The organism is Pseudomonas sp. ACM7 (genome assembly GCF_004136015.1).
Lineage (GTDB): Bacteria > Pseudomonadota > Gammaproteobacteria > Pseudomonadales > Pseudomonadaceae > Aquipseudomonas > Aquipseudomonas frigoris.
Map to the genome: position 1 here is coordinate 5,893,023 of NZ_CP024866.1, position 55,121 is coordinate 5,948,143.

Consider the following 55,121-nt stretch of genomic DNA (forward strand, 5'->3'; position numbering starts at 1 on the left):
GCTGCGTCGTCTGGCGACAATGGAAGCGGCCCTCAACGAGGGCACGTAACTTGATGCGCCTGGGGCTTAGCGAAGCTCGCGCCTGCAAATCAGCCTTCAATGGCCGAGGCCCATGGTGGAGCTCAGGCGCATCTCATATGAATCAGGCGCTGCCGAAGAAACTATGGGGTCAGCTTGGGTTAGTTTCGGTACTGGATACGATAAACCGGCTTAGCCGCATAGCTTGAACCGCCGTATACGGATCCGTACGTACGGTGGTGTGAGAGGACGGCGGCTGTAAAGCCGCCTCCTACTCGATTCTGGATTACTTCGCAGAGATCGCGCCGTCCACCAGTGTTTGCGCTTCTGCCACCAATTGCTTGAGGTGGTCGTCACTGACGAAGCTTTCAGCGTAAATCTTGTAGATGTCTTCAGTGCCCGACGGACGCGCCGCGAACCAGCCGTTCTCGGTCATGACTTTCAGACCACCGATCGCTTGGTCGTTACCCGGTGCATGGCTGAGGATGCTCTGGATCGCTTCGCCCGCCAGTTGGGTCGAAGTGACCTGATCCGGCGACAATTTGCTCAGCAGTGCCTTCTGCTCAGGATTGGCCTTGGCATCGACGCGCACCGAAAACGGTTCGCCCAGTTCATCGGTCAAGGCGCGATAGGCCTGACTTGGGTCGCGGCCGGTGCGGGCGGTCATTTCTGCGGCCAGCAGTGCCGGGATCAAGCCGTCCTTGTCGGTGCACCAGACGCTACCATCCTTGCGCAGGAACGAAGCACCGGCGCTTTCTTCGCCGCCAAAGCCCAGAGAGCCGTCGAACAGGCCGTCAGCAAACCACTTGAAGCCGACCGGCACTTCGTACAGGCGACGACCCAGACGTTTTGCCACGCGATCGATCAAGCCGCTGCTGACCACGGTTTTACCCACGGCCGCATCGGCGCGCCATTGCGGGCGGTTCTGGAACAGGTAATCGATCGATACGGCGAGGTAGTTGTTCGGCGCGAGCAAACCACCGGACGGGGTCACGATGCCATGGCGATCGTGGTCCGGGTCGCACGCGAATGCTACGTCGAAACGCTCTTTCAGACCGATAAGGCCCTGCATGGCGTGAGTGGACGATGGGTCCATGCGGATCTGACCATCCCAGTCGACGGTCATGAAGCGGAAGGTCGGATCGACCTGTTTGTTGACCACTTCCAGATCCAGACGGTAATGCTCGGCAATCGCCGACCAGTAGCGCACCCCGGCTCCGCCCAGCGGATCGACACCCAGACGCAGCTTGGCATCACGGATGACATCGAAGTCGATCACGTTGATCAGGTCGGCGACGTAGGTATTGAGGTAATCGTGACGATGGGTCGTGCTGGCCTTCAGCGCCTGCTCGTAGCTGATGCGTTTGACGCCGGCGAGCTTGTTGCTCAGCAGTTCGTTGGCCTTGGCTTCGATCCACTTGGTGATGTGGGTATCGGCCGGGCCACCGTTGGTAGGGTTGTATTTGTAGCCACCGCTTTGTGGCGGGTTGTGGGACGGCGTGATGACAATGCCGTCCGCCAGGCCCGATGTGCGTCCGCGGTTATAGCAGAGAATGGCGTGGGAAATGGCCGGTGTCGGGGTGTATTCGTCACCTTCGGCGATCATCACTGTCACACCGTTGGCGGCCAGCACTTCAAGGGCGCTGGCGCCGGCCGGGGTGGACAGCGCATGGGTGTCGATGCCGACGAACAGCGGGCCATCGATACCTTGGGCTTCGCGGTACAGGCAGATTGCCTGGCTGATCGCCAGAACGTGCCATTCGTTGAAACTCAAGTCGAACGAGCTGCCTCGGTGCCCGGACGTGCCAAAAGCTACGCGCTGGGTCGAGATGGCGGCATCGGGCTGGCCGGTGTAATAGGCCGTCACCAGTCGCGGGATGTCGACCAACAGTTCTACCGGTGCCGGTTTGCCCGCAAAAGGACTGAGTGTCATGCAAAACCTCTGAAGTCGAGTGGTTCAGGAATAGGAACGCAGTTTACTGGCAGTTTGACCGCAACGCGATGGGATCGATCCATGAGTGTCACGCAGGGTGTGTGGCCCCGTTCAATCGATCGATTCCATACGCAAGGCGTCCCCTAACAAGCCCACTGCCGCGGCAAGGTCGTGATCACCACCGAAGGTGTGACTCAGGCGCAAGTGTTGCGCATGCAAGCCCTGGAGACTGAACAGCTCTCCCGGCGCGATCACCACCTGATGCTTGAGCAGGCGCTGAAACACGCGACGTACATCGACCTGGCGCAGCGAACGAACCCAGATGGTTGCACCACCCTGGGGTTCGACAAAGTGCAAGGCATCGCCCAGACGCTCCTGCAACAACTGCGTCATCTGCACCTTGCGGTCCTTGAGCATCCGCCGTAATACCTGAAGGTGCTGATCGACACGGCCGTTGCCGTACAAGCGAGCGATGGCTTTCTGGCGAATCGGTGACAAGCGGAACGACCGCAGTAGAAAGTACCGTTGCAGTTCAGCACTGAAATGCCGCGACAGCAGATAGCCGTATGGCGCCTCCGGTCCGATGATTTTCTCGAAGGTGGAAAACACGATCAGCCGATCGGGGTCCAGCAAGTCGCGAAACCGCTGGCCGTCCGGTTCGAATCCGAGTTCGCCGTAGCAGTCGTTTTCCAACACCCAGCTGCCATGCCGCTCCAACAACTGCGCGACGGCTTGTCGGTTGTCGTCGGGTGCCAGGCTGCCTCGCGGCATGTTCAGCCCGGATGAAACCATCACCAGCCGCACCGGCTCGGTCTCCAGCAACTCCTTGAGCCATTCGACGTCCAGGCCACCGCTGGATTGCACCGCCAGCTCGATCACTCGCACCTGCGCAGCCTGCAGCAACCGCAGAATCGCCCAGTCGCACGGCGACTCGACCAACACCGTGGCGTCCTTGAGATTCAACACAGCGATCAGTATTTCCAGCACGCCACGCAGGTCGGCGCCAATATAGACATCGTCGGCGTGCCAGCAGCGCAGCGGCGAGGTGGTGTAGCGCGCTGCCAAGGCAATGCGCAACTCCAGCTCGCCGCAAGGTTGCGATGTCGGTTGCGGCTGACGCGGATACTGGCGCAGCAGTTCTCGCTCCAGCAGTAACAACGGACTGTCGAGGGGTTGCAACAACGCCGGTTCATCGGCGCTCAAGACCAGCATTCCTGGACGTCTGGCGTTGACATAAACGGTTTCGAGCAGGTCGTTGCCACTGCTGAGCATGCTGATGGAGGACACCGGTAACGCGTAATAGCCAGACTTGGCCACCGAATAAACGCGCCCTTCCTTCTCCAGCAGCGAATAAGCGTACTGAATGGTCGAGATCGACACGCTCAGACGCTCCGCCAACTGTCGCAACGAAGGCAGACGGACTCGCGTGTCACTGACCGGTTCGTTGATCAGGTTAGTCAGATATCGGTACACCACCTGATACGCGAAGTCAGTTTCTCGTGGCCCTTTCATGGGCAAGGGCCGAATGCCATGTGAACGTCATCACGCATCGTCGAGAAGTCCGTCAAACCAGACACTTTCAGCGCCCCGCTGACCATTCATCCGCCACAGCCGTGTCGTCGTCATAGTCGGCTGCTTCGGCTTGCAAACCCGCGCCGCCGAGTTCCGGGGCGCCTGCCCTACCCTCATCCGCAAACACCGGGCCCATGCGGTAAAGCTTGCCGATCAAGCTGACAGGCAATCCGCTGACGTCAATCATCCATTGCAGAACCTGCTCCGGCACCGGATTGCCCTGCATTGCCCGGTGCAAATCAGGCATCGCCACGAGCATGCCGGGGTGACACTGGCGCAGAAAACGCTCAAGCGCCGCGCCATTCTCGACGAAAGGTGAAAAGAGCAGGCACACCAGTTGAGCCTCGCTCAGGCCAAGGTTTTTTTGAGCCTCGGCCGCTGCCAGCACACGCTGCTCGGCCAACGCTGCCGGATTGCCGAACGCCTCTACCGCTTGTTCGCACAACCGTTCCGCCAGTTGTTTGCGCCGCATCATCACCAATGCCCGTTGCAGGTATTCGGCGACACCCGTCTCGTAGCCGCGGTCGTGCACGAAGCACGATTGCAAACCCCGCATGTGTGCAGAGATAGAAAGGCTGACGTACTCGTTGTCGCTGAGCTGGGCCGCCAGTTCGTCAGGTTGAAAACCGAGAAACTCTGTGAGCAGCGGCCAACGCTCTTCCAGGTTGCTGACCAGCATGTCGTGAATGTCGATGTACGTGGCGCGACGACAGGCCTCAAATCGTTCGGCCGGACGCCACGCAACCTGCTCATGTTCAGCATAAAAAGCGCGGTAGCAGTCGCTGCCCAGTTCATCGAGCAGCGCGAAAAGCGCCTCATAGCCGGTTTCGTGGTGATTCGAGGTCTTGAGCCCGGCCTTGGCGGCAGCACGTTTCAACCCGTCGAGAAACTGCTTCTGCTGACGAGGTGAATCGCTACTGATCAATGCATCGACACCGCTGTCCCAACGAGCTATTTGCCCATAGAACTCGCCGGTGGCCAGATACCCGTCGTCCCACAGATCAAGCGGCCCGTTCCAGGCGCGACGATGGCCCACCATCAAAAGATTGAGCCGATTCGACTCACGGCCGCCTTCGGAAACCGGCGTCAGGTGGTTGAACGGCAGGACTTCCCGGTTATCGACCATCAACACTTCGACCCGAGGATCGTCGTAGAGGAACAAGGCGCTGTAGCTGCGATGGATGTTTTCCAGGGCCGTCGGGCTTACGTCGTTCAAGCGCAAGGATGCCACTCGCAACTGGAATGTCGCAGGTGCCCGGCCGGCGATACTCAGTTGTGCAGCGCGCAGCAGCGCCAGGGTGTAACAACTGTCACGGGACCCGGACTGAATCGCCAAGACTTTGTAATCGCCAATACGCTCCATGCCCCCGGCGGCCACCACCAGTCGCTGAATCATCAGCTGCAATGCCGTGCGTTCGGCGCGCGAAAAGAAACTCAGCAATCGCTGCAGCACTTGCTGATAGACATAGTTCATCGCTTGGACATGGATATTGGTCATCTTTATTTACCTGATGCTTTTAAGTTCGATATCGCACCAACAACGACACGCATTGCGCAATGGGTTGCTTGCCACGATTGAAGTACTGGACGTTATTGCCAAATGCTAGCACTTAAGCTTTTAGTAATTATTTGAAATAACTGGAGGTCTCCCCTGCTCCGTCCAGAGGCAGGTGGCCGCCAGGCCCTGTAGAGCCGGCCTCTTGCGGTTGCGAGCGACATCCTAGGAAATGTCCGACAGCGTCCCACAGACAATTAGCACAAGAAATAGAGAAAGAAGTCACCCATGTTTTTTTGGCAACTGCGCAACGACGAACTATTGGTCGGATATGTATTAACAGTGTGTATTGAAAAGTATCAACCTGATACCCAGCCATGACTCATTCCTTGAGATGAAAGTGATCATTCAATTATCAAGGCTTATATGATGATTAGAAGATACAGATTGAGAGCAAAAACCAGTTCAGTTGCTGAACTGACCCATTGACGGGGCAATGGGACGTCTCATTTTGGCAGGTGCTGAAAACAGAAGAGTCCGTGGGGGCACGGACTCTTGCAGAGGGGGCTTACATGAAGGGCTTATGCAGGCTCGACCTGGAGGGCGACCCGTTCGCGGCATGGGCATTCGTCCATGTAGCGGTGTGCTTCGACAAACTCGGCAAACGGGAAGACCCGAGTCTTGAGCGGCAGCAGCACGCGGTCGGCAGTCATCTGGTTGATGTCGCGCAAGGCGCGTTGCAGTGCGACCTGGTCCTGGATGATGCCCAGTTCAGGCTTGCCGGTGAAGTTGCCGATGCAGTGCACAAAGAACTGGATGTTCTTCTGGAACGCTGCGCAGGCCGGGAATGGCGTCTGGTTGCCACCTTGCAGGCCGTACAGCACCAGGCTGCCGCGAGGTGCAAGCACATCGCCAAGCAACGACATCTGTGGACCGCCGAGACCGTCGAACACAACGTCCACGCCGCGGTTGTCGGTGATCTTGTTGATCTGCATCAGCAGATCCTGTTCTTCGGTGACGATGACTTTCTCGGCACCCAGGGACAGCAGATTCTCACGCTCTTCCGCCGTCTTGGTCGCCGCAATGACCCGGATACCCAGAGCCTTGCCCAGTTGTACAAAGGACGGACCGGCACAGTGACTGGCGTCGGTCACCAAGGCGAATTGCCCGGGTTTGACCCGTGCCAGATCGACATAAGCGAAGTAAGCGATCAGCAGCGGCGTGTAATGCACGCTGGCTTCGATCGGGCTGAGCACGTCCGGGTAACGGGTAAGTGCCGAGCGCGGCAGAACGATCTGCTCGCCGTAGACCGGATAATCGTTGGGGCTTTCAGCCGGGAAGCTGGCGACCTTGTCGCCGACTGCCAGATCATCGACGCCTTCGCCGACCGCCGTCACGACGCCGGACATTTCATGGCCAAGGCCTGAAGGCAGTCGAGCGTGGGAAGAGGCCAGGTTCTGGCGCCAAAGAATGTCGTACCAGCTGATGCCAATCGCCTCGACGCGCACCTGCACTTCGCCCGGCGCAGGGAGAGCGGCCGCATGCTCTTCGCATTTGAGCACCTCGGCTGGACCAAACTTGTGAAAACGGATCGTGCGGGACATCGCAAACCTCGTCAAAGAAACCTCTAATGCCCTGAACTCTATCTGGGCTTTCTACCCAAGACTATCAGTGGCTATTAATAGTCGACATGCCTGTCATTGATTCCGCAGCGCCGGTGACATCATCAAATGCCGTGAAAACCGAAGCAGCCATTTCAGGAAAACTGAATTACTCGGTGCAGAGTAGCAGCCTTTCCCCGTAATATTCATGCCGGCCATTGTTCTCATATGGCCGCTCTCGTCAAGCTTGATGACTCTGCCAGGACTCCAGATGAATCGTAATGACCTGCGTCGTGTCGACCTGAACCTGTTGATCGTTTTCGAAACATTGATGCACGAACGCAGTGTGACCCGCGCTGCGGAGAAACTGTTCCTCGGCCAGCCGGCCATCAGTGCGGCACTCTCGCGCCTGCGCGGGCTGTTCGATGATCCGTTGTTCGTGCGTACCGGCCGCAGCATGGAACCGTCCGCCCGGGCGGTGGAAATTTTCGCCCTGCTCTCTCCTGCACTGGATTCGATTTCCACCGCGGTCAGTCGTGCAGCGGAATTCGACCCGGCCACCAGCACCGCGGTGTTTCGCATCGGTCTGTCGGACGATGTCGAGTTCGCGTTGCTGCCGATGCTGCTCAAGCGCCTGCGCGCCGAATCACCGGGGATCGTGCTGGTGGTGCGTCGGGCCAACTACATCCTGATGCCGAGCCTGCTGGCCTCGGGCGAAATTTCCATCGGCGTCAGCTACACCGCCGACCTGCCGGCCAACGCCAAGCGCAAAGTACTGCGTCGCAGCATGCCGAAGCTGTTGCGGGCCGACACGGTGCCAGGGCCGTTGAGCCTGGATGATTTCTGCGCACGGCCTCATGCGCTGGTGTCGTTCGCCGGTGACCTGAGCGGCTTTATAGATGAAGAGCTGGAAAAGCTCGGGCGCAAACGCCATGTGGTACTCGCGGTGCCGCAGTTCAACGGACTCAGCACACTCATCAGCGGGACCGATATTGTCGCGACCGTGCCGGATTACACGGCTGAAGCGTTAACGGCGGCCGGTGGTGTGCGGGCTGAAGACCCGCCGTTGCCAGTGCGCAGTTTTGAATTGCACATGGCCTGGCGCGGGTCGCAGGATAATGATCCGGGCGAGCGTTGGCTGCGGTCGAGGATTCAGATGTTCTTTGGGGATCCGGATAGCCTTGCTTGATCCTGATTTTGCATGAGGGCTTCTGGCCCTATCGCGAGCAAGCTCGCTCCCACAGGGGATTTGTGTCCGTTACCGATCCAGTGTGGGAGCGAGCTTGCTCGCGATAGGCCGCAACGCGGTCTCAAGCTGAACCTTTGCATTCCCCACAACACTGAATTGTCATTAATCTAATTGATAGCCGCCTAACGAAAGGTGCACGCTAGAGAGCTTGCATCGGACTTATATCATTCCGAATGATAGTTACCTTTGCCTCATTCGATTCGTGCGATACATCCTCGCCGAGCATCATCCGTCCATTCTCAATACATTGGCGGATGCATCCATGGAACAATCACTCAAACATTTACGCTTCCCGTTGGCCCTATTGGCCGTACTGGTGATGAGCGCCTGCGGCAAGACTCCGGACACGGCCGCCACTATGCCCGCAGCCAAGGTCAGCGTGGCCAAGGTGCTGGAACAACCGGTTAACGAGTGGGACGAATTCACCGGGCGCCTTGAAGCGCCGGAAACCGTAGAAATCCGTCCACGGGTCTCTGGCCAGATCGATGAAGTGGCTTTCACTGAAGGCGCATTGGTCAAGAAAGGCGACCTGTTGTTCCAGATCGACCCACGTCCGTTCCAGGCCGAGGTTCGCCGCCTCGAAGCCCTGGTTGCCCAGTCCCGCGCCAACGCCACCCGCAGCGAAAACGAATCCCAGCGTGGCGAACGCCTGCGCACCAGCAACGCGATCTCTGCCGAGCTGGCCGATTCGCGCACCAGCGCTGCTCAAGAAGCCCGCGCCGCCGTCGGTGCCCTCCAGGCGCAACTGGACCTGGCCAAACTGAACCTGAGCTTCACCCGTGTCACCGCGCCGATCAGTGGCCGCGTCAGCCGTGCGGAAATCACCGCCGGCAACCTGGTGACCGCCGATACCACCGCGCTGACCAGTGTGGTGTCCACTGACAAGGTCTACGCCTACTTCGACGCCGACGAGCGCGTGTTCCTCAAATACACCGCGCTCGCTCGCCAAGGCAAACGCGGTGCAACCACCCCGGTTTACCTCGGCCTCTCCAACGAAGACGGCAACCCACACCAGGGCGTGATGAACTTCGTCGACAACCAGGTCAACCCGAAAACCGGCACCATCCGCGGTCGTGCCGTGTTCGACAACAGCGACGGCGCCTACACCCCTGGTTTGTATGCACGTCTGAAACTGGTCGGCAGCGGCACCTATTCCGCCGTGCTGATCAACGACGAAGCGGTCGGTACCGATCTGGGTAAAAAGTTCGTACTGGTGATGGATGCCGACAACAAAACGGTTTACCGCTCAGTCGAGCTGGGTCCGAAGATCGAAGGTTTGCGCATCGTGCGCAGCGGCCTGAGCAAGGATGACACCGTCATCGTCAAGGGTCTGCAACGGGTACGCCCTGGTTCGCCGGTCACGCCAGAAGTGATCCCGATGGCCAGTGAACAAACCCTCGCGGCACTCGCACAACAACGACAAGCGCTGGAAGCCAGCAACCTGCCCCAAGTCGCACCTGCCAAGGTCGCGCCGGGTTCGGTTGTGAAATTGGCTGCTGCGACTCCACGCGGTTAAGGGACGACAACTCCGATGAATTTCTCCCAATTCTTCATTTCACGGCCGATCTTTGCAGCAGTACTGTCGCTGCTGATCCTGATCGCTGGCGCCATCTCGCTGTTCCAGTTGCCGATCAGCGAATACCCGGAAGTGGTTCCGCCGACCGTTGTGGTCCGTGCCAACTTCCCGGGTGCCAACCCAAAAGTCATCGGTGAAACCGTAGCCGCTCCATTGGAGCAAGCCATCACCGGCGTCGAGAACATGCTGTACATGTCCTCGCAGTCCACCGCTGACGGCAAAATCACCCTGACCATTACCTTTGCGCTGGGCACTGACCTGGACAACGCACAGGTACAGGTGCAGAACCGCGTGACCCGGACCGAGCCAAAACTTCCAGAAGAAGTGACGCGCATCGGTATCACCGTGGACAAGGCTTCGCCCGACCTGACCATGGTCGTGCACTTGACCTCGCCGGACAAACGCTACGACATGCTCTACCTGTCCAACTACGCCTTGCTCAACATCAAGGATGAGCTGGCGCGTCTGGGCGGTGTCGGTGATGTGCAGCTGTTCGGCATGGGTGATTACTCGCTGCGTGTGTGGCTCGATCCGAACAAGACCGCTTCGCGCAACCTGACCGCCACCGACGTCGTGACCGCGATTCGTGAACAGAACCGTCAGGTGGCTGCCGGTGCACTGGGTGCGCCGCCTGCGCCGAATGCCACGGCGTTCCAGCTGTCGGTCAACACGCAAGGTCGTCTGGTTTCTGAAGAAGAGTTCGAGAACATCATCATTCGCTCCGGCGAAAACGGTGAAATCACTCGCCTGAAAGACATCGCTCGCATTGAGTTGGGTTCCAGCCAATACGCGTTGCGTTCGTTGCTGAACAACCAACCGGCGGTGGCGATCCCGATCTTCCAGCGCCCTGGTTCCAACGCGATCGAAATCTCCAACGAAGTGCGCGACAAGATGGCGGAGCTGAAAAAGAGCTTCCCGGAAGGCATGGACTTCAGCATCGTCTATGACCCGACGATCTTCGTGCGCGGCTCCATCGAGGCGGTGGTTCACACCCTCTTCGAAGCACTGATCCTCGTGGTTCTGGTGGTGATCCTGTTCTTGCAAACCTGGCGCGCCTCGATCATTCCGTTGGTGGCGGTGCCGGTTTCGCTGATCGGTACGTTTGCCGTGATGCACCTGTTTGGCTTCTCGCTGAACGCCCTGTCGCTGTTCGGCCTGGTGTTGGCCATCGGTATCGTGGTGGACGACGCCATCGTGGTGGTGGAGAACGTCGAGCGGAACATTGGGCTGGGATTGACTCCGGTCGAGGCAACCAAACGGGCCATGCGTGAAGTGACCGGCCCGATCATCGCAACGGCGCTGGTGCTGTGTGCGGTGTTTATCCCGGCGGCTTTCATCTCCGGGCTCACTGGGCAGTTCTACAAGCAGTTCGCCCTGACCATTGCGATCTCGACTGTGATCTCGGCGTTCAACTCGCTGACGCTGTCGCCCGCCCTGGCTGCGGTATTGCTCAAAAGCCATGACGCGCCGAAGGACCGTTTCTCCAAGGTCCTCGACAAGATCTTCGGTGGCTGGTTGTTCCGTCCGTTCAACCGCTTCTTCGACAAGGCCAGCCATGGTTATGTCGGCACCGTGGGCCGGGTTATCCGCAGCAGCGGCATCGCCCTGCTGCTGTACGCAGGCCTGATGGTGCTGACCTTCTTCGGTTTCGCCAACACCCCGACCGGTTTCGTCCCCGGCCAGGACAAGCAATACCTGGTGGCCTTCGCGCAACTGCCTGACGCCTCGAGCCTGGACCGTACCGAAGACGTGATCAAACGCATGTCCGACCTGGCACTGAAACAGCCAGGCGTGGAAAGTGCCGTGGCCTTCCCGGGCCTGTCGATCAACGGTTTCACCAATAGTCCTAACGCTGGCATCGTGTTCGTCACCCTGAAACCGTTCGACGAGCGTAAAGACCCGAGCATGTCCGCCGGTGCGATTGCCGGTGCATTGAACGGCCAGTTCGCCGGGATTCAGGAAGCCTACATGGCGATCTTCCCGCCACCGCCCGTACAAGGCCTGGGCACCATTGGTGGTTTCCGCCTGCAGATCGAAGACCGGGGCAACCTGGGTTATGACGAGCTGTACAAAGAAACCATGAACATCATCACCAAGAGCCACAACGTGCCGGAACTGGCCGCCCTGTTCACCAGCTACACCGTGAACGTGCCACAGGTCGATGCGGCTATCGACCGCGAAAAAGCCAAGACTCACGGCGTGGCCGTCAGCGACATCTTCGACACCCTGCAGATCTACCTGGGTTCGCTGTATGCCAACGACTTCAACCGCTTTGGTCGTACCTATCAGGTCAACGTTCAGGCTGAACAGCAGTTCCGTCTCGAACCGGACCAGATCGGTCAGCTGAAAGTGCGTAACAACAAAGGGGAGATGATCCCGCTGGCGACCTTCATCAAGGTCAGCGACACCTCGGGCCCGGACCGCGTGATGCACTACAACGGCTTCATCACCGCTGAAATCAACGGTGCAGCAGCCCCCGGCTACAGCTCCGGCCAAGCCGAAAAAGCCATCGAGAAACTGCTCAAGGAAGAACTTCCCAACGGCATGACCTACGAGTGGACCGACCTGACCTACCAGCAGATTCTGTCCGGTAACACCGCACTGTTCGTGTTCCCGCTCTGCGTACTGCTGGCGTTCCTGGTACTCGCGGCTCAATACGAAAGCTGGAGCCTGCCACTGGCGGTGATCCTGATCGTACCGATGACCTTGCTGTCGGCCATCACCGGTGTGATTGCGTCGGGAGGCGACAACAACATCTTCACCCAGATCGGCTTGATCGTACTGGTGGGGCTTGCCTGTAAGAACGCGATCCTGATCGTCGAGTTCGCCAAGGACAAACAGCAGGACGAAGGCCTCAGCCCGCTCGCCGCGGTACTGGAAGCCTGCCGCCTGCGTCTGCGGCCGATCCTGATGACTTCCTTCGCATTCATCATGGGTGTTGTGCCTCTGGTCTTCTCCAGCGGCGCCGGTGCCGAAATGCGTCATGCCATGGGTGTGGCGGTGTTCTCGGGGATGCTCGGGGTGACCTTCTTCGGTCTGTTGCTGACACCAGTGTTCTACGTACTGATTCGTAACTTTGTGGAGCGCGGTGAAAAGCGCAAAGCGGCCAAGGCCCTGAAACTGGAGGCGCAACAATGAGCCTGAAAGCCTTCCTGCCGAGCCTTCTGGTACTGGCCCTGAGTGCCTGTGCCGTCGGCCCGGACTACAAGACCCCAGCCACTGAGCCGGCCAACATCACGACCGCTACCGATGGCAGCGCCGGTCAGAAGAACTACGACCGCTCGCGTTTCGAAGGCATCTGGTGGCAGCAGTTCGAAGATCCGACTCTCAACCAGTTGGTGACTCAATCGCTGCAAGGCAATCGTGATTTACGCGTAGCCTTCGCTCGCTGGAAAGCGGCGCGAGCGATTCGCGATGACGTCAGCAATGACGCCATGCCAACCATCACCAGCCGGGTCAGCAGTGACCTGGCCAAGGGTCAGATCCCGGGCCAGACCACCAAGCGGGTTAATAGCGAACGCTACGACCTGGGCCTGGACATGGCGTGGGAGATCGACCTGTTTGGCCGTATCCAGCGCAACCTGGAGTCCGCCGACGCCGAACAGCAAGCGCTCGAAGCCGATCTGTACCAACTGCAAGTCTCGATGATTGCTGAACTGGTGGATGCCTACGGTCAACTGCGCGGTGCGCAGCTGCGGGAAAAGATCGCCCTGGCCAACCTGAACAACCAGCAAGAATCGAGCAAGATCACCGTCAGTCTGCGTGATGCCGGTGTCGGCGATCAGCTCGATGTGGTTCGCGCCGATGCACGCCTGGCATCCGTCGAAGCCAGCGTGCCGCAATTGCAGGCTGAACAGGTTCGACAGAAAAACCGCATCGCTACCCTGTTGGGTGAACGTCCGGACAAGCTGACCGTCGACCTGAGTCCAAAAGACTTACCGGCGATCGCCAAGGCATTGCCGATCGGTGATCCGGGTGAACTGCTGCAACGTCGCCCGGACATTCTCAGCGCCGAGCGCAAACTGGCCTCCGCCACCGCCCGTATCGGCGTAGCCAAGGCTGATTTGTTCCCACGGGTCAGCCTCAGCGGTTTCCTTGGTTTCACCGCCGGACGCGGTTCGCAGATCGGTTCCTCGGCAGCCAACGCCTGGGCACTGGGCCCTAGCATTACCTGGGCCGCGTTCGACCTTGGCAGCGTGCGCGCCCGTCTACGTGGTGCCGATGCTGATGCCGAAGGCGCCCTGGCGACCTACGAGCAGCAAGTACTGCTGGCGTTGGAAGAATCGGAAAACGCCTTTAGCGACTACGGCAAACGCCAGCAACGCCTGATCTCGCTGATTCGTCAAAGCGAATCCAGCCGCGCCGCGGCCGACCTCGCCCAAATTCGCTACCGCGAAGGCACTGCGGACTTCCTCGTCCTGCTCGACGCCCAGCGTGAGCGCCTGGCGGCGGAAGACACTCAGGCCCAGGCCGAAGTCGATCTGTATCGCGGCATTGTCGCGATTTACAAAGCCCTGGGCGGTGGCTGGCAACCAGAGACGGTCGCCAGCAAGTAATGTCTTAACGAGCTCCTTTGGTTGGCCGCAACCAACCAATTCCTTTGCCCTGTGCCTCATTCGGTCGCGGGGCTTTTTTTTGTCTGTCCCAAATTCCACACATATCCCTGTGGGAGCGGGCTTGCTCGCTCCCACAGGGTTAGTGGGTTGTGCTGCTATCGCGGGTTTCCATTATCGTTACGGTGGCGGTGGTGCCGGCACGCAGTCGGTTTTTGGCTGCGTAATCGGCGTCGATCTGTATTCGCACCGGTACCCGCTGCGCCAGTTTTACCCAGGTGTAACTGGGGTTGATGTTGGCCAGTAATCGGCCGCCGGGCAGGTTCTCCCGGTCGGAAATGGCGAAAGCAATGCTTTGCACAGTGCCGCCGAAGGTTTCGCCACTCATCAATTCGATCCTGACCCGGTCGCCCTCCTCGATTCGCGGCAGCTTGGTTTCTTCAAAGTAGCCGCTGACATAAAACGAATCGCTGTCCACCAGCGCCAACAACGCGCCTCCGGCCGCGGCATAGTCACCCTGACGGGTCAGCAGGTTGGTCACGTAACCCGTCACGGGTGCTTCGACCCGCGTGCGCTGCAAGTCCAGTTCGGCCTGGGTCAATGCGGCGATGGCCAGTTGCACGTTGGCGTGGGCTAAACCGAGGTTGGCCTGGTTGCGCAGCAACTCAGCCTGCGCCACCGCCACTTCCGTGCTGGATTTCTCCCATTCTTCGCCAGAAATTGCGAACCGCTGCTTGAGCGTGCGCCGTCGGCGCTCTTCACTCTGACGCTGGCGGAGCAACGCTTCACTGGCGACTATCGTTGCCTCAGACTGACCAAGGGTGGCTTTCGCCACTTCCACCGAACGCTTGGCATGCTCAACCGCCAGGACATAGCGCGCCGGGTCGATCTCCAGCAGCAACTGGCCTTTCTCCACATGCTGGTTGTCCTGCACGCCCAGGCCAACGATGCGCCCCGAGACATCGGCGGACAACGTCACCACATCGGCACGCACCCGTGCATCGTGGGTCCAGGGGGCGCGGGTGTAATGTTCCCAGGCAAACCAGCCGAGAACAAAGGCCAGCAGTACCACCGCCACCGTCGCAAGTCGGGCAAGGATCTCCTTCAAAGCATCAAGCTCCCATTACCAGAATCAGCGTTGCGCAAACGCAGGCGTACAACGCGCCTTCGAACAAGGCTTCATGCCAGACGAACCGCAGCACGCCAATACGGCGCAAGATCCAGTCCAGAAGCAGGTAAATCGGCAGGGCCAGCAGTAACGCCTGGGCAATCGGCGGCAAGTAGACACCACCCAATTCAAAATCAATGGGCAAGGGTCGGCACTCCTTCCGCTTCTGCGGGTGAAAAGTATTTACGATGTCGCTCCAGAAACGACACCACGATCAACAACGCCACGCGCATCCTGAATACCGACCACAGGTGTTCATGAACGTCTAAATGCAAGTCGTCCATTTCATCGCCCAAGACACGCAAGTTTCGGAGTAGCTGCTCAAAGTCAATCCCGGGCCGCCCGGCGATCAATCGTCCTGTCTCACGGACAGCAGCGAGTAAACGGTTTTGTTGCTCAGTACTGAGCAACGTGTTGCTTTGCCCCTGCTGCCTGAGCTGGTTCAACGCCACACCCAGTGCCATGCATCCGAGGCTGACTTCGAACAGCTCGCTGGATTGCTTGTCGTTGGTAGCCGGCAATAATCCCAACATCATGGTCAGGCGATCGACCATGCGGCTTTCAAACGCAAATTGCTGCTCATCGGTGGCCGGTGTCTTCAGTAAAGCGTAGACCTGCTCACAGTTTTCATTGAACAGCCGGCGTATTCGCAAAACGGGCCTGAACGGGAAGATCAAGGCATAGACACTGAGCGCCAGCGCGGTTGCGCAGATATAGGAACCGGCAAACTCGAACCACTGAATGGCACTGTTTTGGCCGATTTCTGTGTTTTGCGGGCCCAACAACAGCATTGTCGTTAGTCCAAGACCAATGCCTGTGCCCGTGGTTGGCGGACTGGACAACCCCACCGCGACGGCATACAGCAATGGGGTTAACAACAAGGCGAGTAACTCGAAGTCACTGATCATCGGTATCAGCAGGAACAGATACAGCGCCGATACCACCAAGGCCAGACCCAGCCCCCTGGCAAAGCTTTGGCTGGCCAGCAACGGCCGGGGAAAAGTCGCCATCAGCGAACAGAGAATACCCGCCACGATCATCCCGCCACGCGCCCCGTCCCAACCGGTCTCGATCCAGATCAGACCGGCCACCACCAATGCGGTAAATGCGCGGATCGCGTTCATTGCTGCCAGAGTGAAGTCCAGATGTAAGGGGTTGTCCTGGCCGCGAAACATGCTACTGGCCGCACGCCCGTCCTGGATTGCGTCGCTCAGTTCGAGAATCTGGCCGAGCTGCTCCAGCATCCGCGCCTGTTCCCAGCGCAGTGCCCAAACCAGTGAACGCAGCGTGGCAGGCATCGTCTCGGTGAGTTGTTCGGCCTTGTAGGCCTGGTCATCGAAACGCTGTTGCAGCGCCGCGAAACGGTGCCGCGCCTCGGTCGACAGCGAGCGTCCCTGCTGGGCAAGGTCATCGAGAAAGACCAGTTCTTCGGCGCGCAAACGCTGTATCTCCTCCGGCAACGCACCTTTCCAGCGCTCGGCAAGCAGCTCCCGCTGGTGACGCAAAGCCGTCAGCCGCGACGTCAACAACACCAGCTGATTGCCCAGCAACTGCACCAACTCATTGGAGCTGCGCAACCGTGGCGCATCGAAATACAAATGCCGCCGTACGCCTTCCAAGGCGCTGATCGCGCCGAGCAGTTGCATCTGCCGTCGATGGAAATCGGCTTCGCTTTCCTCGGTTCGAATGACCGCAGCGGCGTGGGTCGCAAGCAGCTTGATGACCTGATCGATCTTGGCGAAGTAATCCCGGGCCACAGCTTCCGGTCGCGCGGTGAGCAGGCTGACCACGCACACGCAAGCCACCGCCAATAGCGTCTCGGTCACGCGGGTGACAGCGAGAAGGAACGTACCGTCCTGATCGGGCACCGCCAGCAGTGCCACGACCACCGCCGTGTACCCGCTCAAAACAAACGCCTGGGAACTGGTGTAGCGCAACAAGGTGCCGCCGGCGGTACACAGCGCCAGCCACAAGGCCAGGGTGAGGATGAAAGGCAGGGGCGCCTGGGGAAAGATCGCCATGATCAACACCGCCACGACCGCCCCGAGCGTGGTGCCGATGACCTGGCCGAAACTCCGGGCCAGGGCCATGCCGCCCAATGGCTGGCTGACAATGACCACCGCCATGATTGACCACTTGGGCTGCTCAAGGTCGAACAGGAACGCCAGATACAACGTCAGCAGCCCGGCCACGATGGTCCGCAGGGCGAACAACGCCACTCCGGGCCCGGGGTTGAGTATCGCTTTGAAGTACTGAAGCAGCGGTTGCATGGGAACGCTCATCGAGTCATCTCCAGCAAGCGTAGTCACTGCCAAGGCGCCTCGACGGGTTTCAATGTCGACGCAACCTGTAGGCAAAATCATTGAAAAGCCAGACTGCCTTGAATCGACTGACTCACGTATTCAACTGAGTCTTGGTTTGACTCACAGCCTTACCTGACCGAAGCTGGCAACTTTGAAACAGCTTGCCAGCTCCCGGATTCCTGCATGCCCCAGTCCCGCCGCTACTTGCTCATCAGCCTCTGCGTCCTGTTTGCCATCGGCCTTGCCTGGTTTTCCCTGCGCAGCACAACCCCCGCCGTGCCGGAGGCGATCAAGCGTGGCTACAGCGAGGCGCTGAACCAGGCTCGCGCAGGCCAACCGGGCGCAGCGCGGGTCCTCTACCAGCAATTGGGCCGCCCTGATATATCGCCCAAACGCCGCGTCTGGTTGCATGCCGAACTGCCCAACTACCCCAGCTCCGTGGCCCTGAAACTGGCGGATGCGGACTTGCAGCATGAATCGCCAGACGTGCGCATCGCGGCGATCAAAAGCATCAGCGGTCTGGTGCCCAGCGGTCAGCGCAGCCTGCTGCTGGGCCCGTTACTCGATGACAGCGAACAGCGCGTCCGCTATGCCGCCGTGAACGCCTTGCTGGGGCTGTCGCCGGACGATCTCGGTTTGTACTTCGGGCCGCTGGAGCAAGCCATCGACGCCTGGGAACAGGACCTGAAGAGTCAACCGGAAAGCGCCGACAACCAATATCAATTGGCTTGGCTGCATCTTCACAACGCAGAATGGAAAGAGGCTCAGCAGGCACTGCAGAACACCTTGCGTCTTGCGCCCGGCAACCTGCCCGCGCTGGTGATGCAAATCGACGTGCTGGACCGCCTGGGCCAAAACGATGCGGCCCGGCAACTGTTGGCCAAGCAGCTAAAGGCTCAGCCCGACTCGGCCTACCTGCAACATGCCCTGGGGCTTTGGCTGTTGCATCACGGGCAAAGTGAGTTCGCCCTGCTCGGCCTTTCCAAAGCCGTGGAGCTGGAGCCGGACAACAAGGATTACCGCTACGACCTGGCCACCACACTTCACGATGAACAGGAGCTGGAAGCGGCGCAGAAACAGTTGCAGGAGATTGTCCAGCGGCACCCGGCCGACCGAAAAGCCCGGGTATTGTTGATCAATTACTGGAAAGAAAGCGGCCAGCTGCAGAACGTGCAGATTCTGTTGGCGCAACTTGAACAACTCAATCCCGACGACCCCGCCTTGCAGCAAGGGCTTTAACAACAGCAAAAATTTGGTTGAACTCGTCGTCTCGGTCAAGGGTCAAGAGAACAGGCAGTCCATTCAGGCACTTACGGCCTGCTGCCTCGTTTCCCCTAGTCATGAGAGGGCATTTTTTGTCTACATCAAACGAGTTGATCAGTGCAAAAGCCGCCACCGGCATCGAAGGTCTGGATGACATCCTGGCCGGTGGACTGTCCCGCGGCCATGTGTTTTTACTGGAGGGTGAACCCGGAACCGGCAAAACCACCGTCGCTTTGCATTTTCTGTTGGCCGGCGCCCGAGCCGGCGAGCGCTCGTTGTACATCACGTTGTCGGAAACCGAGCGGGAGCTGCGACAGGGTGCGTTGTCCCACGGCTGGGAGTTGGATGAGAACATCTACATCTTCGAGCTGACGCCCCCGGAAAGCCTGCTCAATGCCGAGCATCAGCAGAGCTTGTTGTATTCCTCGGACCTTGAGCTGGGCGAAGCTACCAAGCAGATTTTCGAAGTGGTCGAACGGGTCAAGCCGACCCGCGTGGTGCTCGACAGTCTTTCCGAGATCCGTCTGCTGGCCCAAAGCTCATTGCGCTACCGTCGCCAGATCCTCGCGATCAAACATTACTTCGTGCGCTATGACGCCACGGTGGTGTTGCTGGACGACCTGACCACCGAATCCCTCGACAAAACCGTGCACAGTGTGGCCCACGGCGTCATTCGCCTTGAGGAACTGACCCCCAATTATGGCGCCGAGCGTCGGCGGATCCGTGTGGTGAAATACCGTGGTCAGAAGTACCGAGGCGGGTTTCACGACTTCACCATCATGGGCGATGGCGTACATGTGTTTCCGCGGCTGGTGGCCGCCGAGCATCGCGGTCGCTATGTCCGCCAGCAGTTGACCAGCGGCATCAAGGCCATGGACGCCCTGCTCGGCGGCGGGATCGAGACCGGTTCCAGCACGTTGATCCTCGGCCCGGCCGGTACCGGCAAATCGCTGATCTCGATGATCTTCGCCGCTGCCGCCGTGGCCCGTGGCGAAAAAGCCGCGCTGTTCATTTTCGATGAAGAGCTCGGTTTGCTGTTCGAGCGCATGAAGAACATCGGCATCGACCTCAAGGCGCTGCAAGACACCGGCAACCTGCTGATCGAGCAAGTGGACGCGGCAGAGTTGTCCCCCGGAGAGTTTTCCTACCGGGTTCGTCGCTGCGTCGATGAGGGCAATATCAAGACCGTGGTGATCGACAGCATCAACGGCTATCAAGCGGCGATGCCAGAGGAAAACGCGCTGGTACTGCACATGCACGAGCTGCTGCTGTACCTCAATCGCCAGGGTGCCGCGACCTTCATGACCGTCGCCCAGCATGGACTGGTCGGTGACATGCAAGCCCCCGTGGACATCACCTATCTGGCCGATACGGTCATCCTGCTGCGCTACTTCGAGGCATTGGGCAAGGTTCGCCGGGCGATCTCGATCATCAAGAAACGCACCGGCAGCCATGAATCGACCATTCGTGAATACCGCATCAGCGCTCAGGGCATGACCATTGGTGAACCGCTGGATGCATTTCAGGGGGTATTGCGGGGTGTCCCGACCTATCTGGGTGCCAGCAATCCTTTGCTTGAGGAACAAAGCCCGTGATTGCCCAGGAAGCGATGTCCGAGCGCGCGATCATTCTCGCGCCGCTGGGTCGCGACAGCCAAATTGCGCTGATGATGCTCAATGAAGCGGGTTACGACGGGGTGATTACTCGGGACCTGGTGGCGTTATGCAGCGAGCTGGAGCAAGGGGCAGGATTGCTGTTGATCTCTTCCGAGGCCTTGTTGGGCGGTGATCTTGAACCGCTGCTCGGCCTGATCGAGCAACAGCCGGCCTGGTCGGACCTTCCGATTGTATTGATGACCTACCATGGCGGCCCGGAACAAAACCCGGCGTCGCGCTACGGCCCACAATTGGGGAACGTGACCTTTCTTGAGCGCCCCTTTCACCCGGTCACGTTGATCAGCCTGGTGACCACCGCGTTGCGCGGACGTCGACGACAGTACGAAGCCAGGGACCGGCTGATCGATCTGAGTCAAAGCGAACTGCGGTTGCAAAACACCCTCGAAACCCTCGAACAGCAGGTCGAGGAACGCACCGCCCAGCTACGACACAATGAAGAAGCCCTGCGCCAATCGCAGAAGATGGAAGCGGTCGGCCAGCTCACCGGCGGTATTGCCCACGACTTCAACAACATGCTGACCGGCATCATCGGCAGTCTGGAGTTGCTGCGTCGACGCCTGGCCCGGGGTCGTACAGAAGACTTGGACAGTCTGATCGATCTTGGGGTGACCTCAGCCAATCGCGCGGCGGGCCTGACCCACCGTCTGCTGGCGTTTTCACGGCGTCAGTCGCTGGACTCCAAACCTGTGGAGATGAACACCCTGGTGATCTCCATGGGTGAATTGCTTCAGCGCAGCATCAACGAAAGCATTCAGTTGGACATGCAGCTAGACGAGCAACTCTGGGTGGCCGAAGCCGATCCCAACCAATTGGAAAGCGCCCTGCTCAATCTGGTGATCAATGCTCGGGATGCGATGCCCGACGGCGGCAAACTGGTGGTGAAAACCAGCAATCAGTATCTGGACATTGGCTTCACCGAGGCCCAGAGCAACCTTCAACCAGGTGATTACGTGGTGCTGAGCGTCACAGACACCGGGTGTGGCATGCCGCAAAGCACCATCAACCGGGCCTTTGATCCGTTCTTTACCACCAAACCCATCGGCCAGGGCACAGGCCTTGGATTGTCGATGATATATGGCTTCAGCAAGCAATCACGCGGCCACGTCGCCATTCACAGCGAAGTGGGCAAAGGCACCACGGTGAGTCTGTTTCTCCCGCGATTCGGCGGTGTCGTGCCTCAGGACAGCCCGGTGGACGTCCAGCACGCTCCGTTCGCACAGCATGGAGAAACGGTGCTGATCGTCGAGGACGATCCGGCGGTTCGGGTGTTGGTCAGTACGGTGCTGAGTGATCTGGGCTATGCCTTCGTCGAGGCTGGCGATGCCGACAGCGCGGTGCCGATTCTCGACTCCGGGCAGCGTATCGATCTGTTGATCAGCGACGTTGGATTGCCCGGCATGAATGGCCGGCAACTGGCAGAAATCGGCCGCCAATACCGGCCGGATCTCAAGGTGTTGTTCATCACCGGCTACGCCGAACACGCGGCGGTGCGCGGTGGTTTCCTTGATCCTGGCATGCAGATGATCACCAAGCCGTTCACCTTCGACCTGCTGACGGCGAAGGTGCGGGAGATGATCCGGATTTGAAGATCACTCGTGTAGGAGCTGCCGAAGGCTGCGATCTTTTGATCTTGCTTTTATAAGATCAAAAGATCGCAGCCTTCGGCAGCTCCTACGATAGTACGCGGGATATCAGGAAAGCATTTCCTGCATAAGCTCTTGCAGCACTTCCAGATCGAACGGCTTGGCCAGGATCGGTGCTTTACGGGTGATCGGGCTGTCCGTCTCGCGGATCTCCTGCGGATAACCGCTGATAAAGATCACCTTGAGTTCCGGTCGCAGCTTCACGGCAGGTTCGGCAATCTGGACGCCAGAGATTCCGCCCGGCAGGCGGAAGTCGGTGATCATCATGTCCAGGTGCGGTTTGCTCGACAGAATTTCGAAGGCCTGCTCGCCGTTTTCGGCCTGCAATACCCGGTAGCCCTCACCCGACAGATAGGCCGACAGCACCATCAAAATCGAGGGGTCATCTTCGACGATCAATACGACGTCTTGTGCATCTTCACTCATGGGAAGCCTTTGTTCGGTCAATAGCTGCTGATACGACCGTGGGGTCGATCAGAGGTTGCGTTTTTCTGGCTGTTTTCCTACAGCGGCAGACAAACGCGAAACAAGGCGCCTTCGCCAATCCGGCTTTCGACGGTAATGGAACCGCCATGGGCGGCCACAATCTGCTCGGAAATAAATAAGCCCAGGCCCAACCCCGCGACAGCGTGTTTGGCCGTGACGCGTTCGAACTGCTGGAAAATACGCTTCTGGTTCTCTTCGCTGATACCGATCCCAAGGTCGCGCACTTCCACCCGAGCCTGACCGCTCCCACTGTACACCTTAACGGTGATCGGACTCTTGGCGCCGTAGCGCAAAGCATTGGTCAGCAGGTTGGAAATCACCTGTTCAACGCGAAATTCGTCCCAGCTGCCCACCACCGGTTGCTCGGCCTCCAGGGTGACCGATGACTCGGCAGCATCGATCTGCGGTGCAAAGTTCTGCAACAAGCCGCGAACCAGCGTCGACAGATCGAAGCGCGTCGGTCGGATCGACAACTTGCCGGTACGAATGCGCGACACATCGAGCATGTCTTCGATCAGGCGGATCAGGCTTTTGATCTGCCGCTCGTCGCGGTCGACCATCGCGTGCATCTTGTCCAGGGTGAACGCCGCGGCGTTATCCCGGTCCAGGTGCATCTTGCGCAATTGGGTTTCGAGGATCAGGCCATTGAGCGGCGTGCGGACTTCGTGGGCAACGATGGACATGAAGTCATCACGCATGCGCACCGATTGCTCCAGTTCCAGCTGGGTACTTTGTAATTGCTTGAGCAGCGTTTCCTGCTCGCGGCGGCTTTGCTCCAGCTCTTCGACCTGCTGTTTCATCGCCTTGCTTTGGCGAAACAGCTCGACGAACACGTTGACCTTGCTCTTGACCGCGTGAATATCCAGCGGCTTGTAGAGGAAATCCACGGCGCCGCTTTCGTAGCCCTTGAACGCGTAGTTCAACTCACGACCGGCGGCACTGACGAACACGATCGGGATGTTCTTGGTCTTTTCCGTGCCGCGCATCAGCTCGGCCAGTTCGAAGCCGTTCATGCCGGGCATCTGCACGTCGAGAATGGCCATGGCAAACTCGTGTTGGAGCAACAGCGACAAGGCTTCGTCGGCGGACAAAGCTTTATAGACGATACGGTCTTCGCGCCTGATCAACGCTTCGAGCGCCAACAAGTTCTCCGGCAGATCGTCGACGATCAGCAATTTGGCCTGGATAGTACTTAGCATGCGATTCGTTCCAGCTCGACAAGCAGACGGCCGATGCCGCGTATAGGGAGAATATGGTCCGGCTGGTGTATATCAAGCGCAGCCTGAGGCATGGTCGCGACCTGGGCTTCATCCGGGTCCTGGACGATGGTCATGCCGCCACGGCGCTTGACCTGAGCCAGGCCGTGGGCGCCATCGCGGTTGGCGCCGGTCAACAACACGGCGGCCAAGGCTGAACCGTAGGCATCGGCGGCCGACTCGAACAGGTAATCAATGGCCGGTCGCGAATAATGCACGCGGGCTTCCAGGCTCAAGGAAAAACTGTGGTCCTGCTCCACCGACAAGTGATAACCCGGTGTCGCGAAATAGAGCGTTCCCGCTTCGACCCGCGTCTTGTCGCGGGCTTCCAGTACAGGCATGGCTACTCGCCGTGCGAACACCTCGGCCAGTTGGCTGCGACGTTCGTCCGGCAGGTGCAAAACCACGATGATCGGCAGCTTGAAGCCTTCTCGCAGTGGAGTGAGGATGTTCAGCAATGCCTCCACACCGCCGGCCGAGGCGCCGATCACGATGGCCTCTATAGAAGGTAAATTCGCTGCACTGTTCATGATTTGCGGTAAATCCGTTCTTGTTTGACCAACGGTTGGAACTGGTTGCCGTAGGCCGAAAAATCCAGGGTTTCCTTGCTGCCCAGCACCAAAAATCCTCGATGGCAAAGGGATTCATGAAACAAACCGAACGCACGATCCTGAAGCTTTTTGTTGAAATAAATCAAAACATTACGACACGAAATTAATTGAGTTTCTGAAAAGACACTGTCGGTCGCGAGGCTGTGATCGGCGAAGGTCACGTTCTCACACAGTGTCTTGTCAAAAATGGCGTAACCGTAAGCCGCCGTGTAGTAGTCGACGAACGAACGCTGGCCACCTGCCTGCTGGTAGTTATGAGTGTAGGCGCGGACATTCTCCATGGAGAAAATCCCTTGCTTGGCCTTGTCCAGCGAGCGCGGATTGATGTCGGTGGCGTAGATGATGGTGCGATCGAGCAAGCCCTCTTCACGCAGCAGAATAGCCATCGAATAGACCTCTTCCCCCGTGCTGCAACCGGCGATCCAGATCTTGATCGAGGGGTAAGTCTTGAGCAGCGGCACCACTTCCTTGCGGATCGCCAGGAAATGCGAAGGGTCGCGGAACATTTCGCTGACCGGGATCGTCAGCAGTTGCAGTAACTGCATGAACGCCGTCGGGTCGTGCAGGACCTTTTCCTGCAACGCTGAAATGGTCGTGCACTCGAACTGGCTCAACGCGTGATTGACCCGGCGCTTGATCGAAGCGCCGGAGTAGTCGCGAAAGTCATAGCTGTATTTGAGGTAGATCGCCTCGATCAACAAGCGAATTTCGATTTCGCTATTTCGCTCCACTGAAAAATTGCGTTCCACTAAATGCGTTCCATTTTTGGTAACCACACGCGAATCAGCGAGAACAGGCGATCCAGGTCAATGGGCTTGGCCAGGTAATCATTGGAGCCCGCTTGCAAGCAGCGCTCCTGATCGTCCTTCATGGCCTTGGCCGTCACCGCAATGATCGGCAGCTTGCGCCAGCGCGGGTCCTTGCGAATCTCGATGGTGGCTTCGTAGCCATCCATCTCCGGCATCATCACGTCCATCAACACCAGATCGATGTCCTCGACTTCATTCAGTCTTTCAATCGCTTCACGGCCGTTCCGGCCGATGACCACGACTGCACCCTTTTGCTCCAGGGCACTGGTGAGGGCGAAGATATTGCGTACATCGTCGTCCACCAGCAGCACCTTGCGACCCTCGAAAACCTTGTCGCGGCTGCGCGCGGTCTTGAGCATCCTCTGGCGCTCATGGGACAACCTGGATTCGACTTTGTGCAGAAAGAGTGTGACCTCATCCAGCAAACGCTCTGGCGAGCGCGCGCCCTTGATGATGATCGAGCGCGAATACTTGCGCAGGTCCGCCTCTTCGTCCCGGGTCAGGTTGCGCCCGGTGTAGACGATCACCGGCGGGAACGAGCAGATATCTTCGGTGGACATACGCTTGAGCAGGTCGTTGCCGAGCATGTCCGGCAGCTTCAGGTCGATGATCATGCAGTCGAAAATCGTCGTGCGCAGCAGCTCCAGCGCGTCCTGCGCCAGGCCAACGGCAGTGATCTCGATGTCATCGTCGCCGATCAGCCGGGCAATGCTGTCGCGCTGTACATCATCGTCTTCGACCAGTAGGACCCGTTTGACCTTTTGGGTCAGCTTGGCCTCAAGGCGGGCAAACACGTCCTTGAGTTCTTCTCGGGTAGTCGGCTTGACCGCGTAACCAATGGCGCCCATGTGCATCGCGGCTTCGACCCGGTCTTCCACCGAAATCACATGCACCGGAATGTGCCGGGTTTCAGCGTGTTCCTTCAGGCGTTGCAACACAGTCAACCCGGAATGATCCGGCAGGCGCATGTCCAGCAGAATGGCGTCCGGGATGAACTCCTTGGCCAGGTCGTAACCCTCGTCGGCGCCGTGCGCCACCAGGCATTGATACCCCAGCTCATGCGCCAGGTCATAAAGAATATTGGCAAAGTTCGGCTCGTCTTCCACCACCAGAATGCAACGAGTGGCGAAGGGCGCCTTGGTGCGATCGTCGTCGAAACGCGGAATATCGACATCAGCAATCAACGGCACCAGCGCGGCCGGCGTCACTCTCGGTGTAATGGCCACCGGCGTGGCTCTCATCGGTTCGACAGGCTCTTCGCCCGGTTCAACGTATTGCTGCGGCAAAACCAGCGTAAACACACTGCCCTGCCCCGGCTCGCTGGTGACACTGATGGAACCGCCGAGCAAGGCGGCCAGGTCACGGGAAATCGACAAGCCCAGGCCGGTGCCGCCGTAACGGCGATTGGTGGTGCCATCGGCCTGGCGGAAGGCTTCGAAAATGCTCTCCTGCTGATCCGCGGCAATGCCAATCCCCGAATCGCGAATGATAAAGGCGATACCGTCGCCTGGCTGGCTGGCGACCGTCAGGCTGACCGTACCTCTTTCGGTGAATTTCACCGCGTTGGACAGCAGGTTCTTAATCACCTGTTCCAGACGCTGGCGATCGGTGAAGATCATCATCGGCGCACCGGCCTGCACCTCGACCTGGAAATCCAGTTTCTTGTCGGTCGCCAGGGGTTGGAACATCCCGCGCAAGCCATCCACCAGACGCGCGACACTGGTGTTCTCCGGTCGAATCTCAAGCTTGCCGGCCTCGACCTTGGAGATGTCGAGAATGTCGTTGATCAAGTTGAGCAAATCATTGCCGGCGGAGTAGATCGACTCGGCGAACTTGACCTGCTCGGCGCTGAGATTTTCCTGGGGGTTTTCCGCCAGCAACTTGGCCAGGATCAACGAGCTGTTCAGCGGCGTGCGCAACTCGTGGGACATGTTGGCGAGGAATTCAGACTTGTACTTGCTCGAGCGCTGCAACTCTTCGGCGCGTTCTTCGAGCTGGGTCTGGGCCTGATTGAGCTCGGTGTTCTTCAGGTCCATGGCGTCGCGCTGCTCGGCCAGTCTCCCGGCCTGCTCGGCGAGCTGCTCATTGGTTTGTTCAAGCTCGACCTGCTGGGTCTCCAGATGCGCCTGAGATTCCTTGAGAATCCGCGACTGCTCTTCCAGTTCTTCGTTGGCGGTCTTGAGTTCTTCTTGCTGAACCTGCAGCTCTTCGTTGAGCTGTTGAGTTTCGGCCAGCACTTCCTGCAAGCGCTGGCGATAGCGAGCGGCCTCGATGGACGTACCGATGTTGCCGGCAATCAACTGAAGCAATTCGACATCGCGGTCCGTCAGCGGGCGCAGGAAGCCCAGTTCGATCACACCGTTGACCCGATCGTCGTCACTGGTCGGCACGACCAGCACGCTATGCGGCAGACCTTCGCCCAGGCCGGAGCTGACCTTGAAGTAATCGCTCGGTACGTCATCGAGACGAATCAAGCGAGCCTGGTTCGCTACCTGGCCGACAATGCCTTCATCGCTGTAAATCTGCTGTTCGCGCGCTTCCTGCTCGCGAGAGAAACCGTAGGAGGCAATGCGCTTGAGACCGCCATGGTCTTCGCGGACATAAATGGCTGCTACGGCAGAGCCCAGGTACTGCGCACAGAACTGCAGAATGTTGCGGCCCAGCAGATTAAGCGACAGTTGCCCCAGCACTTGTTCGGCCAGTTCGGTCTGCCCATTGCGCAGCCAGGCCTGCTGCTCCAGACGCTGGGCGCTGGCCTGTTGCGAGGCGAGGTTGGCGCTGTAACTTTGTGAAAGGTTGAGCAAGTCCCGACGGCCAATGTAGGCCAGCAATGCGCTGATCCCGGCGATGAACAACAGGTAAAGGCTGATGCTCCAGATCGTGGTGCGGCGCACGTCCTCGTTGCGCGTGGTGCGCAACTGTTGCTCCATGTCGATCACGTCTTCGAATTGCTTGCGGATCTCATCGGTCAGCCGCTTGCCGCGCCCGGCCTTTACCGCGCTGCGGTAATCGCCGCTGGATCGCTGCAATTCAATTATTGCCTGCGCGTAAGTGGCCCATTCATTCTGCAAGGCCTGGAGCCGGTGCAGACGGTCGGTCTGCACCGGGTTGTCCGCGGTCAGTTCGAGCAAGGTATTGAGGGCGACAGCGATTCGCGGCTTGGCCATTTCGTACGGTTCAAGGAAGTGCTCGTCGCCAGTGAGCAGGAAGCCGCGCATACCGGTTTCCAGATCGACGGTCAGCTTGATCGATTCATTGGCGTTATTGATCACCCGGGCGGTGTGCTCAACCCACTGGATCATCGACAGCAGATAAGTAATCAGCGAAACAAAGAACACTGCACTGAGCACGCCGACACCCAACGGCAGGCTGACGTTGCGGCTCAGGAGTTTACGGAATCGTTGCTCATCAACCGAAGACGCGGATGTCATGGGGGAAACCTTGTCGAGCTGTTGAAAACCAAGGAGTTTGCCCCAAAAGCGGCGGAGTGATCCAATTTTCTGACGCGTTTTCGCGCAAAATCCTACATTCCACTGCTCCAACGCAAAGGAGCGGTTATCCTTGTCAGCACGAGTACAGCTATTCTTTTTTCCACGGCGTTGGGAACTTGTCGGGTTCCGTCACTTACTCAAACAAGAGCCCGGCGATTTCGATCGACCGGCAACCGCGAATTCAACCTGAGAACCCCCCACTATGTACTCCAACACGTCCATCATCCTTGTAGTCGAAGACGATGACATCGTGCGCATGCTGATTGTCGATGTGCTGGAGGAGCTGGAGTTCAAGGTGCTTGAGGCCGATGGAAGTGAAAAGGCGCTGGAATTCCTCAACGATGAAGATCAGTACATCGATTTGATGATGACAGACGTCGGTTTGCCGGTGATGGACGGCCGTGAATTGGCCACCCAGGCCCGGATGCTGCGCCCTGAGTTGCCGATCCTGTTTGCCAGTGGCTATGCCGAAAGCATTGATGTGCCCGAAGGTATGCACGTGATTGGTAAACCGTTTTCCATTGATCAGTTGCGCGACAAGGTCAAAGGCATGCTGGTCTGAGACAGTTGACAGGGCATCCTGGCCCCAGCACTTTTCTGCATAAACCGACGTAAGGCTGCATTTTTCGGCGTTTTTGGGCTCTGACCTGTCAAGTTTGACAGTAGAAAAGGCCGCCCGCCTGGCGTTTGATTGGACCGGTGATCCCACTCATAAGGAACCGAGTCCATGCCGAGTCGAACCGAACGCTACGCACGTAATTTGAAAATCAGCGGATTATTGCTGATGCTCATCGCCGGATATGGTTGCCAGTCAGCCTCTTCCGACAATCCCCAGCACTGCTTTGAACAGAGCGGACAGGCGTTCAGCGAAGTATTGAGCTGCTATCGCAAAGCCGAAGCGACGCAACCGCTGCGCTACATCAGTAAGGGACAAGAGCAACAGCCCGGCGTCAACATCCGGCGCTTCGAGTTGACGTCACAGTCCTGGGGCCAGGGCGGTCAAGTCGCCCCGGCCGGCTGGACCCATGGAGTCGACCTGTACATTCCCGACAACGTCAAGGGTACGCGTGCCGTGCTGGTCGCCAACGACGGCGTCAACAACCCTTTGTCCGGTGAGTCTCCGGGAGCACCCAACAACTTTTCGCAGCAAACACTGCTCAACATTGCCCGCCAAACCGGTTTGATCGTAGTGGCTGTCAGTAATGTCCCTAACCAGTATTTGACCTACAACGATGACGGCGTGCCGCGTACAGAAGATGGCAGCGTTGCCCACAGCTGGAAGCTGTTCATGCAGGGTCCGAAACAACAGCCTTTTATGTCGCTGCATGTGCCGATGATGGAAGCGCTGGTCAAGGCCATGGACCTGGCGCAAAAGGAAACGCAGCCAGGCCAGGTGCGGAGTTTCCTGGCCACCGGCGCATCGAAACGCGGTTGGGCGGTATGGCTGTCCGCCCTTGCGGACTCACGCGTCGATAGCATCGTGCCGTTTGTTATTGACGTCTTGAACACGGAAAAAGTGTTCGACCAGACGTTTCTCGCCTACGGCGGTAACTGGCCACTGGCGTACATCGACTACTACATGCAAGGCGTGATAGCCCAACGCAAGACCGAGCCGTTCAAGCAGCTGATGCAGATCGAAGATCCGATGACCTATCGGAATCTGTCCGGCTACACCGACCGCTTGAAGATCCCGAAATACATCGTCAACGCCAGTGGCGATGACTTCTTCATCCCGGATGCTTCACGCCAGTATCTTGCGGATCTGCCGGGTGACAATACACTTCGGGTCATTCCCAATTCCGCCCACGATGTGCGGGCGTTTGTTGAAGCGAACCTGATTCCTTATATCAAGCGGCGGCAGACCGGCAATACCGCACCGAGATTAAAGGCACAGGAACAACGCCTTGACGCCACATCGACCAAGTTGCACCTGACCTTGTCCGAAATACCGATCAGGATGACCCAGTGGACAGCCCGCAACCCGCAGGCTCGGGACTTCCGGTACAACTGCGGCGTGCGCTACACCGCAGTACAATTGCCGGCCTCAATGGACGTCCAGACGACTCTCCGTGCTCCCAAGGTGGGTTGGAGCGCAGAGTTCTTCGAAGCTGAGTACGCGGACGGCGTTGTCGAGACGACGATGGTCAAGGTTCTTCCGGATACGTATCCGAATCAGGCACCACCCGCCGACGAGGCGTTTTGCAGAACGCTACCCGCCACCCTGGGTCAGTAAATCAAGACACGACAATCTCAACCCTTTTGCTCTGTGGGGTTGTCGTGTTTCCTTGACTGTTCTGGGTCATCCATTTTTTTGCGCCTGACACCGGAGCGTTCAGTTCAATGCCACACTTGCTGTGGTTTAATTGCGCCCTACCCGATTACCCGTCTCAAGGAATACCGATGACCCAGCCCCGCGCAACCAACGTCCTGGTCATTGGTTACGTCTGGCCCGAGCCCCGCTCTTCAGCGGCCAGTGGGCACATGATGCAAATTCTCGAGACCTTCTTGCAGCAAGACTGGGACATTACGTTCAGTAGCCCGGCCGGCACCGGTGAACACCGGGCAGACCTGACGGTCTTGGGCATTCGCGAAGTCCCGATCGAATTGAACAACAGCAGTTTCGACACCTTTATCAGCGAACTGGCCCCCGATATCGTTCTGTTCGATCAGTTCATGATGGAAGAACAGTTCGGCTGGCGCGTTGAAAAACACTGTCCCGCTGCCTTGCGCGTGCTTGAGACCTCCGATCTGCGAAGCCTGCGAGATGCCCGCCATCAACGCCTCAAGGAGCGCTTGAAGGCCAGCGACGACGCCAATGATTTCAATCAACTGTTCGCGCCGGCATTACGTGAAGAGTTTGAGCTCATGGCCCAGACCGATCTGGCCAAACGGGAAATCGCAGCGATTTATCGTTGCGACTTGAGTCTGATGGTTTCCGAAGTAGAGATCGAGTTGCTGGTCGAGCAATTCAAGCTGCCGCGCCACTTGCTGCACTGGTGTCCGCTGATGGTTGATCTACCGAGCGCGCCCCCGGTTTCGTTTGAAGACCGCGCGCACTTTCTCAGCATCGGCAACTTCCGTCATGCGCCCAACTGGGATGCGGTGCTCTGGATGAAAACCACTATCTGGCCGCTGATCCGCGCGCAACTGCCCGCCGCTCAGTTGCACATATACGGTGCTTACACGCCCCCCAAGGCGACTGCGCTGCACAACGCCAGCCAGGGTTTTCATGTAATGAACTGGGCAGAAGATGCGTTAGAAGTCATGTCTGGCGCGCGTATCTGTCTTGCGTCCCTACGCTTTGGTGCTGGTATCAAAGGCAAGATTGTCGACGCCATGTTGTGTGGCACGCCCACGATCACAACGCCAATCGGCGCAGAAGCAATGCATGGCGAACATCTCTGGCCGGGGGCTGTGACCCGTACAGCACAGGCGTTCGCCGATAGCGCGGTTCAGCTGTACAAGGACGAGGCTCTGTGGACGGACGCCCAATCCCAAGGGAAGACATTGTTGGCCGATCGTTATCGACAATCGGAACATGGTCCGGCGCTGATCGAAAAGTTGTTGTATTGCCAACAATACTTGGCACAACTTAGAAGCGACAACTTTACGGGAAGCATGTTGCGTCATCACCACCATAAAAGTACGCAATACATGGCGCAATGGATTGAAGCGAAGAATCGAAATCCGTTATAGAACTCACACCAACAACAAACATTTTGCATTACCGCTGTTATTGACCGAACCCAACATCCTCCTTATAAACACCCAGCCAAACTTAGTTAAGTTCGGCACCATCAACCCTTCTTATAAATAAATGCAAGGATGCATTAAATGAGCAACTACGCCAATAATAACTGGATGTCCGCCACGCCGGCCATTGACACTTTATCGCTCTGCGAACTGACTCTGCCTGGCACTCATAATGCTGGCTGCGACTGGAAAGCGTCCTGGCCGTTTTTCGGCCCTCCCGCCCACTGGGTGGCCTGTCAGCATGAATCGTTCTACAACCAACTGTGTCATGGGTCCCGAGCACTTGATGCCCGTTTGATTTATGACGCCACTGCCCCAGGGTTAGGAAAATTCATATTTTTACATGACAGTTACCGTTCTAACCGCACGTTGGGAAACCTGGTAACCGATCTAAATAAATTCCTTTTGGAAAACCCTGATGAATTTGTCATTCTGGATTTTCACCAACTTAAGGACGGCAAGCAACCATTTGACTTCAAATACTTCAACGACATGATATTGAGGTTTATCGGCGATCGAATGATTCCTGCCCAAAACCAGGGCCTGAGCCTTAATAGACTCAAGCAAATCAGTCCACGCCAAAGGATACTGGTCGCGACCCCATGGCACAGTGCTCTTGATCGAAATGTATTTCATGAGCAGATCAAGCACAAATGGTCTGGCAGCGGTATTACCAGCACCGCGGATTTGGAAAAGCACATTATTAATGTGCTGAAATACCCGCCAGGCACATGGGCACCATGGTCGCTTTCCGCCACCAGTTACAGCGCTCTCGGCGGCCCCGTGGACATTCATGATGAGCTTAACTCCTGGTTCGACCCGAAGAAAAATGACTGGGCGTTAAAGTGCAACATCATCAATGTCGACTTTATTGAAGAGTCCAACATTGTCTCTTATTGCCGAACTGTAAACCTGACCAAAGCGAGCAAGCGAAATTAACAATTTTCGCGCCATCAAATAGCTATTCTTGTGTAAGTGTTTCCACCGCTGGCAATACTGCCACGCACCTCTATGCTGGGTCATGAAGCCTTTTGTCTCAGGCGAGTGATACGGATGTAGCACCCAGCCACATCCGACACATGAACTTCTTCTCCCCATGGATGGGGCGAATCAACGACAAGGAACTGTCATGACCCGCAATACAGCAACCACACTCGACAAACAGCGATGGATGAGCAACGTACTGGATATCGGCCAGTTGAAGCTGACTGATATTGTCTGGCCCGGCACGCACAACGCTGGCATGGACAAAAAAGCGCCCAACTATGAGGTGGTGGTCGGCAACTGGACAACGTGCCAGAGCGACTCATTTGCCTGGCAACTGGCCAACGGCGCACGGGCGTTCGATATCCGGCTTGGCTGTACCGCCGGCCCGGTAGTACCGGTGTTCTACTTCCATCACAACGGCTATCAATCCCACCGCATTCTTGATGAACTGATCGACGCGGTGACGACATTCCTCGACCGAAACCCGAACGAATTCATCGTCCTCGACTTCCACCAGTTAGGGGATGCGGCGAAGCTTTTCGACTACCAACAACTCAATGATCTACTGATGCGCCGCCTGGGCTCGCGCTTGATCCGTCCTTCGGACGCGCGCAGTACAGTGGAACAGCTCAAGCGCGCCAGTTCGCAGCGCCGCATTGTCATGGCAGCACAGGCAAAACCCGGACTCGACAGTGATTATTTCTGGCCGCAAATACCTCACAAGTGGAACGGCAAGGTATTCACCGACACCATCGATCTGCAATCGCATATCCAGACCACCCTTGTGGGGGCGCCTTACGAGAGATTTCTCTGGTCTTTGCCGGCGACGTGCTATTCGCTGTTGGGTGGCCCGCAGCACATCAAAAATCAAATCAACGACTGGTTCCACACCACCCGCGACTGGGTCACCCGTTGCAGCATCATCAGCACCGATTTTTTTGACGAGGCGGATATTGTCCGCTACTGCTGGAGCGCCACCAGCATGAAAGCGGTTTACGGAGACAGGTTGCACGCGCCGGCCTAAGCGAAAGCCATAGCAGGCTGGCACAGCAGGCGCCAAAAGAGGCATGATCCGATAGCGATAACAAGAAAAGCGTCCTGACATGACCCGAACAGCCCGCGTGACAGACCCCTCCTACGAACTGATGGACGACCATAACGGGTTGTCCATCATCTATCGTCAGCACGGTTTTCCCTGCCCGTTGGTGCGCTGGCATTTTCACAAGGAATACGAACTGCACCTGATCGTCGCCAGCTCCGGCAAAGTGTTCATCGGTGACTACATCGGTAACTTCTATCCGGAATCGCTGTTTCTCACCGGCCCCAACCTGCCCCACAACTGGATTAGCCAGGTGGCCGAAGACGAAGTGGTGCCCAAGCGCGACATGCTGGTCAATTTCACGGACGAGTTGTTCGACAGCGGCCACTTGGTGTTTGCCGAGCTCAAGACGCTGGCGCCGCTGTTGGAGCGCGCCCAGTACGGCATCGAGTTTCGCTGCAAGCGCACTATCCGCCAGGCCATGACTTTGATGCAGCGCATCGCCGACACCAAAGGCGTTACGCGCCTCGGGCACTTTTTCATTCTGCTGGAGTTGCTGGCGACCTCTGACGACTATCAGCTGCTGTCCGGGGCCACGACACCGCAATTGGCCGACGAGCACAATATTGATCGCACCAACCGGGCGGTGGATTACATCTTCGCGCATTACGCCCGTGAACTGCCGCTGGAGGAAGTCGCCGAGCATTTGGGCATGAAGCCGACTTATTTCAGTCGAGTGTTCAAGCAAGCCACCGGCCGCTGTTTCATCGAATTCGTCAATCGACTGCGCATCAGCAAATCCTGTGAGCTGTTGGCCGACGGTGACAAACCGGTAACCGATGTGTGTTTCGAATCGGGCTTCAACAATATTTCCAACTTCAATCGGCGCTTTCAGCAACTCAAGGGCATGACGCCGTCCCATTACCGGCGGTTGGCGGTGCAGCGGTTGACTGAGCAAAATCTCGGGTAAAGAAAGATCAAAAGATCGCAGGCTTCGCCAGCTCCTACAGGGGATCGCATTCCAATGTAGGAGCTGGCGGAGCCTGCGATCTTTTGATCTTGGGGCCCGAAAACCTGTACGGAATCCATAGGGTCTAACCGCTAAAAAGCCGTTCCCTGCACCTCTCCTTCCAAACCCAAGTGCAAAATAGTATCGATTCAAGTGCGATGGATGATTTGTCACGTCATCAATTGAAGGCTGTAATCAGTGCACATTCTTCCTGCCGTCGGAAGACACAAAAACAATAACTGTCCTTCTGTAACCCGCCGGGTGCAGAAAAGGAGTGCACGATGCAACCTTCTGTAAAAGCTCTGCTTGCCCTCACCTGCATGACCCTCAGCAGCGTCAGCCTCGGCGCCCAGACCCTGACCATCGCCACCGTCAACAACAGCGACATGATCCGCATGCAAAAACTCTCGAAAACCTTCGAGGCCGAGCACCCGGACATCAAGCTCAATTGGGTGGTGCTGGAAGAAAATGTCCTGCGCCAACGCCTGACCACCGACATCGCCACTCAGGGCGGACAGTTCGATGTACTGACCATTGGCATGTACGAAGCCGCACTCTGGGGCGCCAAGGGTTGGCTGGAGCCGATGAAGGATTTGCCGGCCAGCTACGCCCTCGACGATGTGTTTCCATCGGTGCGTGAAGGCCTGTCGGTCAAGGGTTCGCTCTATGCCTTGCCCTTCTACGCTGAAAGCTCCATCACCTATTACCGTACCGACCTGTTCAAGGAAGCCGGGCTGACCATGCCCGAGCATCCGACCTGGACCCAGATCAGTGAATTCGCCAGCAAGCTCACCAATAAGGATAAAGAACAGTACGGCATTTGCCTGCGCGGCAAGGCCGGTTGGGGCGAGAACATGGCGCTGATCACCACCGTCGCCAATGCCTATGGTGCGCGCTGGTTCGATGAGCAGTGGAAGCCGGAATTCACCGGCCCCGAGTGGAAAAACGCGCTGAACTTCTACGTCGACACCATGAAGAACTCCGGTCCACCGGGTGCATCGAGCAACGGTTTCAACGAAAACCTCGCGCTGTTTAACAGTGGCAAGTGCGCGATCTGGGTTGATGCCAGCGTCGCCGGTTCCTTCGTCACCGACAAGACCCAAAGCAAGGTCAGCGACCACGTCGGCTTCACCTACGCACCGCACGAGACCACCGACAAGGGCTCGGCTTGGTTGTATTCCTGGGCGCTGGCGATTCCGACCAGTTCCAAGGCCAAGGACGCCGCGAAAACCTTCAGCGCCTGGGCCACTTCCAAGGAATATGGCGCTTTGGTTGCCGAGAAAGACGGCATTGCCAACGTGCCGCCAGGTACTCGCGCTTCGACGTACAGCGATGAGTACATAAAGGCTGCGCCGTTCGCCAAGGTGACCCTCGAGTCGCTGAAAGCTGCGGACCCGAGCAAACCGACCCTCAAGCCCGTGCCGTATATCGGCATCCAGTTGGTGACCATTCCTGAATTCCAGGCCGTGGGCACCCAGGTCGGCAAGCTGTTCTCGGCGGCACTGATCGGCCAGACCACGGTCGACCAGGCCCTGACCGCTGCCCAGTCAACCACAGAACGTGAAATGAAGCGCGCCGGTTACCCCAAGTAACCCCGCAGCTATCGCCTTCTGTGGGAGCGAGCTTGCTCGCGATGACGGCCTCCCATTCAACATTGTGGGTGACTGATCCACCGCCATCGCGAGCAAGTCGGATCGCCGCACCGTCGCTCCCACAGGATCTTCATAGGTCTGCATGAATCGGTTCTATCGCCATGAATATTTCAACTGCCAAAGCTCACATGGACATTCCCCAACCGGTGCGTAAAAGCCGGTTGGCCAACCCCGGCTGGTTTCTGGTCAGCCCCTCGGTGGCGTTGTTGTTGCTGTGGATGATCGTGCCGCTGGGCATGACCGTTTACTTCTCGCTGATCCGCTACAACCTGCTCTACCCTGGTGAGAACGAGTTCGTCGGGCTGGAGAACTTCAGCTACTTCCTCAGTGACTCGGGTTTCCTGCCCGGCGCCACCAACACCTTGTTGCTGGTCGGCAGCGTGCTGCTGATCAGCGTGGTGTTCGGCGTGTTGATCAGTGCGCTGCTGGAGGCCAGTGAGTTTCTCGGTCGCGGCATCGTACGGGTGATGCTGATCTCGCCATTTTTCATCATGCCCACCGTCGGTGCGCTGATCTGGAAGAACCTGATTTTCCACCCGGTCTCGGGGATCCTTGCCTACGTCTGGAAGCTGTTCGGCGCGCAGCCGGTGGACTGGCTGGCGCATTACCCGCTGCTGTCGATCATCATCATTGTGTCCTGGCAATGGCTGCCGTTCGCGATCCTGATCCTGATGACCGCCATGCAGTCCCTCGACCAGGAGCAGAAAGAAGCCGCGCGCCTCGACGGTGCCGGGCCGATCGCGATCTTCTGGCACCTGACCCTGCCGCACCTGGCACGCCCGATTGCGGTGGTGGTGATGATCGAAACCATCTTCCTGCTCTCGGTGTTCGCCGAAATCTTCACCACCACCAACGGCGGCCCCGGCTACGCCTCGACCAACCTCGCCTACCTGATCTACAACCAGGCGCTGGTGCAGTTCGACGTCGGCATGGCGTCCGCCGGTGGCTTGATCGCGGTGGTGATCGCCAACATCGCAGCCATCGTGCTGGTGCGGATGATCGGCAAAAACCTGACAGACAAAGCCTGAGGCCTGCGCCATGACCCTTCAACAATCCCGCCGCCTGCAAAGCCTGCTGCTCGGCACCCTGGCCTGGGCCATCGCGATCCTGATCTTCTTCCCGATCTTCTGGATGGTGATGACCAGTTTCAAAACCGAAATCGATGCGTTCGCCACGCCGCCGCAGTTCATCTTCACGCCGACGCTTGCGAACTACCTGCACATCAACGAGCGCAGTGATTACTTCAGCTTCGCCTGGAACTCGGTGGTGATTTCCTTCAGCGCCACAGCTCTGTGCCTGCTGATCGCGGTGCCGGCGGCCTACTCGATGGCGTTCTACGAAACCAAACGCACCAAAGGCACGCTGCTGTGGATGCTCTCCACCAAGATGCTGCCACCGGTGGGCGTGCTGATGCCGATCTACTTGCTGGCCAAGAGTTTCGGCCTGCTCGATACGCGCATCGCGCTGATCGTGATCTACACGCTGATCAACCTGCCGATCGTGGTCTGGATGATTTACACCTACTTCAAGGACATCCCCAAGGACATCCTCGAAGCCGCGCGCCTGGACGGTGCCACGCTGTGGCAGGAAATGGTCCGGGTGCTGCTGCCGATCGCCAAGGGTGGCCTGGCGTCCACGGTGCTGTTGTCGCTGATCCTGTGCTGGAACGAGGCGTTCTGGTCCTTGAACCTGACCTCGTCGAAAGCCGCGCCGCTGACCGCATTGATCGCCTCGTACTCCAGTCCCGAAGGTCTGTTCTGGGCCAAGTTGTCGGCGGTGTCGACGCTGGCCTGCGCGCCGATCCTGATCTTCGGCTGGATCAGCCAGAAACAATTGGTCCGCGGTCTGTCGTTCGGCGCCGTGAAATGAATCAAAAGCAAAAGATCGCAGCCTGCGGCAGCTCAGGGGCACCGCATCGGCCGGACGTTCCGTGTAGGTGCTGCCGAAGGCTGCGATCTTTTGATCTTAAAAAACAACAAGCGGAGGCCCACCACCATGGCCAACCTGAAAATCAAGAATCTGCAAAAAGGCTTCGAAGGCTTTTCCATCATCAAAGGCATCGACCTGGAAGTGAACGACCGCGAGTTCGTGGTGTTCGTCGGGCCGTCGGGCTGCGGCAAATCCACCCTGCTGCGCCTGATCGCCGGCCTGGAAGAAGTCAGCGGCGGCACCATCGAACTCGATGGCCGCGACATCACCGAAGTCAGCCCGGCCAAGCGCGACCTGGCGATGGTGTTCCAGACCTACGCCCTGTACCCGCACATGAGCGTGCGCAAAAACATGTCGTTTGCCCTCGACCTGGCCGGCGTACCGAAAACCGAAGTCGAGAAGAAAGTCGGCGAAGCGGCGCGCATCCTCGAACTCGGGCCGATGCTCGAACGTAAACCAAAACAGTTGTCCGGCGGTCAGCGTCAGCGCGTGGCCATCGGCCGGGCCATCGTGCGCAATCCGAAGATCTTCCTGTTCGACGAACCACTATCCAACCTCGACGCCGCCCTGCGCGTGCAGATGCGCCTGGAACTGTTGCGCCTGCACAAAGAACTGCAAGCCACGATGATCTACGTGACCCACGATCAGGTCGAAGCCATGACCATGGCCGACAAGGTTGTCGTACTCAATGGCGGCAAGGTTGAACAAGTGGGTTCGCCGCTGGATCTGTATCACCAGCCGGCCAACCTGTTTGTCGCCGGGTTCCTTGGCACGCCGAAAATGGGTTTCCTCAAGGGCAAAGTCACCCGCGTCGAAAGCCAGAGCTGTGAAGTGCTGCTGGACGCCGGAACCCGGATTACCTTGCCGTTGAGCGGTGCCAACCTGAGTGTCGGCGGAGCGGTGACGTTGGGCATTCGCCCGGAGCATCTGAATCTCGCGCAAACCGGCGACTGCACTTTGCAGGTCACGGCCGACGTCAGCGAACGCCTGGGCAGCGACACCTTCTGCCACGTGGTGACCTCGTCCGACGAAGCCTTGACGATGCGCGTTCGCGGCGACCTGGCCAGCCGTTATGGCGAGTCGCTGAGCCTGCATCTGGACGCCGAACACTGCCATTTATTCGATGCCGACGGTGTGGCGCTGACCCGCCCACTACGCGCTGCGGCCTGATTTCGAGACCTTGTGATGAAACTCAATAAACAAAACCTCAACCGCCTCGCCCCCGAGGTGGTCCTGCCCGCCTACGCCCTGAGCGACACCCGCCAAGGCATCGCGCACATCGGTGTCGGCGGTTTCCACCGGGCGCATCAGGCGTATTACACCGATGCGTTGATGAATACCGGCGAAGACCTGGACTGGGCGATTTGCGGCGTCGGTCTGCGCGCCGAAGACCGCCGCGCCCGGGACGATCTCAAAGAGCAGGATTACCTCTTCACCCTGTTCGAGCTGGGCGATACCGACGACGCCGAAGTCCGGGTCATTGGCGCGATTCGCGACATGCTGCTGGCCGAAGACGGTGCGCAAGCGCTGATCGACAAACTCGCCAGCCCCGAGATCCGTATCGTTTCGCTGACCATTACCGAAGGCGGCTACTGCATCGACGACAGCAACGGCGAGTTCATGGCCCAACTGCCGCAGATCCAGCACGATCTGGCACACCCGAACGCACCGAAAACCGTGTTCGGTTTTCTCTGCGCCGCGCTGGCCAAACGTCGTGCAGCCGGCACGCCTGCGTTCACCTTGATGTCCTGCGATAACCTGCCGCACAACGGCGCGGTCACTCGCAAAGCGTTACTGGCATTCGCCGCCCTGCGCGATGCCGAACTGGGGGACTGGATCGCCACCAACGTGAGTTTCCCCAATGCCATGGTCGACCGCATCACGCCGATGACCAGCACCGAACACAAGCTGCAACTGCACGATAAACACGCTATCGACGACGCCTGGCCGGTGGTCTGCGAACCGTTTGTGCAGTGGGTGCTGGAAGACAAGTTCGTCAATGGTCGTCCGGCCTGGGAAAAGGTCGGCGTGCAGTTCACTGACGACGTCACGCCTTATGAAGAGATGAAGATCAAACTGCTCAACGGCAGTCACCTCGCACTCACTTATCTGGGTTTTTTGAAGGGTTACCGCTTCGTTCACGAAACCATGAACGACCCGCTGTTCGTGCGCTACATGCGTGCCTATATGGACCTGGACGTGACCCCGCAGTTGTCACCCGTGCCGGGGATTGACCTGACCGAGTACAAAAACACCCTGGAAGCACGCTACTCCAACCAGGCGATTGCCGATCAGCTGGAGCGCGTGTGTTCGGACGGTTCGTCGAAGTTTCCGAAGTTCACGGTGCCGACGATCAATCGATTGATTGCTGATGGACGAGAGACGACGCGTGCGGCATTGGTGGTGGCCGCTTGGGCGTTGTACTTGAAGGGCGTGGACGAGAATGGCGATACGTATTCCATTCCGGATCCACGGGCGGCGTTCTGCCAGGCACTGGTGACCGATGATGCGTTGATCACCCAGCGGTTGCTGGAGGTTGAGGAAATTTTTGGTGCCGCGATTCCGCATTCACCGGAGTTCGTGGCGGCGTTTGAGTGGTGCTGTAACAGCTTGCGGGATGTTGGGGTGACAAAAACGTTGGAGCGGGTACTGGCGTAAGTACGGCGGTGAACCTGCTGCCGTCTTCGCGAGCAAGCCCGCTCCCACATTAGATAGCTGGCGTATACAACATTTGTGGCCACCTCAGATCAAGTGCGGGAGCGGGCTTGCTCGCTAATGGGTTCAACGAGATCGACCTGACACACCAAGGACATCCCATGGCAAACCAACAACTATTCCTCGGCATCGACTGCGGCACCCAAGGCACCAAAGCCATCATCCTCGACGCCGTCAGCGGTCAGGTGCTGGGCCAGGGCGCTGCAGCGCACAGCCTGATCAGTGGCGCCAATGGCCACCGCGAGCAAGACACCTCGCAATGGCTGGAAGCCTTCGCGCTTGCCACCCGCCGTGCATTGCTCGCGGCAAAGGTCGACGGCCAGGACATCCTCGGCATCGGCGTTTCCGGCCAGCAACATGGGTTGGTGCTGCTCGACGATCAGGGCCAGGTGCTGCGTCCGGCCAAACTCTGGTGTGACACCGAATCCACCCCGGAAAACGACCGTCTGCTGACCCATCTGGGTGGCGAAAAAGGCTCGCTGGAACGCCTCGGCGTTGTGATCGCGCCGGGCTACACCGTCTCAAAACTGCTCTGGAGCAAAGAACAACATCCAAAGATTTTCGCTCGCATCGCGCGCATCCTGCTGCCCCACGACTACCTCAACTATTGGCTCACCGGCCGCAGTTGCAGCGAGTACGGCGACGCCTCGGGCACCGGCTATTTCAACGTGCGCACCCGCCAGTGGGATTTGCAGCTGCTGCGTGACATCGATCCCACCGGGCGACTGCAAGCCGCGCTGCCGGAGCTGATCGACGCTCATCAAGCGGTCGGCACGATCCTGCCGAGCATCGCAGAACACCTGGGCATCAACCCGCAGGCGCTGGTCTCCAGCGGCGGTGGCGACAACATGATGGGCGCCATCGGCACCGGCAACATCAAGCCCGGCGCTATCACCATGAGCCTCGGTTCTTCGGGGACGATATACGCCTATGCGGATCAACCGAAGGTCAGTGCGGACGCTTCAGTCGCAACGTTCTGCTCCTCCAGCGGTGGCTGGCTGCCGCTGATCTGCACCATGAACCTGACCAACGCGACCGGTGTGATTCGGGAGTTGTTCGAGCTGGATATCGAACAGTTCAATGCCCTCGTCGCGCAAGCACCCATCGGTGCCGAAGGCGTGTGCATGCTGCCGTTCCTTAACGGCGAGCGCGTCCCCGCCCTGCCCCATGCCACCGGCAGCTTGCTGGGGTTGACGATGACCAACCTGACTCAGGCCAACCTGTGCCGCGCGGTGGTCGAAGGCACGACCTTCGGTTTGCGTTATGGACTGGACCTGCTGCGCCAGAATGGCTTACAAAGCCGCAGCATCTGCCTGATCGGCGGCGGCTCGAAAAGCCCGGTGTGGCGGCAGATCGTCGCTGACATCATGAACACCCCAGTCATCTGCACCGAACAAAGCGAAGCCGCGGCCCTTGGCGCCGCGATTCAGGCCGCGTGGTGCAAGTCCTGGGCAAACGGGCATGAAGACAGTCTGGCGGACCTTTGCGAGCGTTGCGTGAAGCTCGATCCAGCCAGCGAAACCTTGCCGATGGCAGACAATGTGGCAGCCTGTCAGCAGGCCTACGAACGCTATCAACAGCATGTCGCAACCCTTTAAAGAGTGAATAACTATGTACCTGGTGTGTGGCGAAGCGCTGTTCGATTTCTTCAGTGAAGACGATGCCAGCGGCCTGGCTTCAAAAGTGAATTTCAAGGCGATTGCCGGCGGCTCGCCGTTCAATGTCGCGGTGGGTTTGCGCCGTTTGGGCGTGGACGCGGCGCTGTTTGCCGGGTTGTCGACCGACTATCTCGGTCGGCGCTTGCAGCAGGTCCTGCAGGATGAAGGCGTGCGGCCGGATTACCTGGTGGATTTCGCTGCGCCTACGACCTTGGCGATGGTGGCCGTCGGTGCCAATGGTTCGCCGCATTACAGCTTCCGGGGTGAAGGCTGCGCGGATCGTCAGCTGAAAACCGAGCATCTGCCGGAACTGGGACCTGAAGTGCGCGGCTTGCATATCGGTTCGTTCTCGCTGGTGGTGCAACCGATTGCCGACACGCTGTTGGCATTGGTGCAACGGGAAAGCGGCAAACGCTTGATCAGCCTTGATCCCAACGTGCGGCTCAATCCTGAGCCGAATATCGACCTGTGGCGTTCGCGAATTGCGACCTTGGTTGAGCTGGCCGACCTGATCAAAGTCAGTGATGAAGATTTGAGCCTGTTGTACCCCGAGCAGGATCCGCAGCGGGTGATTGAAGGCTGGCTGCAGCATCGTTGTCAGTTGGTGTTTCTGACCCGTGGTGGCGAGGGGGCGACGGTGTTCAGCCGCCTGCATGGCTCCTGGTCGGTGCCGGCGAGTTCAGTGAAAATCGCCGACACCGTGGGCGCTGGCGATACGTTCCAGGCGGCGTTGATTACCTGGCTGACCGAGCAGCAGCTGGATTCGGTTGAGGGTGTGCAGCAGCTCAGCCGCGAGCAGATCGACGGGATGTTGAAGTTTGCGGTGCAAGCTGCGGCGCTGACTTGCAGCAAGACCGGGCCGGATTTGCCATATCGCCAGGAGTTGGATCTTCGCTGAGGCTGATGATCTCTTCGCGAGCAAGCCCGCTCCCACATTCGACCGCGATCCAATGTGTGTGTGTGGGCTTGCTCGCGAAGGCGGTATCACTTGCACCGCCATCAATCGGGAGTCAACGGCAATGATGGCATAGGATGTTACCGGCTACAGACGACTTTAGTCGGTAAATGAAGGCTCGTTTCCTTGAACGAGGCGCTTTAATCCTGCACCATCCGCCCCAGCTTATTCAAAGGACGGAATTAAAGGCATGCTGGACGCGAACGCAACCCATATTTCCCTGACGCTGGAAGGCGTTTCCGTTGACCTTCAGGTACTCAGCTTCGTCGGTCGCGAAACCCTCAACCAGCCGTTCTGCTTCGACATCGAACTGGTCAGCGCCCGCCCCGACCTGAAACTCGAAGAGTTGCTGCACAAGCCCGGCTGCCTGACCTTCGGCGCCACCGGCAAAGGCATCATCCACGGTCTGGTGTACCGCATCGAGCAAGGTGACTCCGGCAAAAGCCTGACCCGTTACAGCATCAGCCTGGTGCCGCAACTCGCCTACCTGCGCCACAACCATGACCAGCAGATTTTCCAGCATTTAAGTGTGCCGAAGATCATCGCTAAGATCCTTGAAGCGCGCGGCATCCTGGCCGACGCCTACAGCTTCCAGCTCGGCGCGATCTACCCGGAACGCGATTACTGCGTGCAGTACGACGAGTCCGACCTGCATTTCATCCAGCGTCTGTGCGAAGAAGAAGGCATTCACTTCCACTTCCAGCACTCGTCCAGCGGTCACAAACTGGTGTTCGGCGATGACCAGACGGTGTTCCGCAAACTCGCGCCCGTGGCCTATCAGCAAGACTCCGGCATGGCCGCCGAGAAACCGGTGACCAAGCGCTTCAACCTGCGCCTGGAAACCCGCACCACCCGCGTCAGCCGCCGCGATTACGACTTCGAGAAACCGCGCATCCTGCCCGAGGGCTCCGCCAAAAGCGCGTTCGCCCCGGACCTGGAAGACTACGACTACCCCGGCCGCTTCACCGACCGCGAACGCGGCAAGCAACTGGCAACCCGCGCCCTGGAACGCCACCGCAGCGACTACAAACTTGCCGAAGGCAAAGGTGACGAGCCAACCCTGGTCAGCGGCCACTTCATGGCCCTGAGCGAACACCCGCGCGCCGAGTGGAACGACCTCTGGCTACTGTTGGAAGTGGTGCACGAAGGCAAACAGCCGCAAGTGCTCGGCGCAAACGTCACCAGCGACGTCACCCAGAACAAAGACGATTTCCACCAGGGCTACCGCAACCGCTTCCTCGCCACCCCGTGGGACGCGCACTTCCGCCCTGCCCTCGAACACCCGAAACCCAAAGTCCTGGGCAGCCAGACGGCCATCGTCACCGGCCCTGCGGGTGAAGAAATCCATTGCGACGAGTACGGCCGCGTCAAAGTCCAGTTCCACTGGGATCGCGAAGGCCAGGCCGACGACAAGACCAGCTGCTGGCTGCGCGTCGCCACCGGCTGGGCCGGCAATGCCTACGGGGGCATCGCCATCCCGCGCATCGGCATGGAAGTGCTGGTGTCGTTTATGGAAGGCGACCCCGACCAACCACTGATCACCGGCTGCCTGTACCACAAGGAAAACGTCGTCCCCTACGACCTGCCGGCGAACAAAACCCGCAGCACCTTCAAGACCCTGAGCTCACCCGGCGGCAACGGTTACAACGAGTTTCGGATTGAAGACAAGAAAGGTGCGGAACAGATTTATCTGCACGCCCAGCGCGATTGGGATGAAAACATTGAGCATGACCAGAAGATTCGCGTCGGCAACGAGCGACACGACACGGTCGAGGCCAATGTTTTAAGCGAATTCAAGGTTGAAGAACATCGCATCACCCACCTCGACCGCAAGACTGAAACCCGGGCGGATGATCACCTCACCGTTGGCGTGACCCAGCATGTGAAGGTGGGGACGGCGCAGTTTGTCGAGGCCGGCCAGGAGATTCACTACAACGCTGGGGAAAAGGTTGTGGTTGAGGGTGGCATGGAGCTGACGGCCAAGGCTGGCGGGAGCTTTGTGAAGGTGGATGCGGGGGGCGTGACGATCAGTGGCGCCAATGTGAAGGTCAACTCCGGGGGTGGGCCGGGAGCAGGGACTGGTATTCAGATATTGGGGCCTCTTTTGCCTGGTCTGGCGGACAAGGATAAATTTGGTAAGTTGCTAGAAAGCGCCCCGCGAAGTCATAAGGCCCGCTATCTGCTCCAAGACGAAAAAACAGGCGAACCGTTAGCGGGAAGTCCCTACACATTGAAACTGGCAGACGGCACACGAATTGCCGGTTACACCAATGAAGAAGGTAAGACCTTTCAGGCCCATAGCACCAACCCGGCCGAAGTAGAACTGCTGACGCCCATCCGTAAACCCGAGCCTGAGGAGCCATTGATTAGGGCGGGTGAAAGTGCACCGAAAGAAATGACCCTGGACTTCAAAAACGCCAACTCGGAGGGCTGATATATGGCAGTCATACAACCGCCTCAAACGCCGCAGGGCTGCACCAATACCAGCATCGAAGGCACGATCAAACAGGCTCCACTGCCCAACCCGGACAACAAGCCTTATTTGATGGAAAAGGCAAATTACGCTTCGCGGTTTCCGAAGTTATCCTTCAAGAAAACAAAGGATGGCGATGTCACAGGTCTGGAGCTCAAACAACTTGTCATGAGTGGATTGATCCGAGCGGACGAGTATCGTTGGGATTTTCTCTGGGACTATAAAGCGGAAGTCTGCTTTGATATGGCATCTCTTCCACCCAAACCATTTCTCAGCTCCACGTGGTTTGGTGAAGAAGAGAAACCCGATCCGTTGCGACGCCATACCTTGTTTCCGTTTCCCAAAGGTTCAGTCAAAGGCTTGCTACGACGCCCAGACGTGATCATCGTAAAAAATCGGAGTACCCGCTGGCCGGGACAGGCCGGTCCGGACCATCAGGGTATTGCTCACTCGAATAATCTAGAACGTTTAGTGGAAGTGAAATTTCCAGGGGACGTGCTTGGAATGGCTCAGAGAGAAGCCTACTTAGATATTGCTGGTGGGTCGACCCGATTCTCCGTTTTAGAAATTAGCGACTGCCGCGATGATGGTGATCGCGAACGAGATCGCCAGTACAACAGAGAGCACAAGCCAACTGGAGAATTCAACCCTCTACAATGGCCGGTGTTATTACCCCCCAGAAATCCTGGTGTAACGCCAAGACCCGCCCCTGTTCCAGTACCTGCGTACGGACCTACGCCGACGTCCCGGCCTGCCCATGTTGAAAGCTGGACTCAACAGGTTCAGGAGGCCGTAGATGGGCTTCTAGAACAGGGAGCTCAAGGTATTCGGAAACTTTCTCAGGAAGTACAACAACATCTCGAAGACGCTGCGACATGGATCGGCGTTAAAGGTGAATGGGTTCGACGCGAATCACAAAAAGCGTGGGAGTGGGTCAGTGAAACGGGGGCTCAGGTTATTCGCTGGACAGATGAACAATTGAGAGCAATCTGGAAAGAAGTCCAACACTTTACAGATATAAACCTCGAAATGCTTCGGCGGGTCGATTGGGTACAAATTTTGATCGATATGGGAGTTCTCGCTGCCGAAGTGGTAATCGTGCTTGCCATCGGAGCGGCCATCGGATCAGCCGTTGTAGCAGTGGGTATTCCAGCAGCACTCGTTACCGGTCTAATGATTATTCTGCACCTGGCTCGGGTTTCGTGGCTCTTGTTAGCCAGCATTTTGAGTGGTGTGGTAATTAATACAGCAGCTACTGCCGGATAGAAGAGGCGACTATGAACGCATTGGAAAAATTGACTAAACAAGCTCCAAATTTGGCCTTTGAGTTGCCGGATAACACACCAGTCGTCAAGCTGGGGCTGATCGCGACAGTGTATTTTAAAGAAGGCTATTTTCTTGAAAGCAAGAAAAACGTCATGGAGTGCTTCGACCGCTTCAAGGAAGAGTTTGGGCAACATCTAAAAGGACAATTTTATGACCGCTATAAAAAACTGACCGATGATAGTTTCAAAAAAACGACTCTAAAGATTCTTGAAACTGATTCGAACGAACAATATGAATGGCACATCAGCAGTGCTCCAACCGCAAGTGAGGCCGCTGAATACAGCCTTTCGGCGTTGAACTCTTTTGAGGTCCATGGTGACCAGAAACGTTCGTATCTCAAGATCACTTTTCCTTGGGATTTTTTGCAGCAAGCTGACGGTGCCGCACGATATCAGAACTGGCTGGTTTACCTTTGCAATCAGGTAAAAGCTGAACATGGTTATGGCGGTCTTTCCAGCGTTCTGCCTTATGACTTCGATAGCTACATGCCAATGGAATTTCAGTTGGCTCAGCAGTTCCCCGGACTTGAAGTCGACTCCATGGTGCACAACTTTAAGCGAGAACTGCTTGATCACATCAAGGGTGTGAACTGGTACACCATTCTTGGGGCGACGTTTGTAGAACGTCTAGGCGGCGAAGCCCTGCTACGCCATGCTTTCAGCGGTCGTGGCGATGTAGAGATATTGAGTTACGACAACGGACTGATTATTCGTGCGGGCGACCTCCCTCAGTTGGGTGCCGAAGACGAACCACTTCCTTCTGTCTATGTGGCGATCAATAAAGTCGTAAAACCTCTGCGCATTCCAAATCCAGATCAACTGCACACTTATTCCCCATATGGAAACTGCTTCGAAGAAGACAGTACCGCTCGATGGTATGCGCGTTTTGACCGTGACGATAACGCCACAACCTCATCGCGCGTTGAATCAGGCAAACCTTGTACCAAGGAAGGTTACTGGTTCACCCCAGCGCAAGCCAACTCAAGACGCCATTTCCAACAAGGCGAAATCATGCCGAGTTTCAGTGGTTCTAACTGGGGCGATACGCTTTGGTATTGGTCAGGTGAGAATTAAAACCATAGTCACCGACCGGTCAGCGGCCACTTCATGGCCCTGAGCGAACACCCGCGCGCCGAGTGGAACGACCTCTGGCTGCTGCTGGAAGTGGTGCACGAAGGCAAACAGCCGCAAGTGCTCGGCGCAAACATCATCAGCGACGTCACCCAGAACAAAGACGATTTCCACCAGGGCTACCGCAACCGCTTCCTCGCCACCCCGTGGGACGCGCACTTCCGCCCTGCCCTCGAACACCCGAAACCCAAAGTCCTGGGCAGCCAGACGGCCATCGTCACCGGCCCTGCGGGTGAAGAAATCCACTGCGACGAGTACGGCCGCGTCAAAGTCCAGTTCCACTGGGATCGCGAAGGCCAGGCCGACGACAAGACCAGCTGCTGGCTGCGCGTCGCCACCGGCTGGGCCGGCAGCGCCTACGGCGGCATCGCCACCCCGCGCATCGGCATGGAAGTGCTGGTGTCATTCATGGAAGGCGACCCCGATCAACCACTGATCACCGGCTGCCTGTACCACAAGGAAAACGTCGTCCCGTACGACCTGCCGGCGAACAAGACCCGCAGCACCTTCAAGACCCTGAGCTCACCGGGCGGCAACGGTTACAACGAGTTTCGGATTGAAGACAAGAAAGGTGCAGAACAGATCTACCTGCATGCCCAGCGCGATTGGGATGAAAACATTGAGCATGACCAGAAGATTCGCGTCGGCAACGAGCGACACGACACGGTCGAGGCCAATGTTTTAAGCGAATTCAAGGTTGAAGAACATCGGATTACCCACCTGGATCGGAAGACTGAAACCCGGGCTGATGATCACCTCACCGTTGGCGTGACTCAGCACGTAAAAATTGGGACGGCGCAGTTTGTTGAGGCGGGTCAGGAGATTCACTACAACGCTGGGGAAAAGGTTGTGGTTGAGGGTGGCATGGAGCTGACGGCCAAGGCTGGCGGGAGCTTTGTGAAGGTGGACGCGGGGGGCGTGACGATCAGTGGCGCCAACGTCAAGGTCAACTCCGGCGGCGGGCCAGGTTCCGGCACCGGCATCGGCATCCTCGCCCCGCTGATTCCAGGCCTTGCCGCCGCCGACATCGCCGGGCGGCTGATGAAAGAAGCCAAGTCCAATCCGACCTGGCTGGAATTGAACCTGCACTACGACAACCTTGAGCCCGTACCGGGCGCGTCCTACCGCGTTGACTTTGCGGACGGCTCGACCCGTGAGGGTGTGCTCGACGATGACGGCTTTGCCCGGTTGGAGGACGTTCCGAAAGGACCGGCCAAGGTGTATTACGGCGAGGATCCGAGGCCATACAACCGTGAAAGCGTAGCGATTGTGCAGAACTCGGACGAAAAGGTTAACGCAGATTTACGCAAGCTCGGCCTGGACCCGGACCAGGTTGATTTACCAGCATTAGTGGAGAAAGCCGCAGGGAGGCTGTCATGAGTGACGAAGTAGTTGAGAGCGCAAACGAAGGTGACGAAGACCGCAGCTCCGCTTACCAAGAGGCCGCGGTAGAACTGGCAAAAGGCATCGCGCTCGGCGCAGTACCGTTTCTTGGCCAGGCCATCGACGCCTACGACACCATCGAATCCTCAATCGTCCTCTACAACGCAGAGTCGACGGACGGAAAGGAAGACGCGCAGTTTGACCTGCTGATGGCCGTCATTGGCTGGGTTCCAGGACCGGGCGACGGGCTGAAGAAGAGCCTGCGCATCGTCAACAAAGACCCGCAACGCTACGCCCCGGTACTGTTCGACCTGCTTCGCTTCGTACTGCAAGAATGCGGGGTCAAAACCAGCCCCGAAGAACTGCTCAAGCAAGTATTCGATGCAGGCAAACTGCGCGCCGAACTCGACGAGATCATCACCGGCGTAAAAGGCTCATCGACGTTCCAGAGCCTTCCAAACTGGGCAAAAACATCGGTCGTCACCGTCCTCGCCGCCTCCCGCGACAACATGCCGGCCATGGTGGGGATTGTTGAGAAGCGGCTGGTTAAATGGAAAGGCATGCAACGCAATAGTTCGGCGGCCTCCTCCGGGTCAAGCCACCCGAAAAGAGTGGAAAAGCCTGCAAGCAAAGACTCGGCTGTTGCGGCAAAGGGAACCGATGGTGCGAGCGGCACCCATTCCAACCAGGTCGAAGCCTCCAAAGTAGGTCTTCAGGCCCCTTCCAGTATTTTGAATGAAGGGCTGGGGGTTAGTGGGGAGCACATTGCCGATTACATTTGTGCAGTGGAGTTTGGTTGGGGCAAGGATTGGGATGGGCACGATAAGGGGGCGGATGGGAAGTTGTTGGAGGGTGTGCCTAGTGCGAGTAAAACGGGGAAACTATCAAAGGGCGGCAGCCCGAAGGCCCGACATGTTCTGTACAAACTGACAGATGGGGCCAACGGAACCGGTATTGATGCTGTCTGGCGTGCAGATCCTGCCACAAACGACGGGAAAAAATTTGCGATTGTAGAGGCTAAAGCAAGCCGTGACGAGGACGGTCCAAAGTTCCTCCGCAAGCCCAATAACACCCGTAAACCTGGTGTCGCCTCAAAATTGGGAGTCTCCGGCGTTACAGATCCGAGTACGTTACTGGAGCCTCAAGAGCCAGAGCAGCCTGAGACCACTCAAAAGAAAAAAGGGAAATCTGCAAAGTCCAAGCACCCTACACCTCCCAACGATAAAAAAACCAACAAGCCAGCCAAAGATAAAAGAGAAATTCTTGTTCAAATGAGCAACGAGTGGATTCAGAAAAACATTGGAGATGCTGTTTCCGAACGACTGGCTGACCAGGTTTCAGCATCATACAGCCGTCATTTGTTTTACGCCCCGTTGTACCACCTGAAACAAAGTCCGAAAGAGCATGCCGAAGCTCGACTGAACAACAGCGACGAAACAACCCATGCCAACCACTCCGCATTCCATTACACCGACAGCGAAATTAAGTCCTTTGTGAACAAGCGAAAAAAATCTCTTGCAGCAAAACACGGGACATTACTATCGCTGGCTACTGAGTAATATTCATCATGAACAAAAGACAAAAATTTCTCAGCGAGACCAGATACAAAGACTTCTTGGCTTACAGCGAGGAGACGAAAATTTTCTGGCAAAACAACAAATTCGAGTCAGATTCCCCTGAGCAAGAAGCGTCTCTAAGGGCAAATCACTTTAAAAATCTGGCATTAAAAAAACTATTTATATCTTATACCGCCGGAATTGAGATCTCTTTGCTTGCGCCATTGCTTGAAGAGCTTATATCAGCGTACGAAGAGCGCCAAAACAAACTTTCAGTTTCTGAAAAAATAGAAAGCATTTCACCACTCGCCATTGACATTTGGCCAGATGAATTTGAAGAATGCGTACAAGTTTTTAGCCTATGCATCTTGCTTCACAGAACAGATCTGCTCAAGCGATTCGTGAAGCTTTTAGATGGCGCAGACTACAAAAGCGAAGATACTCTTTATGAAGACCTACTCCGCAAAAATCTACCTGATCGAGGAGATATAGATGAATGGTATCACGACGTATACACCCCTTTAATACAAGCCATATATGCAGATGAAAAAGATGAGGCCTCTCAGCTACTAGCTGATTATTGCAAGCAATGGTATGCCGCGTTCAAGCAAGCCCCTTGGCACGACTCACACTTGCAAGGCGACGAAGGAAGCTATGTCGGATACTGGGCGTTCGAGGCTGGGGCCATTGCTTTCTTATATGGGATCGATGACAGAAAAATCAATCATATGGTTTATCCAAAGGACTTGGTGGAATACGCGAGAAATTACCAACCGACCAATGGGTCCCAGGTTGCTCGTGTAGATGCAGGACAACCATGTAGCAAGACTGGCTATTGGTTTACGCCGGCAAAAGCAGAGTCTCGTCGCCACTTTAATCAAGGCGATATAATGCCAGGGTTCAGTGACTCCCATTGGGGCGATACTATTTGGTATTGGTCGGGAGAATAATGATAAGGGCGACAGATTGACCTGGCTTCATCCAGTCATTAGTCAGATGGGCGGACAACCGCCCATTGAATCATGGTGAAAGCCCCTACATCACAGAACAACCTCCCCCTTTGCTGATATCTATGAACAAACGACAAAAATTCTTTAGTGAAAAACACTACGAAAATTTCCTTAGAGAACATGATGAGGTCATAGAATTTTTCAAAACCAACAAATTCAAATCTGAATCTATCGAAGAAGAAGCTTCTCTTCGCTCAGCATTTCTCCAGACTTTAGCTCTCGATAGACTTCTTGCCAGCTATACCGCAGGGGAGAACATAGAATCTCTTGTTCCTCTGCTTGAGGACTTGATTGATAAGTACGAAGCTCGTCAGAAAACTCTAGCTGAGTATGAAAATTCACCAAAAATATCGCCGCTGGCATTGGATGACTGGCCGGATCAATACGAAGAAGCCGTTCAAGTTACCGGTCTGTGCATCCTATTGCACCGTACTGACCTGCTACCGCGCTTCGTCAAGCTCATAGATGAAGCCGGCTATGCCGGTGACGATACTCTTTATGAAGACTTACTGAAGAAAGTCCTTCCTCATCGGCACGATGTCGACCGGTGGTATCACAACGTATATACGCCACTCATCCAAGCTGTCTACATCGATAGTAAAGAAGAGGCTTCAAAGCTACTCAAAAAATATTGCCAACAATGGTATCCAGCCTTCAAACAAGCTCCTTGGCACGATACTCATCTTCAAGGAGAGGAAGGTAATTATGTAGGCTATTGGGCTATAGAGGCAGGAGCAATTGCTTTTTTATACGGCATAGACGACAGCAAAATCGATCATATGGTGTATCCAAAAGCATTAGTCGAATACGCTAGAAGTTATAAGGGCGATATTGGATCCCAGATTAATCGCATTGTTGCTGGCGAACCATGTAGCAAAACAGGCTATTGGTTTACCCCAGCTCAAGCCAACTCAAGACGCCACTTCCAACAAGGCGAAATCATGCCGTGCTTCAGCGAATCAAAATGGGGCGATACTATTTGGTATTGGTCAGGTGAAGAATAATAACGGCGACCGATTGACTTGACTTCAGCCAATCATTGATCGGATGGGCGAACAATCGCCCATTGCTTAGCCAAATAAATCCGTCCCCTTAACTTTGTACCGCGAAGGATCGCCATGAACAAACGCCAGTGTTTCATCGTCGACTCCTACTATCAAAAGTCCATCCATCTGTACGACACAACCGAATCGCGCTGGGCTGGCAGGACGATGAAGGCAGATTCTCCAGACCAGGAGAGGGCATTGCGAACGGGGTACTTCAAGGAAACGGCGTTCAGTGCCTTGCTGATCAGTTACACGGCGGGCGAATCGATTGACAGCCTCATTCCCCGGCTGGAGAAGCTGATCAGTAGCTACGAGATTTACCAACAAGCATTGGCTGCCGAGGAAAGCGAAACTGACATTTCACCCCTGACCATCGACGATTCGCCTGGCCATTATGAAGAGTGTGTTCAAGTCATCAGTCTTTGCATTTTGTTGCATCGCACCGACCTGCTGATTCGCTTCGTCGCCTTGATAGATCGCGCAGGATACGCCAACGAAGAGTATCCGCTCCATGAACTCCACATTCCAAGCGGATAGCTGACGGCTGATGCTGTGCTCCCGATTTCCATCAGGAGCCCATCACCATGATGCGTCCCAATGCCAGCGTTGAAAAAGTGTACCTCTACCCAAAGCCTGTCGATTTTCGAAAGTCCATCGACGGCCTGGCTGCATTGGTCGAACTGGACATCAAAGTTGCGGTGTTCGACCCTGTGCTTTTCGTCTTTCTAAATCGCCACCGCAACCGCGTCAAAGTGTTGTACTGGGAGCGCAACGGCTTCTGCCTTTGGCTCAAGCGC

40 protein-coding genes and 2 pseudogenes are annotated in these 55,121 nt (G+C 57.4%); 30 read left to right on the top strand and 12 right to left on the bottom strand.

The window, feature by feature from the left end; all coding sequences use genetic code 11:
* Nucleotides 1-227 (top strand): annotated as a pseudogene (locus tag CUN63_RS32465) (group II intron reverse transcriptase/maturase); the annotation flags it as partial.
* 77 nt (nt 228-304) lie between these two features.
* Here the strand turns inward: CUN63_RS32465 and pgm are convergent.
* From pgm to CUN63_RS27995, 4 genes are all read right to left on the bottom strand, one after another.
* Nucleotides 305-1,951, bottom strand: a complete 1,647-nt coding sequence (pgm, locus tag CUN63_RS27980) for a phosphoglucomutase (alpha-D-glucose-1,6-bisphosphate-dependent) (RefSeq protein ID WP_129444237.1) — start codon at nt 1,949-1,951, stop codon at nt 305-307.
* 111 nt (nt 1,952-2,062) lie between these two features.
* On the bottom strand, nt 2,063-3,463 hold the full coding sequence (locus CUN63_RS27985; protein ID WP_129444239.1) for a PLP-dependent aminotransferase family protein: 1,401 nt from the start codon (nt 3,461-3,463) through the stop codon (nt 2,063-2,065).
* Nucleotides 3,464-3,530: 67 nt separating this feature from the next.
* Nucleotides 3,531-5,021: a hypothetical protein gene (locus tag CUN63_RS27990; RefSeq protein ID WP_129444241.1), complete on the bottom strand. Its 1,491-nt coding sequence runs from the start codon at nt 5,019-5,021 to the stop codon at nt 3,531-3,533.
* Between the two features lie 578 nt (nt 5,022-5,599).
* Complete coding sequence (locus CUN63_RS27995; RefSeq protein ID WP_056743735.1) at nt 5,600-6,622, bottom strand: zinc-dependent alcohol dehydrogenase family protein; 1,023 nt, start codon at nt 6,620-6,622, stop codon at nt 5,600-5,602.
* Nucleotides 6,623-6,890: 268 nt separating this feature from the next.
* On the opposite strand from CUN63_RS27995, the gene CUN63_RS28000 reads away from it, so the two are divergent.
* The 4 genes from CUN63_RS28000 (at nt 6,891) to CUN63_RS28015 (ending at nt 14,000) form a co-directional block, all read left to right on the top strand.
* The gene (locus CUN63_RS28000) at nt 6,891-7,808 is read left to right on the top strand and encodes a LysR family transcriptional regulator (protein ID WP_008156370.1); all 918 of its coding nucleotides are present in this window, start codon (nt 6,891-6,893) and stop codon (nt 7,806-7,808) included.
* Between the two features lie 322 nt (nt 7,809-8,130).
* A complete protein-coding gene (gene mexE / locus CUN63_RS28005) occupies nt 8,131-9,384 on the top strand; it encodes a multidrug efflux RND transporter periplasmic adaptor subunit MexE (protein ID WP_129444243.1) in 1,254 nt (417 codons plus the stop codon).
* 15 nt (nt 9,385-9,399) lie between these two features.
* A complete protein-coding gene (locus tag CUN63_RS28010) occupies nt 9,400-12,582 on the top strand; it encodes an efflux RND transporter permease subunit (protein WP_129444245.1) in 3,183 nt (1,060 codons plus the stop codon).
* Nucleotides 12,579-14,000 (top strand): efflux transporter outer membrane subunit, encoded by a 1,422-nt coding sequence (locus CUN63_RS28015; RefSeq protein WP_129444247.1) that lies wholly within the window; start codon nt 12,579-12,581, stop codon nt 13,998-14,000. Before CUN63_RS28010 ends, CUN63_RS28015 begins: the two co-directional genes overlap by 4 nt.
* 139 nt (nt 14,001-14,139) lie before the next feature.
* Here CUN63_RS28015 and CUN63_RS28020 read toward each other — a convergent pair whose 3' ends face one another.
* Genes CUN63_RS28020 through CUN63_RS28030 form a run of 3 tightly spaced genes read right to left on the bottom strand, consistent with a single transcriptional unit; the run spans nt 14,140 to nt 17,447 of the window.
* Nucleotides 14,140-15,105, bottom strand: a complete 966-nt coding sequence (locus CUN63_RS28020; protein ID WP_129444249.1) for an HlyD family secretion protein — start codon at nt 15,103-15,105, stop codon at nt 14,140-14,142.
* A gap of 4 nt (nt 15,106-15,109) precedes the next feature.
* Nucleotides 15,110-15,310: a DUF1656 domain-containing protein gene (locus CUN63_RS28025; protein ID WP_008156381.1), complete on the bottom strand. Its 201-nt coding sequence runs from the start codon at nt 15,308-15,310 to the stop codon at nt 15,110-15,112.
* On the bottom strand, nt 15,300-17,447 hold the full coding sequence (locus CUN63_RS28030) for an FUSC family protein (protein WP_129444251.1): 2,148 nt from the start codon (nt 17,445-17,447) through the stop codon (nt 15,300-15,302). Before CUN63_RS28030 ends, CUN63_RS28025 begins: the two co-directional genes overlap by 11 nt.
* A gap of 204 nt (nt 17,448-17,651) precedes the next feature.
* Here CUN63_RS28030 and CUN63_RS28035 point away from each other — a divergent pair, with 204 nt between their 5' ends.
* The 3 genes from CUN63_RS28035 (at nt 17,652) to CUN63_RS28045 (ending at nt 21,993) form a co-directional block, all read left to right on the top strand.
* Nucleotides 17,652-18,707, top strand: a complete 1,056-nt coding sequence (locus CUN63_RS28035) for a HEAT repeat domain-containing protein (RefSeq protein WP_129444253.1) — start codon at nt 17,652-17,654, stop codon at nt 18,705-18,707.
* 116 nt (nt 18,708-18,823) lie between these two features.
* Entirely contained in the window at nt 18,824-20,326 is a 1,503-nt protein-coding gene (locus tag CUN63_RS28040) for an ATPase domain-containing protein (RefSeq protein ID WP_129444255.1), read from the top strand.
* Between the two features lie 14 nt (nt 20,327-20,340).
* Nucleotides 20,341-21,993, top strand: coding sequence for an ATP-binding protein (locus CUN63_RS28045; RefSeq protein WP_371928238.1), 1,653 nt, complete (start codon nt 20,341-20,343; stop codon nt 21,991-21,993).
* A 105-nt stretch (nt 21,994-22,098) separates the two neighbouring features.
* Here CUN63_RS28045 and CUN63_RS28050 read toward each other — a convergent pair whose 3' ends face one another.
* The 5 genes from CUN63_RS28050 to CUN63_RS28070 form a co-directional block, all read right to left on the bottom strand.
* Nucleotides 22,099-22,476, bottom strand: coding sequence for a response regulator (locus CUN63_RS28050; RefSeq protein WP_129444259.1), 378 nt, complete (start codon nt 22,474-22,476; stop codon nt 22,099-22,101).
* Nucleotides 22,477-22,553: 77 nt separating this feature from the next.
* Complete coding sequence (locus CUN63_RS28055) at nt 22,554-23,735, bottom strand: hybrid sensor histidine kinase/response regulator (protein ID WP_129444261.1); 1,182 nt, start codon at nt 23,733-23,735, stop codon at nt 22,554-22,556.
* The gene (locus CUN63_RS28060; RefSeq protein WP_129444263.1) at nt 23,729-24,322 is read right to left on the bottom strand and encodes a chemotaxis protein CheB; all 594 of its coding nucleotides are present in this window, start codon (nt 24,320-24,322) and stop codon (nt 23,729-23,731) included. The genes CUN63_RS28055 and CUN63_RS28060 overlap by 7 nt, the downstream gene beginning before the upstream one ends.
* Nucleotides 24,319-25,152, bottom strand: coding sequence for a protein-glutamate O-methyltransferase CheR (locus CUN63_RS28065; protein ID WP_129444265.1), 834 nt, complete (start codon nt 25,150-25,152; stop codon nt 24,319-24,321). Before CUN63_RS28065 ends, CUN63_RS28060 begins: the two co-directional genes overlap by 4 nt.
* Nucleotides 25,152-28,643 (bottom strand): response regulator, encoded by a 3,492-nt coding sequence (locus CUN63_RS28070; protein WP_129444267.1) that lies wholly within the window; start codon nt 28,641-28,643, stop codon nt 25,152-25,154. Before CUN63_RS28070 ends, CUN63_RS28065 begins: the two co-directional genes overlap by 1 nt.
* Nucleotides 28,644-28,905: 262 nt before the next feature.
* Here CUN63_RS28070 and CUN63_RS28075 point away from each other — a divergent pair, with 262 nt between their 5' ends.
* From CUN63_RS28075 to tnpB, 22 genes and pseudogenes are all read left to right on the top strand, one after another.
* Nucleotides 28,906-29,265 carry a response regulator gene (locus CUN63_RS28075; protein ID WP_129444269.1) on the top strand — a complete coding sequence of 120 codons (360 nt, stop codon included), beginning with the start codon at nt 28,906-28,908 and terminating at the stop codon, nt 29,263-29,265.
* Nucleotides 29,266-29,430: 165 nt separating this feature from the next.
* Nucleotides 29,431-30,936, top strand: coding sequence for a PhoPQ-activated protein PqaA family protein (locus CUN63_RS28080; protein ID WP_129444272.1), 1,506 nt, complete (start codon nt 29,431-29,433; stop codon nt 30,934-30,936).
* A gap of 167 nt (nt 30,937-31,103) precedes the next feature.
* Nucleotides 31,104-32,399, top strand: coding sequence for a glycosyltransferase (locus CUN63_RS28085; protein ID WP_129444274.1), 1,296 nt, complete (start codon nt 31,104-31,106; stop codon nt 32,397-32,399).
* Between the two features lie 138 nt (nt 32,400-32,537).
* The gene (locus CUN63_RS28090; RefSeq protein WP_129444276.1) at nt 32,538-33,395 is read left to right on the top strand and encodes a phospholipase; all 858 of its coding nucleotides are present in this window, start codon (nt 32,538-32,540) and stop codon (nt 33,393-33,395) included.
* Between the two features lie 190 nt (nt 33,396-33,585).
* Nucleotides 33,586-34,467, top strand: a complete 882-nt coding sequence (locus tag CUN63_RS28095; RefSeq protein ID WP_129444278.1) for a phospholipase — start codon at nt 33,586-33,588, stop codon at nt 34,465-34,467.
* Nucleotides 34,468-34,546: 79 nt separating this feature from the next.
* Nucleotides 34,547-35,452, top strand: coding sequence for an AraC family transcriptional regulator (locus CUN63_RS28100; protein WP_129444280.1), 906 nt, complete (start codon nt 34,547-34,549; stop codon nt 35,450-35,452).
* A 320-nt stretch (nt 35,453-35,772) separates the two neighbouring features.
* Complete coding sequence (locus CUN63_RS28105) at nt 35,773-37,083, top strand: sugar ABC transporter substrate-binding protein (protein WP_129444283.1); 1,311 nt, start codon at nt 35,773-35,775, stop codon at nt 37,081-37,083.
* A 161-nt stretch (nt 37,084-37,244) separates the two neighbouring features.
* Nucleotides 37,245-38,171, top strand: a complete 927-nt coding sequence (locus CUN63_RS28110) for a carbohydrate ABC transporter permease (RefSeq protein WP_046055095.1) — start codon at nt 37,245-37,247, stop codon at nt 38,169-38,171.
* 10 nt (nt 38,172-38,181) lie between these two features.
* On the top strand, nt 38,182-39,012 hold the full coding sequence (locus tag CUN63_RS28115; protein ID WP_129444285.1) for a carbohydrate ABC transporter permease: 831 nt from the start codon (nt 38,182-38,184) through the stop codon (nt 39,010-39,012).
* Nucleotides 39,013-39,138: 126 nt separating this feature from the next.
* Entirely contained in the window at nt 39,139-40,242 is a 1,104-nt protein-coding gene (locus tag CUN63_RS28120; protein ID WP_129444287.1) for an ABC transporter ATP-binding protein, read from the top strand.
* Between the two features lie 15 nt (nt 40,243-40,257).
* A complete protein-coding gene (locus CUN63_RS28125; RefSeq protein WP_129444289.1) occupies nt 40,258-41,730 on the top strand; it encodes a mannitol dehydrogenase family protein in 1,473 nt (490 codons plus the stop codon).
* A 158-nt stretch (nt 41,731-41,888) separates the two neighbouring features.
* The gene (gene xylB / locus CUN63_RS28130) at nt 41,889-43,385 is read left to right on the top strand and encodes a xylulokinase (RefSeq protein WP_129444291.1); all 1,497 of its coding nucleotides are present in this window, start codon (nt 41,889-41,891) and stop codon (nt 43,383-43,385) included.
* Nucleotides 43,386-43,398: 13 nt separating this feature from the next.
* Nucleotides 43,399-44,343: a carbohydrate kinase gene (locus CUN63_RS28135; protein WP_129444293.1), complete on the top strand. Its 945-nt coding sequence runs from the start codon at nt 43,399-43,401 to the stop codon at nt 44,341-44,343.
* Nucleotides 44,344-44,590: 247 nt separating this feature from the next.
* Nucleotides 44,591-46,834 carry a type VI secretion system tip protein VgrG gene (locus tag CUN63_RS28140; RefSeq protein ID WP_256657618.1) on the top strand — a complete coding sequence of 748 codons (2,244 nt, stop codon included), beginning with the start codon at nt 44,591-44,593 and terminating at the stop codon, nt 46,832-46,834.
* A gap of 3 nt (nt 46,835-46,837) precedes the next feature.
* Nucleotides 46,838-48,139, top strand: coding sequence for a VRR-NUC domain-containing protein (locus tag CUN63_RS28145; RefSeq protein WP_129444295.1), 1,302 nt, complete (start codon nt 46,838-46,840; stop codon nt 48,137-48,139).
* Between the two features lie 11 nt (nt 48,140-48,150).
* The gene (locus tag CUN63_RS28150; protein ID WP_129444297.1) at nt 48,151-49,272 is read left to right on the top strand and encodes a type VI immunity family protein; all 1,122 of its coding nucleotides are present in this window, start codon (nt 48,151-48,153) and stop codon (nt 49,270-49,272) included.
* An 18-nt stretch (nt 49,273-49,290) separates the two neighbouring features.
* Nucleotides 49,291-50,709: pseudogene (gene tssI / locus CUN63_RS28155) on the top strand (type VI secretion system tip protein TssI/VgrG); the annotation flags it as partial.
* The gene (locus CUN63_RS28160; protein WP_129444299.1) at nt 50,706-52,271 is read left to right on the top strand and encodes a hypothetical protein; all 1,566 of its coding nucleotides are present in this window, start codon (nt 50,706-50,708) and stop codon (nt 52,269-52,271) included. The pseudogene tssI and the gene CUN63_RS28160, both read left to right, overlap by 4 nt.
* Before the next feature lie 8 nt (nt 52,272-52,279).
* A complete protein-coding gene (locus CUN63_RS28165; protein ID WP_129444302.1) occupies nt 52,280-53,218 on the top strand; it encodes a PoNe immunity protein domain-containing protein in 939 nt (312 codons plus the stop codon).
* A 122-nt stretch (nt 53,219-53,340) separates the two neighbouring features.
* The gene (locus CUN63_RS28170) at nt 53,341-54,282 is read left to right on the top strand and encodes a PoNe immunity protein domain-containing protein (RefSeq protein ID WP_129444304.1); all 942 of its coding nucleotides are present in this window, start codon (nt 53,341-53,343) and stop codon (nt 54,280-54,282) included.
* A gap of 114 nt (nt 54,283-54,396) precedes the next feature.
* The gene (locus tag CUN63_RS28175; protein WP_178082684.1) at nt 54,397-54,861 is read left to right on the top strand and encodes a PoNe immunity protein domain-containing protein; all 465 of its coding nucleotides are present in this window, start codon (nt 54,397-54,399) and stop codon (nt 54,859-54,861) included.
* 50 nt (nt 54,862-54,911) lie between these two features.
* Nucleotides 54,912-55,121: IS66 family insertion sequence element accessory protein TnpB (gene tnpB / locus CUN63_RS31785; RefSeq protein WP_165353219.1), on the top strand; the 210-nt coding region annotated here is incomplete at its 3' end.

Bases quoted from the DNA above. Each gene is read 5' to 3' on its own strand.
- CUN63_RS28000 (WP_008156370.1), top strand. From the start codon at position 6,891: ATGAATCGTAATGACCTGCGTCGTGTCGACCTGAACCTGTTGATCGTT.
- CUN63_RS28035 (WP_129444253.1), top strand. From the start codon at position 17,652: ATGCCCCAGTCCCGCCGCTACTTGCTCATCAGCCTCTGCGTCCTGTTT.
- CUN63_RS28070 (WP_129444267.1), bottom strand. From the start codon at position 28,643: ATGACATCCGCGTCTTCGGTTGATGAGCAACGATTCCGTAAACTCCTG.
- CUN63_RS28165 (WP_129444302.1), top strand. From the start codon at position 52,280: ATGAACAAAAGACAAAAATTTCTCAGCGAGACCAGATACAAAGACTTC.
- mexE (WP_129444243.1), top strand. From the start codon at position 8,131: ATGGAACAATCACTCAAACATTTACGCTTCCCGTTGGCCCTATTGGCC.
- CUN63_RS28120 (WP_129444287.1), top strand. From the start codon at position 39,139: ATGGCCAACCTGAAAATCAAGAATCTGCAAAAAGGCTTCGAAGGCTTT.
- CUN63_RS28105 (WP_129444283.1), top strand. From the start codon at position 35,773: ATGCAACCTTCTGTAAAAGCTCTGCTTGCCCTCACCTGCATGACCCTC.
- CUN63_RS28170 (WP_129444304.1), top strand. From the start codon at position 53,341: ATGAACAAACGACAAAAATTCTTTAGTGAAAAACACTACGAAAATTTC.
- CUN63_RS28175 (WP_178082684.1), top strand. From the start codon at position 54,397: ATGAACAAACGCCAGTGTTTCATCGTCGACTCCTACTATCAAAAGTCC.
- CUN63_RS28100 (WP_129444280.1), top strand. From the start codon at position 34,547: ATGACCCGAACAGCCCGCGTGACAGACCCCTCCTACGAACTGATGGAC.
- CUN63_RS28045 (WP_371928238.1), top strand. From the start codon at position 20,341: ATGTCCGAGCGCGCGATCATTCTCGCGCCGCTGGGTCGCGACAGCCAA.
- CUN63_RS28140 (WP_256657618.1), top strand. From the start codon at position 44,591: ATGCTGGACGCGAACGCAACCCATATTTCCCTGACGCTGGAAGGCGTT.
- CUN63_RS28050 (WP_129444259.1), bottom strand. From the start codon at position 22,476: ATGAGTGAAGATGCACAAGACGTCGTATTGATCGTCGAAGATGACCCC.
- CUN63_RS28150 (WP_129444297.1), top strand. From the start codon at position 48,151: ATGAACGCATTGGAAAAATTGACTAAACAAGCTCCAAATTTGGCCTTT.
- CUN63_RS28075 (WP_129444269.1), top strand. From the start codon at position 28,906: ATGTACTCCAACACGTCCATCATCCTTGTAGTCGAAGACGATGACATC.
- CUN63_RS27985 (WP_129444239.1), bottom strand. From the start codon at position 3,463: ATGAAAGGGCCACGAGAAACTGACTTCGCGTATCAGGTGGTGTACCGA.
- CUN63_RS28095 (WP_129444278.1), top strand. From the start codon at position 33,586: ATGACCCGCAATACAGCAACCACACTCGACAAACAGCGATGGATGAGC.
- CUN63_RS28015 (WP_129444247.1), top strand. From the start codon at position 12,579: ATGAGCCTGAAAGCCTTCCTGCCGAGCCTTCTGGTACTGGCCCTGAGT.
- CUN63_RS27990 (WP_129444241.1), bottom strand. From the start codon at position 5,021: ATGACCAATATCCATGTCCAAGCGATGAACTATGTCTATCAGCAAGTG.
- CUN63_RS28010 (WP_129444245.1), top strand. From the start codon at position 9,400: ATGAATTTCTCCCAATTCTTCATTTCACGGCCGATCTTTGCAGCAGTA.
- CUN63_RS28110 (WP_046055095.1), top strand. From the start codon at position 37,245: ATGAATATTTCAACTGCCAAAGCTCACATGGACATTCCCCAACCGGTG.
- CUN63_RS27995 (WP_056743735.1), bottom strand. From the start codon at position 6,622: ATGTCCCGCACGATCCGTTTTCACAAGTTTGGTCCAGCCGAGGTGCTC.
- CUN63_RS28090 (WP_129444276.1), top strand. From the start codon at position 32,538: ATGAGCAACTACGCCAATAATAACTGGATGTCCGCCACGCCGGCCATT.
- CUN63_RS28125 (WP_129444289.1), top strand. From the start codon at position 40,258: ATGAAACTCAATAAACAAAACCTCAACCGCCTCGCCCCCGAGGTGGTC.
- CUN63_RS28080 (WP_129444272.1), top strand. From the start codon at position 29,431: ATGCCGAGTCGAACCGAACGCTACGCACGTAATTTGAAAATCAGCGGA.
- CUN63_RS28135 (WP_129444293.1), top strand. From the start codon at position 43,399: ATGTACCTGGTGTGTGGCGAAGCGCTGTTCGATTTCTTCAGTGAAGAC.
- CUN63_RS28085 (WP_129444274.1), top strand. From the start codon at position 31,104: ATGACCCAGCCCCGCGCAACCAACGTCCTGGTCATTGGTTACGTCTGG.
- CUN63_RS28060 (WP_129444263.1), bottom strand. From the start codon at position 24,322: ATGAACAGTGCAGCGAATTTACCTTCTATAGAGGCCATCGTGATCGGC.
- CUN63_RS28055 (WP_129444261.1), bottom strand. From the start codon at position 23,735: ATGCTAAGTACTATCCAGGCCAAATTGCTGATCGTCGACGATCTGCCG.
- CUN63_RS28145 (WP_129444295.1), top strand. From the start codon at position 46,838: ATGGCAGTCATACAACCGCCTCAAACGCCGCAGGGCTGCACCAATACC.
- pgm (WP_129444237.1), bottom strand. From the start codon at position 1,951: ATGACACTCAGTCCTTTTGCGGGCAAACCGGCACCGGTAGAACTGTTG.
- CUN63_RS28115 (WP_129444285.1), top strand. From the start codon at position 38,182: ATGACCCTTCAACAATCCCGCCGCCTGCAAAGCCTGCTGCTCGGCACC.
- xylB (WP_129444291.1), top strand. From the start codon at position 41,889: ATGGCAAACCAACAACTATTCCTCGGCATCGACTGCGGCACCCAAGGC.
- CUN63_RS28030 (WP_129444251.1), bottom strand. From the start codon at position 17,447: ATGAGCGTTCCCATGCAACCGCTGCTTCAGTACTTCAAAGCGATACTC.
- CUN63_RS28160 (WP_129444299.1), top strand. From the start codon at position 50,706: ATGAGTGACGAAGTAGTTGAGAGCGCAAACGAAGGTGACGAAGACCGC.